General features: G+C 65.3%; 62 protein-coding genes and 1 pseudogene (1 of these 63 cut by a window edge). 29 read left to right on the top strand and 34 right to left on the bottom strand.

The features are described from left to right. Positions 1-113: 113 nt before the first annotated feature. The 6 genes from TZ53_RS22010 to TZ53_RS21985 all read right to left on the bottom strand — a co-directional run bounded on the left by TZ53_RS22010 (position 114) and on the right by TZ53_RS21985 (position 6,217). Positions 114-728: a superoxide dismutase gene (locus TZ53_RS22010; protein ID WP_044662718.1), complete on the bottom strand. Its 615-nt coding sequence runs from the start codon at positions 726-728 to the stop codon at positions 114-116. Positions 729-900: 172 nt separating this feature from the next. Next, positions 901-1,551: a septation protein IspZ gene (gene ispZ, locus TZ53_RS22005; protein WP_044662717.1), complete on the bottom strand. Its 651-nt coding sequence runs from the start codon at positions 1,549-1,551 to the stop codon at positions 901-903. A 106-nt stretch (positions 1,552-1,657) separates the two neighbouring features. After that, a complete protein-coding gene (gene ftsY / locus TZ53_RS22000; RefSeq protein WP_025547600.1) occupies positions 1,658-2,590 on the bottom strand; it encodes a signal recognition particle-docking protein FtsY in 933 nt (310 codons plus the stop codon). A gap of 120 nt (positions 2,591-2,710) precedes the next feature. Next, on the bottom strand, positions 2,711-3,973 hold the full coding sequence (gene mtaB, locus TZ53_RS21995; RefSeq protein ID WP_044662716.1) for a tRNA (N(6)-L-threonylcarbamoyladenosine(37)-C(2))-methylthiotransferase MtaB: 1,263 nt from the start codon (positions 3,971-3,973) through the stop codon (positions 2,711-2,713). 1 nt (position 3,974) lies between these two features. Continuing rightward, complete coding sequence (dapF, locus tag TZ53_RS21990) at positions 3,975-4,775, bottom strand: diaminopimelate epimerase (protein WP_044662715.1); 801 nt, start codon at positions 4,773-4,775, stop codon at positions 3,975-3,977. A 41-nt stretch (positions 4,776-4,816) separates the two neighbouring features. Then, the gene (locus tag TZ53_RS21985; RefSeq protein WP_044662714.1) at positions 4,817-6,217 is read right to left on the bottom strand and encodes an amino acid permease; all 1,401 of its coding nucleotides are present in this window, start codon (positions 6,215-6,217) and stop codon (positions 4,817-4,819) included. Between the two features lie 177 nt (positions 6,218-6,394). Here TZ53_RS21985 and TZ53_RS21980 point away from each other — a divergent pair, with 177 nt between their 5' ends. The 9 genes from TZ53_RS21980 to TZ53_RS21940 all read left to right on the top strand — a co-directional run bounded on the left by TZ53_RS21980 (position 6,395) and on the right by TZ53_RS21940 (position 14,894). Further along, entirely contained in the window at positions 6,395-7,114 is a 720-nt protein-coding gene (locus TZ53_RS21980) for a hypothetical protein (RefSeq protein ID WP_044662713.1), read from the top strand. Between the two features lie 203 nt (positions 7,115-7,317). After that, a complete protein-coding gene (gene ffh, locus TZ53_RS21975) occupies positions 7,318-8,769 on the top strand; it encodes a signal recognition particle protein (protein ID WP_044662712.1) in 1,452 nt (483 codons plus the stop codon). Between the two features lie 79 nt (positions 8,770-8,848). Continuing rightward, positions 8,849-9,301, top strand: coding sequence for a 30S ribosomal protein S16 (gene rpsP, locus TZ53_RS21970; protein ID WP_025547592.1), 453 nt, complete (start codon positions 8,849-8,851; stop codon positions 9,299-9,301). Between the two features lie 5 nt (positions 9,302-9,306). Further along, the gene (gene rimM, locus TZ53_RS21965) at positions 9,307-9,786 is read left to right on the top strand and encodes a ribosome maturation factor RimM (protein WP_025547590.1); all 480 of its coding nucleotides are present in this window, start codon (positions 9,307-9,309) and stop codon (positions 9,784-9,786) included. Between the two features lie 133 nt (positions 9,787-9,919). Then, a complete protein-coding gene (locus TZ53_RS21960) occupies positions 9,920-10,192 on the top strand; it encodes a hypothetical protein (RefSeq protein ID WP_044662711.1) in 273 nt (90 codons plus the stop codon). Then, positions 10,189-10,920: a tRNA (guanosine(37)-N1)-methyltransferase TrmD gene (gene trmD, locus TZ53_RS21955; protein ID WP_044662710.1), complete on the top strand. Its 732-nt coding sequence runs from the start codon at positions 10,189-10,191 to the stop codon at positions 10,918-10,920. The genes TZ53_RS21960 and trmD overlap by 4 nt, the downstream gene beginning before the upstream one ends. A gap of 11 nt (positions 10,921-10,931) precedes the next feature. Continuing rightward, a complete protein-coding gene (gene rplS / locus TZ53_RS21950) occupies positions 10,932-11,300 on the top strand; it encodes a 50S ribosomal protein L19 (RefSeq protein WP_025547586.1) in 369 nt (122 codons plus the stop codon). 376 nt (positions 11,301-11,676) lie between these two features. After that, complete coding sequence (locus TZ53_RS21945; protein ID WP_238320083.1) at positions 11,677-14,268, top strand: TonB-dependent receptor plug domain-containing protein; 2,592 nt, start codon at positions 11,677-11,679, stop codon at positions 14,266-14,268. Between the two features lie 101 nt (positions 14,269-14,369). Then, complete coding sequence (locus tag TZ53_RS21940; protein ID WP_044662708.1) at positions 14,370-14,894, top strand: GNAT family N-acetyltransferase; 525 nt, start codon at positions 14,370-14,372, stop codon at positions 14,892-14,894. Here TZ53_RS21940 and TZ53_RS21935 read toward each other — a convergent pair. The 9 genes from TZ53_RS21935 to TZ53_RS21895 all read right to left on the bottom strand — a co-directional run bounded on the left by TZ53_RS21935 (position 14,878) and on the right by TZ53_RS21895 (position 22,814). Next, a complete protein-coding gene (locus TZ53_RS21935; RefSeq protein WP_130029832.1) occupies positions 14,878-16,140 on the bottom strand; it encodes an MFS transporter in 1,263 nt (420 codons plus the stop codon). The two genes, TZ53_RS21940 and TZ53_RS21935, sit on opposite strands and share 17 nt — an antisense overlap. A 44-nt stretch (positions 16,141-16,184) precedes the next feature. Next, the gene (locus TZ53_RS21930) at positions 16,185-16,985 is read right to left on the bottom strand and encodes a TrmH family RNA methyltransferase (protein ID WP_044662706.1); all 801 of its coding nucleotides are present in this window, start codon (positions 16,983-16,985) and stop codon (positions 16,185-16,187) included. A 134-nt stretch (positions 16,986-17,119) separates the two neighbouring features. Continuing rightward, on the bottom strand, positions 17,120-18,115 hold the full coding sequence (locus TZ53_RS21925; RefSeq protein ID WP_044662705.1) for a sensor domain-containing diguanylate cyclase: 996 nt from the start codon (positions 18,113-18,115) through the stop codon (positions 17,120-17,122). A gap of 117 nt (positions 18,116-18,232) precedes the next feature. Continuing rightward, entirely contained in the window at positions 18,233-18,505 is a 273-nt protein-coding gene (locus tag TZ53_RS21920; RefSeq protein WP_025547580.1) for an HPr family phosphocarrier protein, read from the bottom strand. After that, positions 18,502-18,906: a PTS sugar transporter subunit IIA gene (locus TZ53_RS21915; RefSeq protein WP_025547579.1), complete on the bottom strand. Its 405-nt coding sequence runs from the start codon at positions 18,904-18,906 to the stop codon at positions 18,502-18,504. Before TZ53_RS21915 ends, TZ53_RS21920 begins: the two co-directional genes overlap by 4 nt. Positions 18,907-18,938: 32 nt before the next feature. Beyond that, on the bottom strand, positions 18,939-19,871 hold the full coding sequence (gene rapZ, locus TZ53_RS21910) for an RNase adapter RapZ (RefSeq protein WP_044662704.1): 933 nt from the start codon (positions 19,869-19,871) through the stop codon (positions 18,939-18,941). Further along, positions 19,868-20,317 (bottom strand): HPr kinase/phosphorylase, encoded by a 450-nt coding sequence (locus TZ53_RS21905; RefSeq protein WP_025547576.1) that lies wholly within the window; start codon positions 20,315-20,317, stop codon positions 19,868-19,870. The genes rapZ and TZ53_RS21905 overlap by 4 nt, the downstream gene beginning before the upstream one ends. 228 nt (positions 20,318-20,545) lie before the next feature. After that, positions 20,546-22,141 (bottom strand): stimulus-sensing domain-containing protein, encoded by a 1,596-nt coding sequence (locus TZ53_RS21900; RefSeq protein ID WP_044662703.1) that lies wholly within the window; start codon positions 22,139-22,141, stop codon positions 20,546-20,548. Then, on the bottom strand, positions 22,107-22,814 hold the full coding sequence (locus TZ53_RS21895; protein ID WP_044662702.1) for a response regulator transcription factor: 708 nt from the start codon (positions 22,812-22,814) through the stop codon (positions 22,107-22,109). The genes TZ53_RS21900 and TZ53_RS21895 overlap by 35 nt, the downstream gene beginning before the upstream one ends. A gap of 289 nt (positions 22,815-23,103) precedes the next feature. On the opposite strand from TZ53_RS21895, the gene TZ53_RS21890 reads away from it, so the two are divergent. From TZ53_RS21890 to TZ53_RS21860, 7 genes are all read left to right on the top strand, one after another. Continuing rightward, positions 23,104-24,699: a phosphoenolpyruvate carboxykinase gene (locus TZ53_RS21890; protein ID WP_044663208.1), complete on the top strand. Its 1,596-nt coding sequence runs from the start codon at positions 23,104-23,106 to the stop codon at positions 24,697-24,699. A 112-nt stretch (positions 24,700-24,811) separates the two neighbouring features. Continuing rightward, complete coding sequence (locus TZ53_RS21885) at positions 24,812-25,129, top strand: hypothetical protein (protein WP_025547568.1); 318 nt, start codon at positions 24,812-24,814, stop codon at positions 25,127-25,129. 144 nt (positions 25,130-25,273) lie between these two features. Next, positions 25,274-25,486 (top strand): hypothetical protein, encoded by a 213-nt coding sequence (locus tag TZ53_RS21880; RefSeq protein WP_226870181.1) that lies wholly within the window; start codon positions 25,274-25,276, stop codon positions 25,484-25,486. A gap of 158 nt (positions 25,487-25,644) precedes the next feature. Continuing rightward, positions 25,645-26,460: a ferredoxin--NADP reductase gene (locus TZ53_RS21875; RefSeq protein WP_044662701.1), complete on the top strand. Its 816-nt coding sequence runs from the start codon at positions 25,645-25,647 to the stop codon at positions 26,458-26,460. 409 nt (positions 26,461-26,869) lie between these two features. Further along, positions 26,870-28,582, top strand: coding sequence for a toll/interleukin-1 receptor domain-containing protein (locus TZ53_RS21870; RefSeq protein ID WP_052628245.1), 1,713 nt, complete (start codon positions 26,870-26,872; stop codon positions 28,580-28,582). Then, complete coding sequence (locus tag TZ53_RS21865; RefSeq protein WP_044662700.1) at positions 28,583-29,182, top strand: hypothetical protein; 600 nt, start codon at positions 28,583-28,585, stop codon at positions 29,180-29,182. A gap of 52 nt (positions 29,183-29,234) precedes the next feature. Next, complete coding sequence (locus TZ53_RS21860) at positions 29,235-30,692, top strand: TRAFs-binding domain-containing protein (protein WP_052628244.1); 1,458 nt, start codon at positions 29,235-29,237, stop codon at positions 30,690-30,692. Positions 30,693-30,875: 183 nt separating this feature from the next. Here the strand turns inward: TZ53_RS21860 and TZ53_RS21855 are convergent, their stop codons facing one another. The 6 genes from TZ53_RS21855 to TZ53_RS21830 all read right to left on the bottom strand — a co-directional run bounded on the left by TZ53_RS21855 (position 30,876) and on the right by TZ53_RS21830 (position 36,306). Beyond that, positions 30,876-31,439 (bottom strand): Crp/Fnr family transcriptional regulator, encoded by a 564-nt coding sequence (locus TZ53_RS21855; RefSeq protein WP_082718732.1) that lies wholly within the window; start codon positions 31,437-31,439, stop codon positions 30,876-30,878. A 354-nt stretch (positions 31,440-31,793) separates the two neighbouring features. Then, a complete protein-coding gene (locus tag TZ53_RS21850) occupies positions 31,794-32,300 on the bottom strand; it encodes a Csu type fimbrial protein (protein ID WP_044662699.1) in 507 nt (168 codons plus the stop codon). Next, on the bottom strand, positions 32,297-34,624 hold the full coding sequence (locus TZ53_RS21845; protein ID WP_229742411.1) for a fimbria/pilus outer membrane usher protein: 2,328 nt from the start codon (positions 34,622-34,624) through the stop codon (positions 32,297-32,299). Before TZ53_RS21845 ends, TZ53_RS21850 begins: the two co-directional genes overlap by 4 nt. Next, positions 34,605-35,342 carry a fimbrial biogenesis chaperone gene (locus TZ53_RS21840; protein ID WP_044662698.1) on the bottom strand — a complete coding sequence of 246 codons (738 nt, stop codon included), beginning with the start codon at positions 35,340-35,342 and terminating at the stop codon, positions 34,605-34,607. The genes TZ53_RS21845 and TZ53_RS21840 overlap by 20 nt, the downstream gene beginning before the upstream one ends. Positions 35,343-35,353: 11 nt before the next feature. Next, a complete protein-coding gene (locus tag TZ53_RS21835) occupies positions 35,354-35,854 on the bottom strand; it encodes a Csu type fimbrial protein (RefSeq protein ID WP_084694388.1) in 501 nt (166 codons plus the stop codon). A gap of 158 nt (positions 35,855-36,012) precedes the next feature. Further along, positions 36,013-36,306, bottom strand: a complete 294-nt coding sequence (locus TZ53_RS21830; RefSeq protein WP_128830691.1) for a hypothetical protein — start codon at positions 36,304-36,306, stop codon at positions 36,013-36,015. A 480-nt stretch (positions 36,307-36,786) separates the two neighbouring features. Here TZ53_RS21830 and TZ53_RS21825 point away from each other — a divergent pair, with 480 nt between their 5' ends. Further along, on the top strand, positions 36,787-37,473 hold the full coding sequence (locus tag TZ53_RS21825) for a spermidine synthase (RefSeq protein ID WP_371873077.1): 687 nt from the start codon (positions 36,787-36,789) through the stop codon (positions 37,471-37,473). A 101-nt stretch (positions 37,474-37,574) separates the two neighbouring features. On the opposite strand, the gene TZ53_RS21820 is transcribed toward TZ53_RS21825, so the two are convergent. Genes TZ53_RS21820 through TZ53_RS21810 form a run of 3 tightly spaced genes read right to left on the bottom strand, consistent with a single transcriptional unit; the run spans position 37,575 to position 38,202 of the window. After that, positions 37,575-37,775 carry a hypothetical protein gene (locus TZ53_RS21820; protein WP_037481640.1) on the bottom strand — a complete coding sequence of 67 codons (201 nt, stop codon included), beginning with the start codon at positions 37,773-37,775 and terminating at the stop codon, positions 37,575-37,577. Beyond that, positions 37,748-37,990, bottom strand: coding sequence for a hypothetical protein (locus TZ53_RS21815; protein WP_025547548.1), 243 nt, complete (start codon positions 37,988-37,990; stop codon positions 37,748-37,750). Before TZ53_RS21815 ends, TZ53_RS21820 begins: the two co-directional genes overlap by 28 nt. Continuing rightward, a complete protein-coding gene (locus TZ53_RS21810; RefSeq protein ID WP_044662696.1) occupies positions 37,987-38,202 on the bottom strand; it encodes a hypothetical protein in 216 nt (71 codons plus the stop codon). The genes TZ53_RS21815 and TZ53_RS21810 overlap by 4 nt, the downstream gene beginning before the upstream one ends. Before the next feature lie 401 nt (positions 38,203-38,603). Between TZ53_RS21810 and TZ53_RS21805 the strand changes: the two genes are divergently transcribed. Beyond that, the gene (locus tag TZ53_RS21805; protein WP_044662695.1) at positions 38,604-39,299 is read left to right on the top strand and encodes a CDP-alcohol phosphatidyltransferase family protein; all 696 of its coding nucleotides are present in this window, start codon (positions 38,604-38,606) and stop codon (positions 39,297-39,299) included. A 51-nt stretch (positions 39,300-39,350) separates the two neighbouring features. After that, positions 39,351-39,533 carry a hypothetical protein gene (locus TZ53_RS21800; protein ID WP_025547543.1) on the top strand — a complete coding sequence of 61 codons (183 nt, stop codon included), beginning with the start codon at positions 39,351-39,353 and terminating at the stop codon, positions 39,531-39,533. A gap of 24 nt (positions 39,534-39,557) precedes the next feature. On the opposite strand, the gene TZ53_RS21795 is transcribed toward TZ53_RS21800, so the two are convergent. After that, the gene (locus TZ53_RS21795; RefSeq protein WP_044662694.1) at positions 39,558-39,926 is read right to left on the bottom strand and encodes a response regulator; all 369 of its coding nucleotides are present in this window, start codon (positions 39,924-39,926) and stop codon (positions 39,558-39,560) included. Next, positions 39,923-41,698: a sensor histidine kinase gene (locus TZ53_RS21790; RefSeq protein WP_052628243.1), complete on the bottom strand. Its 1,776-nt coding sequence runs from the start codon at positions 41,696-41,698 to the stop codon at positions 39,923-39,925. Before TZ53_RS21790 ends, TZ53_RS21795 begins: the two co-directional genes overlap by 4 nt. Positions 41,699-41,817: 119 nt before the next feature. Between TZ53_RS21790 and TZ53_RS27385 the strand changes: the two genes are divergently transcribed. After that, on the top strand, positions 41,818-42,825 hold the full coding sequence (locus TZ53_RS27385) for a chemotaxis protein CheB (RefSeq protein ID WP_044663202.1): 1,008 nt from the start codon (positions 41,818-41,820) through the stop codon (positions 42,823-42,825). Positions 42,826-42,916: 91 nt separating this feature from the next. Here the strand turns inward: TZ53_RS27385 and TZ53_RS27980 are convergent. Together TZ53_RS27980 and TZ53_RS21780 are read right to left on the bottom strand one after the other, a co-directional pair. Then, positions 42,917-43,396, bottom strand: a pseudogene (locus TZ53_RS27980) (chemotaxis protein CheB); the annotation flags it as partial. A gap of 11 nt (positions 43,397-43,407) precedes the next feature. Next, the gene (locus TZ53_RS21780) at positions 43,408-45,120 is read right to left on the bottom strand and encodes a PAS domain S-box protein (protein ID WP_084694387.1); all 1,713 of its coding nucleotides are present in this window, start codon (positions 45,118-45,120) and stop codon (positions 43,408-43,410) included. Between TZ53_RS21780 and TZ53_RS21775 the strand changes: the two genes are divergently transcribed. Beyond that, on the top strand, positions 45,083-46,306 hold the full coding sequence (locus TZ53_RS21775; RefSeq protein WP_044660505.1) for an IS256 family transposase: 1,224 nt from the start codon (positions 45,083-45,085) through the stop codon (positions 46,304-46,306). The genes TZ53_RS21780 and TZ53_RS21775 overlap by 38 nt on opposite strands. 3 nt (positions 46,307-46,309) lie before the next feature. Here TZ53_RS21775 and TZ53_RS21770 read toward each other — a convergent pair whose 3' ends face one another. From TZ53_RS21770 to TZ53_RS27250, 3 genes are all read right to left on the bottom strand, one after another. Beyond that, positions 46,310-46,978, bottom strand: coding sequence for a CheR family methyltransferase (locus tag TZ53_RS21770; RefSeq protein WP_052628240.1), 669 nt, complete (start codon positions 46,976-46,978; stop codon positions 46,310-46,312). A gap of 114 nt (positions 46,979-47,092) precedes the next feature. After that, positions 47,093-47,599 (bottom strand): hypothetical protein, encoded by a 507-nt coding sequence (locus tag TZ53_RS21765; protein WP_044662693.1) that lies wholly within the window; start codon positions 47,597-47,599, stop codon positions 47,093-47,095. A 27-nt stretch (positions 47,600-47,626) separates the two neighbouring features. Then, on the bottom strand, positions 47,627-47,830 hold the full coding sequence (locus tag TZ53_RS27250; RefSeq protein ID WP_130029756.1) for a hypothetical protein: 204 nt from the start codon (positions 47,828-47,830) through the stop codon (positions 47,627-47,629). Between the two features lie 157 nt (positions 47,831-47,987). On the opposite strand from TZ53_RS27250, the gene TZ53_RS21760 reads away from it, so the two are divergent. From TZ53_RS21760 to TZ53_RS21745, 4 genes are read left to right on the top strand one after another with little or no spacing between them, the layout of a single operon-like run. Further along, positions 47,988-48,278: a hypothetical protein gene (locus TZ53_RS21760; RefSeq protein ID WP_044662692.1), complete on the top strand. Its 291-nt coding sequence runs from the start codon at positions 47,988-47,990 to the stop codon at positions 48,276-48,278. 12 nt (positions 48,279-48,290) lie between these two features. Beyond that, on the top strand, positions 48,291-49,262 hold the full coding sequence (locus TZ53_RS21755; RefSeq protein WP_044662691.1) for a manganese catalase family protein: 972 nt from the start codon (positions 48,291-48,293) through the stop codon (positions 49,260-49,262). Position 49,263: 1 nt separating this feature from the next. Then, complete coding sequence (locus tag TZ53_RS21750) at positions 49,264-49,776, top strand: ferritin-like domain-containing protein (protein ID WP_044662690.1); 513 nt, start codon at positions 49,264-49,266, stop codon at positions 49,774-49,776. Further along, positions 49,773-50,540, top strand: coding sequence for a ZIP family metal transporter (locus TZ53_RS21745; RefSeq protein WP_044662689.1), 768 nt, complete (start codon positions 49,773-49,775; stop codon positions 50,538-50,540). The genes TZ53_RS21750 and TZ53_RS21745 overlap by 4 nt, the downstream gene beginning before the upstream one ends. Positions 50,541-50,546: 6 nt before the next feature. Here TZ53_RS21745 and TZ53_RS21740 read toward each other — a convergent pair whose 3' ends face one another. After that, positions 50,547-50,729 carry a hypothetical protein gene (locus TZ53_RS21740; RefSeq protein ID WP_044662688.1) on the bottom strand — a complete coding sequence of 61 codons (183 nt, stop codon included), beginning with the start codon at positions 50,727-50,729 and terminating at the stop codon, positions 50,547-50,549. 24 nt (positions 50,730-50,753) lie between these two features. On the opposite strand from TZ53_RS21740, the gene TZ53_RS21735 reads away from it, so the two are divergent. Next, the gene (locus tag TZ53_RS21735; RefSeq protein WP_130029755.1) at positions 50,754-50,933 is read left to right on the top strand and encodes a hypothetical protein; all 180 of its coding nucleotides are present in this window, start codon (positions 50,754-50,756) and stop codon (positions 50,931-50,933) included. A gap of 197 nt (positions 50,934-51,130) precedes the next feature. Next, positions 51,131-52,375: an NADH-quinone oxidoreductase subunit D gene (locus TZ53_RS21730; RefSeq protein WP_083198893.1), complete on the top strand. Its 1,245-nt coding sequence runs from the start codon at positions 51,131-51,133 to the stop codon at positions 52,373-52,375. Positions 52,376-52,536: 161 nt separating this feature from the next. On the opposite strand, the gene TZ53_RS21725 is transcribed toward TZ53_RS21730, so the two are convergent. Together TZ53_RS21725 and TZ53_RS21720 are read right to left on the bottom strand one after the other, a co-directional pair. Continuing rightward, complete coding sequence (locus TZ53_RS21725; protein ID WP_044662686.1) at positions 52,537-52,758, bottom strand: hypothetical protein; 222 nt, start codon at positions 52,756-52,758, stop codon at positions 52,537-52,539. 16 nt (positions 52,759-52,774) lie between these two features. Then, the gene (locus TZ53_RS21720) at positions 52,775-52,963 is read right to left on the bottom strand and encodes a hypothetical protein (protein ID WP_025550129.1); all 189 of its coding nucleotides are present in this window, start codon (positions 52,961-52,963) and stop codon (positions 52,775-52,777) included. 228 nt (positions 52,964-53,191) lie between these two features. Here TZ53_RS21720 and TZ53_RS21715 point away from each other — a divergent pair, with 228 nt between their 5' ends. Next, positions 53,192-53,416 (top strand): hypothetical protein, encoded by a 225-nt coding sequence (locus TZ53_RS21715; protein ID WP_025550128.1) that lies wholly within the window; start codon positions 53,192-53,194, stop codon positions 53,414-53,416. Next, a protein-coding gene (locus tag TZ53_RS21710) for a DUF4142 domain-containing protein (RefSeq protein ID WP_044662685.1) crosses the window boundary here: on the top strand, positions 53,413-53,750 show its 5' portion. It continues 304 nt past the right edge of the window; only the first 338 of its 642 coding nucleotides appear in the window; its start codon is at positions 53,413-53,415; its stop codon lies off the right edge, out of view. Before TZ53_RS21715 ends, TZ53_RS21710 begins: the two co-directional genes overlap by 4 nt.

The raw sequence follows: 53,750 nt of genomic DNA, 5'->3' as shown, positions 1-53,750 counted from the left end.
CCTCGTCCCCGCCCGGCATATTCCGCTCGCGGGGTTAAGAAACAGTTGTGCGGACTTCACAAAGGCTTGAGCGGTCCGCCCGCCGCGCAATCCACGCGGCGGGCGCCCTCCATTCAGGCCGGCTGTTCGGCGCGGCTGACGCCCTGGCCGTCCAGATTCTGCGCGGCGAAGTCCCAATTGATCGCTTCCTTGAGGACGCGGTCGGCATAGTTGGGGCGCGCGTTGCGATAGTCGATATAATAGGCATGTTCCCACACATCGAGGATCAGCAACGGCTGATGGCCCTCATGCGCGACGGGCGTGTCCGCATCATGGTAGCTGGTAACTTCCAGCTTCCCGTCCTTCAGGATCAGCGCGGCCCAGCCGCTGGCGAAATGGCCGACGGCTTCGGCCTTCAGCTTTTCGATCAGCGCGTCGACCGAGCCGAAACCCTCGTTGATGAGGTCGAGCAACTGGCCGGACGGCGCGGTCTTGATCGGCGACAGCGACTGCCAGTAAAAAGTGTGGTTCCAGATCTGGCCGACCTGGTTGAACAGGCCGCCCTTGGACGACTTGATCAGCTCGACCAGCGACTTGCCCTGGAGCGAGGCGTCGGCGGCGACCAGTTCATTGGCCTTCACGACATAGGCATTGTGGTGCTTGCCATGGTGGAAGTCGAAGGTTTCGGCGGTCAGAATGTCGCCAAAGGCATCCTTGGCATAGGGCAGGGGGGGAAGAACAAAGGCCATGGCGGAACTCCTCGGGTTCGTTATGGGTCGGCCGCAGAACGGATGGTGCGGTCGATTGGTTCAATGGTCCTGTCGGGGCGTGGACGCCTCCGCGCCCCTCCCATATGCGCCCCCGGCGGCCATGAAAACAGATATATGCCTATTGCGAAACGATCTTAATTAGGCGGCCGATTCAACCCTGGGGCGGGGTGGTTTCACCGATCTCGTCACTGTCCAGCTTTTCGCCCAGGTCCAGGCCGTGGCGCATCAGCATGGGGATGTTGGCGGCAGCGAAGACGACCGACACGATGGTCACGCCCCACACCTTGACGGCCAGCCAGCTATCGAAGCTCATGGTCCGTCGCATGACTTCGTTGGCGAGCGCCATGGCGACGAAGAAAAGGGCCCAGTTGCGCGACAGCTTGCGCCAGCCGGTCTCGGTCAGGCCGTCATAGGCCGCCTGGAGGAGATATTTAAGCAACGCCTTGCCCCGCATCAGCCCCGCGAACAGCATCAGCGCGAAGAAGGCGTAGATGATGGTCGGCTTGATCTGGATGAAGCTCTGGTCGCGGAAATAGATGGTGAGGCCGCCGAAGAAGAGGATCAGCAGCGCCGATAGCCAGAGCATGGGCGACACGCGGCCGAGCTTCACCTTCGAGACGATCACGGCGACGACGATGGCGGCCATGAAGGCGGCGGTGCCGAACATCATCGCGGTGATGGGGTTGCCCGGCCCCCAGAGCCAGCCCGCGCCCTTATAGGTCAGGAAGAAGACGAGAAGAGGGCCGAAGTCCAGCGCGAGGCTGAGATTGCCGCCATGGGTCGGTTTTTTCGGGTCAGCCATATATGTTCACTCCGTCATCCCGGCGGGAGCCGGGATCTCGTGCGGCCGGGTCGAGCCGTGGAGGCCAGAGATGCCGGCCTGCGCCGGCATGACGAAGGGGAAGCGATCACCGCGCATAGGCGGTTCCCGCGATCGCCCGCGCCATGTCGCCCGGGTCGAACGGCCGCAAATCCTCGATCTTCTCGCCCACGCCGATGGCATGGATCGGCAGGCGATATTTCTCCGCCGCGGCGACCAGCACGCCGCCGCGCGCCGTGCCGTCCAGCTTGGTCATGACGAGGCCCGTCACCTGCGCGAATTCCTTGAAGACCTCGATCTGGCTCAACGCATTCTGTCCCGTGGTGGCATCCAGCACCAGCACAACGTCATGCGGCGCCGCCGGGTTCAACCGGCCGAGCACGCGGCGGATCTTGGCCAGCTCGTCCATCAGTTCGGTCTTGTTCTGCAGGCGCCCGGCCGTGTCCACGATCAGCACGTCGATGCCGGTGGCGGTCGCCTGCTTCACCGCGTCGAAGACGATGCCCGCCGCGTCGCCGCCCTCCTTGCCCGCGACGATGGGGATGCCGAGCCGTTCCGCCCAGACCTTGAGCTGGCCGATGGCGGCAGCGCGGAAGGTGTCGCCCGCCGCCAGCATCACGCCATAATCCTGTTCGAGGAAGAGGTTGGCGAGCTTGGCGATGGTGGTGGTCTTGCCGGAACCGTTGACGCCGATGACCAGGATCACCTGAGGGCGCGGAAAAGCCTCGATCTCCAGCGGGCGCGCGACCGGGGCGAGAACCTTCTCGATCTCCTCCGCGATGATCTCCCGCAGATAATCCTCGGTCAGTTCGCGGTTGTAGCGGCCTTCGGACAGGCGGTCGCGCACGCGGGCGGCCATGGCGGGACCGAGGTCGCTGACGATCAGCGCTTCCTCGATCTCGTCCAGTGTCTGCTCGTCGAGCGCGGCCTTGGAGAAGAGGCCGGTGAGATTCTCGCCCAGCTTGTCGGAGGTGCGCTTGAGGCCGCCGAAGAGGCGATCGCGCCAGGATGTTTCAGCCATGTCTATCCACCAGCATCATCCCCGCGCGGGCGGGGATCCATCTCCCATGGGGTGCACCAGGCGGAACGGCCCGGAGATGGATTCCCGCCTGCGCGGGAATGACGGAAAAATGATTGTCTCTCACGCTGCCTCTTGCGCGATCAGCGCGCCATTCTCAAGGGCCGTGATGGTCGCATGGACGATGGAGGAGGGCGATTGCGGGGTCGCGAAACGCACCGGGGCGAAATTTTCGGCATGTCCGGAAAGCCCGTTGCGTTCGACCAGCACGGATTGGGTGGAACCGATGAGGCTCTGGAGCCAGCGTTCCCGTTGCGCCCCGCAGGCGGCGCGCAGCCGGGCGGCGCGGGCCTTGATGGTGGCCCGCTCCACCTGCGGCATGCGGGCGGCCGGGGTATTTGCGCGCGGTGAATAGGGGAAGACATGGCCATGGACGATGGCGCATTGCTCGACCAGCCTGAGGCTGTTTTCGAACATGGCGTCGTCCTCGGTCGGAAAGCCGGCGATGATGTCGGCGCCGATGCTGATCTCCGGACGGGCGGCCCTGAGGCGTTCCACGATGCGCACGGCGTCGGCGCGGCTGTGGCGGCGCTTCATGCGCTTCAGGATCATGTCGTCGCCCGCCTGGAGCGACAGGTGCAGATGCGGCATCATGCGCGGCTCATGGGCGAGGATGTCGAACAGCCGCTCGTCGATCTCCACGCTGTCGAGCGAGGAAAGGCGCAGGCGGGGGAGGTCGGGCACCCCCTTCAGCATGCGTTCGATCAGCAGGCCGAGCGACGGCGCGCCCGGCAGGTCCGGGCCGTAGCTGGTGACGTCCACGCCGGTGAGGACGATTTCCCTGTAACCCGCACCGACCAGTTCCCTGGCCTTGTCGATGACGGCGCCGGCCGGGACGGAGCGGCTGTTGCCCCGGCCATAGGGGATGATGCAGAAGGTGCAGCGATGGTCGCAGCCATTCTGGACCTCCAGAAAGGCGCGGGCATGTTCTGCAAAGGCGCTGGCCATATGGGGAGCGGTGTCGCGGACCGACATGATGTCGGAGACCCTGACCGGGTCACTTCCTCCGTTCGGGAGATAGGATGTCCGGTGCATCTTTTCCCGATTGCCGATCACCGCGTCGACTTCGGCCATGGCGGCGAAGGTTTCCGGCTCCGTCTGCGCGGCGCAGCCCGTCACCATGATCCGCGCACCGGGGCGGTCGCGGCGGGCGCGGCGGATGGCCTGCCGGCTCTGGCGCACGGCCTCTGCCGTCACGGCGCAGCTGTTGACGACGACCAGATCATCCTGCGCGTTCGGCATCTCGCGGCCGATAATCTCTCGAATCGCCTCGCTCTCCGCGATGTTGAGGCGGCAGCCAAGCGTGATGATCTGCGGCCCGCCCATGTCAGAATCGCGCCCAGTCAGCCTCGCCGTCGAAGACATGGGTGGCAGGGCCGGTCATCAATATGTGCCCGCCCGGCGCCCAATCGATCACAAGGTCGCCCCCCGGCAGGCTCACGGTGGTCGGCCCGCTCGCCAGCTTGCGCCGCACCGCCGCCACCGCCGTCGCGCAGGCGCCGGTTCCGCAGGCGCGGGTCAGGCCGGCGCCGCGTTCCCAGACGACCAGGCGGATATGATTGTCGCCCACCATCTGCGCGAAATTCACGTTCACGCGGGCGGGGAAGAGCGGATCATGCTCGATCAACGGCCCAAGACGGTCGAAGTTCACACCGTCCAGACGGTCCATGAAGAAGATCACATGCGGATTGCCGACATTGACCGCGACCGGGGCAGGCAGATCCTCCCAGCTTACCGGCATGGCCAGCGTGTCCATGGCGTAGGCGAGGGGGATCGCGTCCCATTCGAGGCGCGGTTCGCCCATGTCGACGCTCGCGCCGCCATCGACGGCCCTTGCGTCCAGCAGGCCGGCCTTCGTCTCGATCAGCACGTCCCGGCCGACGAACAGGGGGACGCAGCGGGTGGCGTTGCCGCAGGCCTCCACCTCGCTGCCGTCGCTGTTGAAGATGCGCATCGACACGTCGGCGCGGTCGCTATTGCCGATCAGGATCAACTGGTCGCAGCCGATGCCGGCGTGACGGTCGGCAATGGCCTGCGCGCGAGCCTCCGTCATGTCGAGCGCGGTTTCCCGCGCGTCGATCACGACAAAGTCGTTGCCCAGTCCATGCATCTTCGAAAAACGGCCCATGATGGGCGCGCATGTAAGGCCTGTGCCGGCAAAAGACCAGCCTATCCCGCGTTCAGTGCGGCGCGCCTGCGGCCATAGAGGAAATAGACGGCCAGACCGATGGCGTTCCAGAGGAGGCAGGCGAGGATGGTCTTCGCCGGCAGGCTGATGAACAGATAGGCGCAGCCGCCGATGGCGCCGAGCCCGACCAGCCATCCGGCCGGGGTGCGGAAGGGGCGCCTCATGTCGGGCATGCGCCGGCGCAGGATCAGCAGGCATGCGCCCACGGCGGTGAAGGCGATCAGCGTTCCCGCATTGGCCAGCGCTGCGATCTCGTCGATGGGCAGCAGGCCGGCGATGATCGCGACCAGCAGGGCGGTGACGGCGGTGATCCGGGCGGGCGTCCCGCGCCGGGAGATCAGCGCCAGCCTTTGCGGCAGGAAGCCGTCGCGGGCCATGACGAGGAAGATGCGGCTCTGGCCGTAGAGGAAGCCCAGCAGCACCGTGGGAAGGGCGATGACCGCCGCGATGGCGACGATTCGCGCCACCTGTCCCTGGCCCATTTCACGCAGGATCAGCGCCAGCGGTTCGGGACTGCCGGCAAAGCGGGTGAAGGGCATCGCCCCGACCGCCGCCGCCGCCACGAGCACATAGATCAGCGTGCAGGCGACCAGCGATCCGACGATGCCGATGGCAAGGTCGCGGTCCGGGTTCTTCGCCTCCTCCGCCGCGGTGGAGATGGCGTCGAAGCCGTAGAAGGCGAAGAAGATGATCGCCGCCGCGGCCATGACGCCGCGCTCGACGCCGTCCGGCGCCATCGACTTGGCGAAGCCGAAGGGCATGAAAGGCTGAAGGTTCTGGGCGTCGAAGGCGGGCAGGGCGATGGCGACGAACAGGCTGAGCGTCGCGATCTTGATCACCACCAGCAACGAGTTCAGCCGCGCGCTTTCATGCGTGCCGAGCATCAACAGGCCGGCGACCACGGCGATGATGAAGATGGCGGGCGCATTGACCAGGCCGCCAAGTTCCGGCCCCCTGGTCAACAGGTCCGGGAAGCCCGCCGATGTCAGCAGGGGTGCGGCATAGCCGGACCAGCCCACCGCCACGGTCGACACGACCAGCGAATATTCGAGGATCAGGCTCCATCCGACGATCCACGCAATGCCTTCGCCCAGCACGACATAGCTGTAGCTGTACGCGCTGCCGGCGGCCGGCATCATGGTGGAGAGTTCGGCATAGGCCAGCGCCGCGCAGGCGCAGATCGCGCCGGCAATGGCGAAGGACAGCAGCACGGCTGGACCCGCCCGGTCCGCGCCGACGCCGATCAGCGTCAATATGCCGGTGCCGACGATGGCCCCCACGCCCAGCGCCAGCAGGTGCGGCCAGGACAAGGTGCGCGCCAGCCTTTGCCCCTCATGCGAGGGCATCATCGCCTCCATCGGCTTGCGGCGCGTCCAACCCATGTCCTGATTCCCCTCTCTGCACGGCGCACCTTGCCGCTGCCGAAGCTGCTGGCAAGGGGTTTTACAAATGTAAGGCAGCGCCGGGCCACCTCTCGCGACTCCCCTGATATTCTGTTACAGGGACGCAAACAAAGGTCGCGACGGCTTAAATCTTCTTGAAAAGGGGGAAGGCGTCCCATGGATGCTGCTGCGTCGACCGTTCCCGCGTCCGTGCGGGAAAATGGCTTTTACCTGGGAATGTCGGTCGCCATCGCGGCGACGGTGATCGGGGGCTTCGGCTCCTACGCGCTGCGCGGAATGGTGGATGTGGCGCGCGTGCCCTATTGGGTGCATGTCCACGGCGCGGTGTTCGTCGGCTGGACATTGCTGTTCGTCATGCAGAACGCCTTTGCCCATCGCGGGTCGATGGCGCTGCATCGGCGCATGGGATGGGTGGCCGTAGGCCTGGCCACGGCGATGGTGCCGCTGGGCATCCTGACCATGAGCATGGCGGTCGTGCTGGACCGGGTGCCGCCCTTCTTCACGCCGCCGATCTTCCTGGCGCTGAGCCTGCTGGAACTGCTGGTCTTCGCCGCCCTGCTGACGGGCGCCATCCGGATGCGCCGACGGACCGAATGGCATCGGCGGCTGATGCTGTGCGCCATGGTGGCGATCATCGGGCCTGCCTTCGGACGCATCCTGCCGATGCCGCTGCTTGGCCCCTGGGGCGGGCTGGCGGTGATGAGCGGGCAGATGCTGTTCGTCGCGGCCGGCATGGTCCATGACCTCGCCACGCGGGGCGGGGTGCATCCCGCCTATGCCGTGGGCGCTGCGGCGATTCTGGCGGAGGGACTGGCCGTGCCGGTCCTGGCGGCGACGCGGCCTGTCCTCTGGCTGGCTTCCGCCCTGGCCGGCTGAGCCGCTTTCGGTTGCGTCGGGCGCGCCCTTGCGCTAAGGGCGCGCCAGCAGTCGGATGGTTTGCCGTCCGATACCCTGACAGATCCATGGCACTCAAGAGGAGTACCGGATGGACGCTGGCCGGCGAGGTTTCGCCCGCCGGCGATTTTGTCGTTTGACGGGGTAAGCAAGGTTTTCCGGGCCTTTCGGCCCAAATTGAGGTGATGATGTTCGATTCGCTAAGCGATCGTCTGGGTGGGGTATTCGACAAGCTGCGTGGGCGCGGTGCGCTGACGGAGGACGATGTCCGCGCCGCGATGCGCGAGGTGCGAATCGCGCTGCTGGAGGCCGACGTCGCGCTTCCGGTGGTGCGCCAGTTCGTCGATCAGGCGACCGAGCGCGCGGTCGGCAGCGATGTGCTGCGATCGGTCACGCCGGGGCAGATGGTCGTCAAGATCGTCTCGGACACGCTGACCGAGACGCTGGGTTCGGAATCGTCCGACCTGCTGATCGACGTGACCCCGCCCGCCGTCATCATGATGGTCGGCCTGCAGGGTTCGGGCAAGACCACCTCCACCGCGAAGATCGCCAAGCGCCTGAAGGAAAAAGAGCGCAAGAAGGTGCTGATGGCGTCGCTCGACGTCCAGCGACCCGCCGCGCAGGAGCAGTTGGCGGTGCTGGGCACGCAGACCGACGTGGCGACCCTGCCCATCGTGCCGGGGCAGCAGCCGGTCGACATCGCCAGGCGGGCGTTGCAGGCGGCGAAGCTCCAGGGTTTCGACGTGGTGATGCTCGACACCGCAGGCCGGCTGCATGTCGACCAGGCGCTGATGGACGAGATGAAGGCGGTGGCCGAAGTCTCAAGCCCGGCGGAAATCCTGCTGGTGGTCGACTCGTTGACCGGTCAGGACGCGGTGAATGTCGCGACCAGCTTCACCGCGCAGGTGCCGCTGACCGGCGTGGTGCTGACCCGGATGGACGGCGATGCGCGCGGCGGCGCGGCGCTCTCGATGCGCGCCGTTACCGGCCGTCCGATCAAGTTCGCGGGTACCGGCGAAAAGCTGGACGCGATCGAGCCGTTCCATCCGGCCCGCGTGGCGCAGCGCATATTGGGCATGGGCGACGTCGTCTCGCTGGTCGAGAAGGCGGCCGAGACCATCGACGCCGAGGAAGCCGACAAGCTTGCCAAGAAGATGGCCAAGGGTCAGTTCGACATGAACGACCTGCGCGCCCAGCTCAACCAGATGCGCCGCATGGGCGGTCTTGGCGCGCTGGCGGGCATGCTGCCGGGCCTCAAGAAGGCGCAGGCGGCGATGGCTCAGAGCGGCGCCAACGACAAGACGCTGATCCATCTCGACGCGATGATCGGGTCGATGACCCCCAAGGAGCGGGAGAAGCCCGCCCTGATCAACGCCAAGCGCAAGATCCGTATCGCCAAGGGTTCCGGCACGACCGTGCAGGAAGTCAACAGGCTCCTGAAAATGCATCAGGAGATGGAAACGGCGATGAAGAAGATCCGCAAGATGGGCGGCCTGAAAGGGCTGGCCAAGATGTTCACCGGTGGTGGGCTGGATGGGATGCTGGGCGGTGGCGGCGCGCCTCCGCAGGGTTTGCCGGGACTGGGGGGCAATATGCCGAACCTGCCGCCCGGCTTTCAGAATTTCATGAAGAAGTGAAGCTGCTCGTCATTGGCGCAAGCTGGGATGACGAATTGAAAAACACGTAATTTGGTACAGAAAGGTAAGGTCAGGTTTCATGGCAACGTCCATTCGTCTTTCGCGCGGCGGTTCGAAGAAGCGTCCCTATTACCGCATCGTCGTGGCGGACAGCCGCGCCCCGCGTGACGGCAAGTTCATCGAGCGCATCGGCAGCTACAACCCCGTCCTGCCCAAGGGCGACGAGAAGCGCGTCGTTCTGAACGTCGAGCGCGCGAAGCACTGGGTTGCCGCCGGCGCGCAGCCGACCGACCGCGTGGCCCGCTTCCTGGATGCTGCCGGCGTGAAGGAACGCGCCGCCCGCAACAACCCGAAGAAGGCCGAGCCGGGTCAGAAGGCCAAGGATCGCGCCGAAGACCGCGCCGCCAAGGCTGCGGAAGCCGCTGAAGCCGCCGAAGCCGCCAAGGCGGCCGCCGCCGAGGCCGCTGCCGCTCCGGCCGCCGAAGCACCGGCGGAAGAAGCCGCTCCGGCTGAAGAATCGGCTGAAGGCTGAGCCCTTTGACCGACAAGCCCGTCACGCTTGCCGTCATCATCGGCGCGCATGGAGTGACGGGCGAGGTCCGTCTGAAGCTGTTCGGGGAGGGGGCTGAGGCCCTGAAATCCTATGACGGCTTCGATGCGGCGGGGCGCAGGCTGACGTTGAAGTCGGTGCGCCCCGGCCCGAACGGCGCGGTCGCCCGCTTTGCCGAAGTCGGCGATCGCTCCGCGGCGGAGGCGCTGCGCGGCACGGAACTGACCGTTCCCCGTTCGGCTTTGCCCCCCTTGGGGGAGGGCGAATATTATCATGCCGACCTGATCGATCTGCCCTGCTTCTCCAGCGATGGCGAAGGGCTGGGCCATGTCGTGGCGGTCGAGAATTTCGGCGCCGGCGACATCATCGAGGTGGAGCGGCCCAACGGCAAGCGTTTCATGGCGCCGATGCATGCGGTGACCATTGCGGATGAGCGGGCGGTCATAGAGGCCGCGTTTGCGGCTTGAGCTTCGTTCGCCAGGGCAATTGAACCGCCGTGCTCCCGCGAAGACAGGAGCCCAGATCGGACGGTGGAACCAGGCTCCCGCCTTCGCAGGAGCAGCTTGTAGATCAATCGGAGGCATTAAGAGGGCGCGAACCATGCCGAAAATCCTTGCCGCTCTCTATCTGCTCCTGATGGTCGCCGCCGGCTGGCGTCTCTTCACCATGTCCTGGTCGCGGGCGCTCAAGATCGCCGCGGGCGTGGCGATGGTCGTTCCCATTCCGATGCTGTTCCTGCTGCCCGCGCTGGTGCAGCCGGACCGGCCCTTCGCGGACCTGCTGTGCGCCATCGGCATCGCGCTGATGCTGGGCGGCGGGGTGTCGCTGCTGGGCGGCATGACGGGCGCCTGGTTCAAGGCGCGCAAGGCATGAGCTTTCAGGCGCAGATATTGACGCTCTACCCGGAGATGTTTCCTGGGCCGCTGGGCGTGTCGCTGGCCGGGCGGGCGCTGGCGGAGGGGAAATGGGGCTGCGATCCCATCCACATTCGCGACTTCGCCACGGACAGGCATCGCACCGTGGACGATACGCCCGCGGGCGGCGGGGCGGGCATGGTGTTGCGGGCCGACATACTTGGCCTTGCCATCGATCATGCGCTGGAAAAGCGCCCCGACCTGCCCGTCATCGCCATGACGCCGCGCGGCGCGCCGATCACCCAGGGGCGCATCCGCCAGCTTGCCGCCGGTCCCGGAGCCACCATCCTCTGCGGCCGGTTCGAGGGATTTGACGAGCGGATTTTCGACGCCCGGCCCGTCGAGCAGATCAGCATGGGCGACATCATCCTTTCCGGCGGAGAAATGGGCGCCCTGATGCTGCTGGATGCTTGCATCCGCCTGCTTCCTGGGGTAATGGGCGCCGCTTCCAGTGGGGATGAAGAGAGCTTCGAAAGCGGCCTTCTCGAATATCCCCACTACACCCGGCCCGTTATATGGGAAGGGCGTATGATCCCCGAAGTGTTGCGATCGGGGGATCATGCGAAGATCGCCGCCTGGCGGAAACAAAGGGCGGAGGATGACACACGGCTAAGGCGGCCGGACCTTTGGGAACGTCATATCGGCGTTCGGGACCAGCCGCCCTCTGGTGCGCAACGCGAAAAGTAGGACTTGAAGTCATGAACCTGATCCAGCAGATCGAGGCCGAGAACATCGCGGCCCTCGCCAAGGATATTCCGGAATTCCGCCCCGGCGACACGCTGCGCGTCGGCGTGAAGGTCGTCGAAGGCGACCGCAGCCGCGTCCAGAATTACGAAGGCGTCTGCATCGCCCGCTCGAACAAGGGCATGGGCAGCAACTTCACCGTGCGCAAGATCAGCTTCGGTGAGGGCGTGGAGCGCGTCTTCCCGCTCTATTCGCCGAACATCGATTCGATCACTGTCGTCCGCAAGGGCGTGGTGCGTCGCGCGAAGCTCTATTATCTGCGCGGCCGCACCGGCAAGCGCGCTCGCATTGCCGAGCGCCGTGAAGTGCGCAGCGAGGATTGATCGCTTTCATACTGTCTTGACAGTTGTAAAAAAGAGACAGGCGGCATCCCATGGGGGTGCCGCCTTTTTCTTTATGCATCAATGATTTGATCCGGAATTGCGGGGATTTCCCCTTTCCCCGTCAGCCATGATTTTGCGCCGCAGCAGAAATTCGTTTTTCTTTGATGGCGGTTTTGTGTCAGCGTTCCGTTTCCAGAGATTGCTCAATATTTCGAAGATCCAAGCCTGCGGCTCTGGAGCAGGATCATCGTAGCTCAAAGGATTTGAACGAACTGTTCAGGTAAGAACAAGAAAATATCTGTCGGGAGAGGCTCTCTTCATAACGAAGCAAGGGGGCTGGTTCATGAACCAAAAGAGTTTCGTTTCTCGCGCAGCCATGATTATTGCGCTGTCTTCTTCAGCAACAGTTTACGCACAGACCGATCCGCAAGCGGCCTCCGCCACGGATGGCGCGGCGATCATCGTCACCGGCACCCGCCTGACCGGGATGAAGGTGGCCGACAGCCCGGCGCCGATCCAGCTCCTGGGCGCGGACACGTTGCAGCGCACGGGCTCCCCGGACCTGATGCAGAGCCTGGCGCAGCAGCTTCCCTCCGTCCAGGCGCAATCCTTCGGCAGCGACCTTCAGGCGCATAACCTGCAGATGAAGCTGCGCGGCCTCAGCCCCAACCACACGCTGGTCCTGGTCAACGGCAAGCGGCGTCACGGCACCGCCAACGTCTCGGTCGCCGGTGGCCCCTATGGCGGCAGTGCCGCTCCGGACGTCAGCTTCATCCTGCCCGAATCGATCGAGCGCGTGGAAGTGCTGCAGGACGGCGCGGCGGCGCAATATGGCACGGACGCGATCGCGGGCGTCATCAACTTCCTCCAGAAGAAGGCCGACCATGGCGGCTCGATCAATGCGACCGGCGGCGAATATTACGACCAGGGCGGCAAGACCTATGCGATCGGCGGCAATATCGGCCTGGCGCCCTTCGACGGCGCTTATCTGAACATATCGGCGCAGAAGAAGCACAAGGGCTTCAGCTTCCGGGGCGACATCAACCCGCAATCGATCAACCTGTCCAACACCTATCCCGAAATCAGGAACCTGCCCGGCTATCCCTATACGAACCGGATCATAGGCGACCCGCACATCGACCAGACGGTCGTGAACTACAATGCCGGCTATGAATTCGGCGACTATGAAATCTACAGCTTCGGCAGCTACGGCCATAAGAAGGCCGCCGCCTATGAGAATACGCGCCCGCCGACGACCGTCGTCAGCGCTGGCGGCGTGCCCTATTATGCCGGCGGCTTCCAGCCGCAGGAGCGCATCGACGAGACCGATTATTCGGTGACCGGCGGTTTCCGCGGCACATTGGGGGACACGACGTTCGACCTGGCGTCCACCTATGGCAAGGATCTGGTCAAGGTCTATGTCTATCATTCGGCCAATGCCCAGCTCTACGCCGATACCGGCTTCACGCCCGAAACCTTCCACAATGGCGACTTCTTCAACACCCAGTGGAGCAACACGCTCGACCTGACGCATGCCGTGGACATTGGGCTTTCGGAACCGGTCAACATCGCGGCGGGCCTGGAATTCCGGCATGAGACCTATGGCATCCGGGCCGGCGATCCGGCCTCCTATTATGGCGGCGGTGCGCAGTCCTTCTTCGGCTACAGCCCCAATGACGCGGGCAAGTACAAGCGGGACAATTTCTCGCAATATCTGGACATCAGCCTCAAGCCGCTGGAAAACTGGCTGGTGGACGGCGCGGTCCGCCACGAACATTATAGCGATTTCGGCGACACGACCGTCTTCAAGCTGACCAGCCGCTATGACTTCTCCGACGCCTTTGCGTTGCGCGGCACGGTCAGCACCGGCTTCCGCGCGCCGACCCTGGCCGAAGGAGGCTATTCCGGCCTGAACGTCGGACCGGGCTTCATCGGCGGCGTGCTTCCGCCCGCATCGTCCGCCGCGGCGTCGCTGGGCTTTGGCGGCCTCAAGCCTGAAAAGTCGACCAACTTCAGCCTGGGTACGGTCATCAACCCGGCGCGCAACTTCACGATCACGCTGGACGCCTATCAGATCACGATCCGCAACCGCATCATGACCTCCACGGCCTTCTCCGGCTTTACCGGCAATCGCTGCCCGGCGGGTTATGCGGGCGGCAATGCGGCGGCCTGCCTGCCCTTCGATGCGGACCAATATGCCATCTACAACCAGTTGGCGGTGCTGAGCGCGGTGAACGCGGCGCTGGGCGGCAGCAGCACGGTGACGGACTGGAGGACGGCGGACGCGATCCCGGCCTATGTGCTGTTCGCGGACAATGGCGTCGACCGCAACACCGAGGGCGGAGTGTCGGTGCAGAGCTTCGTCAACGGCGTGAAGATGCGGACCCGGGGTGTCGACCTGGTGGCGAGCTATGTCACCGACCTTGGCGAAATGGGCAAGCTCGACCTGACCTTCACCGGCAATTACAACGCCAACAAGGTCCTGGGCATCAATCCGCTTCCTTCCGCGCTCTATTCCAGCACCGTCAATCCCGAGCTGACGCGCCTTATCGACGCGTCGAGCGAAGTGGAGCTGGAGCACAGCACGCCGCGCTTCCGGGGCACGTTCAACGCCTTCTGGACCTGGGGCAAATTCTCCGCCAACCTGCGCGAAAGCTATTATTCGCAGGTTTATACGCTGGAAACCGCGCGCAGCGGCCCGGATGCCGGCGACCTCATCAAGGTGCCGGTCAAGGAGGCGTTCATCACCGACCTCGAACTTGGCTACCAGATCGCCAAGCCGATCAAGCTTTCCATCGGTGCGAACAATCTGTTCAACAAATATCCGACCCAGCGGTCCAAGGAGTTCATCCGCAACGCGGAACTCGCCAATGGCGAACGCGGCTATTCGACCAGCAAATATCCGACCATCTCGCCCTTCGGCATCAATGGCGGCTATTATTATGCGCGGGTGAACGTCACCTTTTGAAAAAAGGCGGACAGGCCTTCCGGCCTGCCTGTCTTGCAACGGGAAGGGCGGCGAACGGCACGAGCCGTCGCCGCCCTTCTGCCTTTTATCGGTGCCAGTCCATGCCGCTTTTCCACCGTATCGCCACCCCGGCCGACGAACCGGCGCTGCTGGAACTGATGACCCTGGCCATCGACCGTCTGCAATCCGGTTTCCTGACACCGGAACAGGTGAAGGCCAGCCATGGCTTCATGGGGCTGGACAGCCGGTTGATCAGCGACGGCACCTATTTCGTGATCGAGGATCGGGGGGAGATTGCCGGTTGCGGCGGCTGGAGTCGGCGCGCCACGGCCTATGGCGGCGACCATAGCGCGGGGCGGGACGACCGGCTGCTCGATCCGGCGACGGAGGCCGCCAGGGTGCGGGCCATGTACACCCATCCCGATCATGTGCGGAAGGGCGTGGGCACGCTGATCCTCTCCCTCTGCGAGGCGGCGGCGCGGGCGGAGGGCTTCGCGGCGCTGGAACTGTCCGCCACCATGGCGGGCGTGCCGCTTTACCGCAGCTTCGGCTTCGTCGACGTGCGGGCGTTCGAGGATAGCGGCGTGCCGCTGATCCTGATGCGCAAGCCTATTGGCGACTCGTGAACCAGAGGCCGATCAGGCTGAGCGCTGCCGCTGCCGACATATAGAGGCCGACCAGCTCGACGCCCTGGACCTGGATCAGCCAGGTCGCGACGATGGGCGCCAGCGCGCCGCCGATGATGCCGCCCAGGTTGAAGGCGAAGGACGCGCCGGTATAGCGAAGCTGCACCGGGAAGAGATGCGGCAGATAGGCGCCGAGCGGCCCATAGACGAAGCCCATCAGGAACAGGGCGAGGCTGAGGATCAGGAAGATCGGCAGCAATTGCCCGGTGCCCATGGCGGGACCGAAGATCACGCCCATCGCCACCGTGCCGACGCAGCCGGCGACCAGCACGCGGGTCGGGCTGCTCCTGTCCGACCACCAGCCGGCGACGATGATGCTGAACGCCATGAACAGGATCGCGCCCAATTGGATGGCGAGGAAGGTTTCGCGGTCGATCCTGAGCGTGGTGGTGCCATAGCCGAGGGCGAAGGCGGTCGCGATATAATAGACGGCGAAACAGGCGGCGCAGGCGAAGGTGCCCGCGACGGCCGCGCCCAAATGGCTCTTGAACAGCGTGGCGAGCGGCACGGCGGGCGGCGGTGCTTCGGCCCGAGCGGCGGCGAATTCGGGGGTTTCGGTGAGCTTCAGACGAATCCACAGGCCCAGGATCACCAGCACCGCGCTGCCCAGGAAGGGCAGGCGCCAGCCCCAGGCGAAGAAATCCTTGTCAGTGAGGAACATGCCCAGCAACAGGAACAGCCCGTTGGCGGCGAGGAAGCCCACCGGCGCGCCCAATTGCGGGAACATGCCGAAGCGCGCCCGCCATCCCGGAGGCGCATTCTCCACCGCCAGCAAGGCCGCGCCGCCCCATTCGCCGCCAAGGCCGAAACCCTGTCCGAAGCGCAGGAGGCAGAGGATCAGCGGCGCCCACCAGCCGATGCTCTGATAGGTCGGCAGGAATCCGATCGCCAGCGTCGATCCGCCCATCAGCATCAGCGACGTCACCAGCGTCGCCTTCCGCCCGATGCGGTCGCCATAATGGCCGAACACCGCCGCGCCCAGGGGCCGGGCGAAGAAGGCGAGGGCGAGGCTGCCATAGGCGGCGAGCAATTGTGCCGAGGGGGAGGAGGCGGGGAAGAAGAGCGGCCCGAAGACCAGGCTGGCGGCGGTCGCGTAGATATAGAAGTCGTAGAATTCGACGGCCGTGCCGATCAGGCTGGCCGCCAGCACCCGCTTGTGGCGCAGCATCGCGCCCATGCCGCCCATTTCCCTGGCCCCTGCTTCCACCGCTTGCACGCCCCCCATCGTCGTCATTTCCCCGCCCGCTTCTGGTTCAGCAATTCATAGGCCATCACCGCGCAGGCGACCGCCGCGTTCAGGCTGTCGGCCTTGCCCAGCATCGGCATCTTCACCAGCAGGTCGCATTCGGCTTCATAGCTTTCGGGCAGGCCCTGCGCCTCGTTGCCGACCAGCAGGAAGCTGGGGCTCTGGTAGCGAGGTTCCTGATAGTCGTGCGTGGCCTTCAGGCTGGTGCCGATCAGCTCGCCCGGCCCCTGGCGCAGCCAGTGCATGAACTCGCCCCAGCGCGCCTGGGTGATGCTTTGGGTGAAAAGGGCGCCCATGCTGGCCCGCACGGATTCGACGGAGAAGGGGTCGACGCAATCGTCGATCAGGATCAGACCGCCCGCGCCGACCGCATCGCCAGTGCGCAGGATCGTGCCCAGATTGCCGGGATCGCGCAGCGACTGGGCGACGATCCAGATGTCGGCCCTGCTCCGGTCGAGCTTCGCCAGCGGGGTCAAGCGGTCGCGATAGACGCCGACCACCGCCTGCGGATTATCCTTGCCGCTGATCTTGGAGAGGATGTCGGGCGTCGTCTCTATCACGTCGCCGCCCGCCGCCTCCATCGCCGCGATCAGATCGGCGGCGAGGGGGTGGGTGGAACCGGCGTGGAACAGCATTTCGGGCAGCACGCCTTCCTCGCGCGCTTCGGTCAGGATGCGCAGCCCTTCGGCCAGGAAGAGTCCCTCCGCCTTGCGGAACTTCTTCTCCCGCAGGGAACGGACGCGCTTCACCAGCGGGTTGGAAAATCCGGTGATTTCTCGCGCCACGATGCTGTCTCTTGCCCTTTTTGCAGGTCCGCCGAAACGGCCTCTCTATAGGGGGAGAGGGGAAAAGGGTAGGGGGCTTGGCAGGGTGGGGATTTGGCCTTGCTGCCGGCAGGCGTTAAACCGGATCCCCTATCTCAGGTCGCCTGGGAGGCGCCGTGCCGGGCGACGGCGACGCGGTTGCGGCCGGAGCGCTTGGCTTCGTAGAGCGCCATGTCCGCGACCGCCAGCCAGCTTTCGCCTGTCGGCCAGTCGCCGCGCAGTTCCGCCACGCCGAAGCTGACGGTGGCGCGCAGCGGCGGCGTGCCGGGCATTTCCGCAGCGGCGATCGCGTCGCAGAAGCGCTGCGCCGCCCTTGCGGCATCGTCCTCCGCCGTTTCGGGCAGCAATATGCCGAATTCCTCGCCGCCCAGCCGCCCGAGCGAATCGCTGGGGCGTTGCAGGCCGGCGCAGAGCCGGGCGATGCCGCGGATCACCTGGTCGCCAGCGGGATGACCGTAGGTGTCGTTGATATGCTTGAAATGGTCGATGTCGAACAGCAGCAGGCTGGAGGGCCGCTCATGCCGTTCGAACAGGGCGATGGCGCGGTTCATTTCGGTGAGAAAGGCCCGGCGGCTGAGCGCGCCGGTCAGATGATCGCGCTCCGCGATGCGGCGCAGTTCGAGCTGCTCAACCACCAGCGCGGCGAGGTTCTTGAGGATGGCGATCTGCGCCGGGTCGAATTCGCGCGGCACGGTGTCGATCGCGCAGAGCGAACCGATATTATAGCCGTCCGGCGTTTCCAGCGGGATGCCGGCATAGCTGCGGATGTTGGGATCGCCCGTCACCAGCGGATTGTCGCGGAAGCGGGCATCCTCCTTGGCGTCGGTAATGACCATCGGCGCCCGCTGGCGGATGGTGTGGTCGCAAAAGGCGATGTCGCGGGCGGTTTCGCTTTCGTCGAGGCCGGCCAGCGACTTGAACCACTGCCGATCGGTATCGACCAGCGAGACGGCCGAAATCGGCACGCCCAGGATGCTGCGGACCAGATCGGTGATGCGGTCGAAGGAGGATTCCCTTGGCGTATCCAGAACTTCGTACCGGTTCAGCGCGGCGAGACGCGCCGGTTCGTCCATCAGCTTTGGATCGAGCATTGCCAACTATCCTCAACCGGCGGCGCGCCCTTCCTGCGCCCCGCGATTCCCGTTCGATATTATCCTGTGATAGTCGCTTGCCGATGTTTGACAAAGGCTTAGCAGGCTCGACCGGCCTTATTCCTCGCCAAATTTATCCTCGACCAGCGTCACCAGCTTGCCCAGCGAATCGGCTGCCTCGGGACCGGTGGCGCTGATGACGATGCTGTCCCCCATCGCCGCGCCCAGCATCATCAGGCCCATGATGGAGGTTCCGGTGACTTCGCTGCCGTCCTTGCGCACGGTGATCTGCGCGGGAAGGCCGCTGGCCAGGGTCACGAATTTCGCGCTGGCGCGGGCGTGGAGGCCCCGGCGGTTGCTGATCCTGACTTCCTGGCTGATTTCGCTCATGTGGTGCTGCCCAACAGTTCCGATGCAACGCTGATATATTTCTGACCCGCTTCCCGCGCGGCGGCGACGGCCTGGCGCACGTCCATGACCTTGCGCGCGCTTTCCAGGCGGATCAGCATGGGCAGGTTGATGCCCGCGATCACCTCTATCTCGCCCGCCTTCAGCAGGGAGATGGCGAGGTTGGAGGGGGTGCCGCCGAACAGGTCGGTCAGCAGGATCACCCCGGACCCGTCGTTGACGCGCGCCACCGCATTGGCGATGTCGGCGCGGCGCATCTCCATATCGTCCTCAGGCCCGATGCAGATGGTCTCGATCTGCTGCTGCGGACCGACCACATGCTCCATCGCGACGACGAATTCCGTCGCCAGCGCCCCATGGGTGACGAGTACCAGTCCAATCATCTTGCTTACGTGGCCCACCTGTTCTTCATGGATTACGCTTTCGGGCCTCCCGGTCTGCGCTTCTCCAGGGCGTCCTGGGGCGCTGATTCCATATTGCGGTGCGAGACCGTGGGCGAAAAGCCCGCATCTTGCAAGTATCTGGCGACGCGTTCGGCCACATGGACCGACCGATGGCGGCCGCCCGTACAGCCAAAGGCCACGGTAATGTAGCTTTTTCCGCCCTCCGCATAGCGGGGCAGCAGCAGGGCCAGCAAGTGTTCGATGCGCCCGACCGCCTCATCATAGGCGGGATCTTCCATGATATAGGCGGCGACAGCGGGGTCGAGCCCGGTCTTCGGCCGCAGCGCCTCCTCCCAATGGGGATTGCGCAGGAAGCGCATGTCGAACACCAGATCGGCGTTGAGCGGCACGCCGCGCGAATAGCCGAAGGACATAATGGTCAGCACCGGGTCCGACAGCCCCTCGCGCGAGAAGCGGTTGCGGATTTCCTGTTGCAGGCCGTTGCTGGTGAGGCTGCTGGTGTCGATCACCTGATTGGCCCAGCGGCGCAGCGGTTCGGTCAGTTCCCGTTCGCGGGCGATGCCATGGCGGGCGGGGCGGTCGGTGGCCAGCGGATGGCGGCGGCGGGTTTCCGCGAAACGACGCTCCAGCTCCTCGCCGGAGCAGTCGAGGAACAGCGTTTCCACATCATGGCCGTGGCGAGCGCGCAGGGCCTTGATCCGCTGGACGATGGCGGCGGCGTCGAAGCCGCGGGTGCGCGCGTCGATGCCCAGCGCCAGAGGACGGTCCGTCCCTTCCTCATGCCCCTCCGGCAGGGGGGTGTCGAGCAGGCGGTCGAGCAGCACCAGCGGCAGGTTGTCGACCACTTCCCAGCCCATATCCTCCAGCGTCTTGAGCGCGGTCGTCTTGCCCGCGCCTGACAGGCCGGACACGAGCAGGATGGTCTTCGGCGTTTCCAGGCTCACAACGGGTCCATGCTCCCGAGGCCCAGGGTCCGGACGGCGAGTTCCACCTTGATCGGGGCGGATGCTTCGAACGGGGCGAGCCGGACCACGGGGATTGCGACCCCGGCGATGGACCGTTGCGCGGTTTCCGGCGGCATTCGCTCCACGTCGTCGCTGAGGTCGACCGCCAGCGCGACCGGGGCGTTGTCCGCATGGGGCATGTCGACCAGCCCCAGGCCGCGCACCTCCATCATGCCGACGATCCGGTCGGGCGCGCGGGCGAACAGGCGCCCTTCGATCTCCAGCAGGCGGGTATAGTCGTCGCTCACCAGCACGGCGCCGCGATCGATCAGGCGCAGCGCCAGGTCGGACTTGCCCATGCCGCTGGGGCCGCAGAGCAGCACGGCCCGGCCGTCAATCGCCACGCTGGTCGCATGCAGGGTTTCGGAAGAATGTGTCGACGCCATATCGCCTTATCGCTTTGACGTCATATTAGCTCCTGTTGGCGCTGGTGGAAATCGAATTAACCGGGGCGTTTCTCATTATGGTGCAGTGGGGGTGTGGGGGAGGGGCAAATTCAGGCCATTCCCCGCAGACGGTCGGCGCGGCGCAGCGGGCCTGGAGGGCGGCAGCTTAAAATCCCGGCCTCCTCCCGCCCATGGGAGGGGGAGTATCTGCGCCTCCCCCGTTCCGGCTTATTCCGAAACGATGCCCGGATCGCGTTCGACCGCCATGGGCAGGCGCACGATGAAGCAGGCGCCGCTTTGCGCGTCCTGGCGGTCCGCGATGCTGATCTTGCCCTGATGCCCCTCCACGATGGAGCGGGCGATGGCGAGGCCAAGGCCCGAATGCTTGCCGAACGCCTCATTTTCCGGGCGGACGCTGTGGAACCGGCGGAAGACATGTTCGCGTTCGGATTGCGGGACGCCCGGACCCTCATCCTCCACGCTGACCAGCACTTCATTGTCCGCCACGGTGGCGACGATCTGGACCAGCCCGTCATCGGGGGAGAAGGAGATCGCATTGTCGATGAGGTTGTCGAGCACGCGGATGATCCGCTGCTCCTCGCCCAGCGCAACCGCGACATTCCTGCGTGGCCGGGCGAAGGCGAGGCGCACGCCGCGGGGCACGCCGCGGGCTTCGCGGGCGACCACCATCTTCTCGATCAACAGGCCGAGATCGATCGGCTCGAACCGGGTGCGGGAAAGCTGCGCGTCGATGCGCGAGGCTTCGGCAATGTCCGTCACCAGCCGGTCGAGCCGGCGCACATCGTCCTGCGCGATCGCCATCAGCTGGGCGCGCAGTTCCGGCTTGTCCACCCGATCCAGCGCGTCCAGGGCTGAACGCAGGGAGGCGATGGGGTTCTTCAGCTCATGGCTGACATCGGCGGCGAAGGCGTCGGTCGCGTCGATCCGCTGGCGCAGCGCATGGCTCATGTCGGACAGGGCGCGGGCCAGCATGCCGATCTCGTCCCGCCGGTCGGGCAGGCGTGGCACCGTGACTTCGCGCGCCCGCCCCAGCCGCACGCGCACCGCCGCGCGGGCGAGGCGTTGCAGCGGCTGCACGATGGTCCGGGCCAGGAACAGGGAGAGCAGGACGGAAGCCAGCACCGCCGCCGCCAGCACCATGCCCAGGCGGAAACGCTCCGCGCGGACGGTGCGCGTGATGTCGCGGGCATTTTCCGTCGCCAGCAGGCCGGTGCCGTCCTTCACATTGACCGCCGCGGAGATCATGAAGGTGCGGTCGGGGGCATAGCGGTTCACCGCCTGGGTGCGGCCGCTTTTGCGCGCCACCACCATTTCGGGCCATGCCTGTGCCCGGTCGACTGCCGGCTCCTCGAAATTGGGCGGGCGGTCGGCGGACACGATGCGGTCTATCACCTTGTCGAGGAAGCGGGCGACATGGCGCTGCCATTCCTCCTCGGCGGGCAGGCGCAGGCGATAGCGCGGCGCGTTCATGGCGAAGCTGTCGGCGATCAGCCGTCCCTGCGCGTCATAGCGGCGCACGCGGTCGCCGGTCTGCCGCGCATAGGCGGCGATCAGCGCGTCCTGCCGGTCAGCCGGCGCATTTTCAAGGCCAATGGCCAGCAGCTTCAATTCGCGCGCCGACTGCTCCAGCCGGTCGTCGACGATGCGCGTGCGGTAGCTGTCCAGATAGAAGAAGCCGCCCGCCAGCAGCGCCAGCGCGAACACATTGACCGCCAGGATGCGCGGGGTCAGGCTGATCCGGCCGGACCAGCTCCACCTTGCGCCCGCGTCATGCTTCTTCGGAGAAACGATAGCCGGCGCCATAGAGGGTGTCGATTGCGTTGAATTCGGGGTCGACTTCGCGGAACTTGCGGCGAAGGCGCTTGATGTGGCTGTCGATGGTGCGGTCGTCGACATAGACGTCGTCCTGATAGGCGGCATCCATCAGCTGGTTGCGGTTCTTGACCACGCCGGGGCGCGCGGCGAGCGTTTCCAGGATCAGGAATTCGGTCACGGTCAGCGTCACGTCCCGGCCCATCCATTTGACCCGGTGGCGGGCAGGGTCCATTTCCAGCCGGCCGCGCACGATCGGTTCGGCCACCGGCTCGTCGGGCGCGGCATCCACCTTGCTCGCCTCCGCCCGGCGCAGGATCGCGCGAATGCGGGCGATCAGCAGCCGCTGGGAGAAAGGCTTGCTGATATAATCGTCCGCGCCCATGGCGAGGCCCAGCGCCTCGTCCAGTTCGTCGGCCTTGGACGTCAGGAAGATGACCGGCATATGGCTCTTTTCCCGCAGCCGCCGCAGCAGTTCCAGCCCGTCCATGCGCGGCATCTTGATGTCGAACACGGCCAGGTCTGCGGGATTTTCTATCAGCGCCTTCAGCGCCGCCTCCGGGTCCGAATAGAGGCGCGTCAGGAACCCTTCCGTCTGCAACGCGATGGAGACGGAGGTCAGGATATTCTTGTCATCGTCCACCAGAGCGATGGTTGCGGTCATGCTGCGCCCCGAAAATCGTCGGCAATGGGAATGCCCCTGCGTTAGACGAAGGCGGCTTCCCCTGCAAGGAAGGCCGGGCGGGCGGGTTATGCGGTGTAGCCATGGGAATTCGGGATAAATGCCGGGGATGCGGGGTTTCCCGGGGTTTGACGCATCTTCTGCAAAGGCTTATGCCCGCTAGGTCTGCAGCAGATGGCGCCAAGCGGCGAAGATCGCGGCGTTGAGAGGCGGACCGGCCGTGAACATGATAAGATGGCGGCCGGACATAATGATATTCAGGAGTAAAGGCGTGCAGGCCAAATCCTCTTTCACCCTCGATCGGCAGGGCATTTCCACCAGCGCCGATCAATATTGGAATCTGGGCACCGCGCCGCTGGTCGAAGCCGCGCTTGCCAATGGCGAGGGCATATTGGCCAAGGACGGCCCGCTGGTGGTCAAGACCGGCAAGCATACCGGGCGGTCGGCAAGCGACAAGTTCATCGTCAGGGACGCGGAAACCGAATCCACCGTCTGGTGGGGCAAGACCAACGTGCCCATGACGCCGGAGCATTTCGCCGCGCTGAAGGCCGATTTCTTCGCCGCCCTGGGGCAGAAGGACAAGCTGTACATTGCCGATCTGTTCGGCGGATCGCAGCCTGAGCATCGCGTCAACGTGCGGATCATCAACGAATTCGCCTGGCATAACCTCTTCATCCGCACGCTGCTGGTCCGTCCGGGCGCGGAGGAGCTGGCGGATTTCGCGCCTGAATATACGATCATCGACCTGCCCACCTTCCAGGCCGATCCGGTCCGTCACGGCACCCGCAGCGAGACGGTGATCGCGGTCAACTTCACCGAGAAGCTGATCCTGATCGGCGGCACCCGCTATGCCGGAGAGATGAAGAAGTCGGTCTTCGGCATCCTCAACTATCTGCTGCCGACGCGGGGCGTGATGCCGATGCACTGTTCGGCCAATATCGGTCCGAACGGCGACACGGCGGTCTTCTTCGGCCTGTCGGGCACGGGCAAGACCACCCTGTCGGCCGATGCCAGCCGCACGCTGATCGGGGATGACGAGCATGGCTGGTCGGACACCGCCGTCTTCAATTTCGAGGGCGGCTGCTACGCCAAGATGATCAACCTGTCGGCCGAGGCCGAGCCGGAGATCTTCGCCACCACCAAGCGGTTCGGCACGGTGCTGGAAAATGTCGTGATCGACGAGGAAACCCGCGAGATCGACCTGGACGACAACAGCCTGGCCGAGAACAGCCGGGGTTCCTACCCGATCGACTTCATCCCGAATGCGTCGGAGAAGAATCTGGGGCCGGTGCCGAAAAACATCATCTTCCTGACCGCCGATGCTTACGGGGTTTTGCCGCCGATCGCGCGGCTGACGCCGGACCAGGCCATGTATCATTTCCTTTCGGGCTATACCGCGCGCGTCGCCGGGACGGAGATCGGCGTGACGGAGCCGTCCGCGACCTTCTCCACCTGCTTCGGCGCGCCGTTCATGCCGCGTCACCCTTCCGTTTACGGCAACCTGCTGAAGGAACGGATCAACAAGGGCGGCGTGACCTGCTGGCTGGTCAACACCGGCTGGACCGGGGGCAAATATGGCGTCGGCAAGCGCATGCCGATCAAGGTGACGCGGGCCCTGCTGAACGCGGCGCTCGACGGCAGCCTCAACAACGCCGAATTCCGCACCGATCCCAATTTCGGCTTCCAGGTGCCGGTTGCGGTTCCGGGCGTGGATTCGACCATACTCGATCCGCGCGCGACCTGGCCCGACAAGGCGGCCTATGACGAAACCGCCGGCAAGCTGGTCAAGCAGTTCGTCGACAATTTCGCCCAGTTCGAGGATCATGTCGATGCGTCGGTGCGCGACGCGGCGCTGACGGCGGCCTGACAGGCCCGCATTTCGTAACGACAGGGGCCGGGGAGCGATCTTCCGGCCTCTTTCGCTTCCCGTCGGCGGGACGGAATGCTATCCTGCATCAAACTTCAGCGGGATATGAGCTATGGCACTGTTCGACGATTTGCTGGGCAATATGGGTGGCCTGGAGGCGGTTGCCGCGAAGATCGGCCTTCAGCCCGACCAGATGCAGGCCTTGATGAGCGAAATCGGCGGCAAGATCGCTTCGGGCGAGACCGATGTCGCCGCGCTGGCGACCACGGCCGCCGAACATGGCGTGTCGGCGGACAAGTTGCAGGAGCTGTTCGCCCATTTCGGCGGCCCGGAAGCCATATTGGCGAAGATCGGCGGCCTGTTCGACCGGGATGGCGACGGCAATCCGCTCAACGAACTGGGCGGGCTGGCCAAAGGTCTTTTCGGCTGATCCGCCGTCCCGGCGCGCGCTGGGATGACGGATTTTGCGGAAATGGCCGGACATACCCCGGATTGGGTATGCTTTTGGATAGATAAGCGATTATGAGCTTGCTGCGGGACGGGCGTGTCGGCGCTCCGGGAGCAGGGGAAAATCATGATGATGGGGGATATGCTGCGCGGCAGCGCCGCCATTGCAGCGATATTGAGCAGCAACGCGCAGGCGCAGAGCCAATTTCTGTCCGGTGAATGGATGCAGGACGGGGCCTGCGTGCCCAGCTACCGCGCCCTGAATGCGCCGGAGACGCGCAATCTTCCCTGCTGCGTTCCGGCGCGTCGCGCGGTGCCGCCGCTTTGCCCGCGGTCCTGATCCGCGCGGATGATCGCCAGCTTTCGCACGGACAAGTTTTTTTCGCCTTGCCTTGGAACGTCCCAAGGGGCATTCGCGCTGCATAGCTTATTGCGAAGCCCACGCAACTGACGCTCTTACCCGCGACAGTCGCCCTGGATTTGGCAGGGGAAAAGGTTTTGAACGACGTGACGATCGAAAAGCCGGTGCTGGAACCGACCGGCGCGCTTTCAGTGGAAACCGTGCTGTCGGTGCGGCATTGGAACGAACATCTGTTCAGTTTCCGCATCACGCGGCCGGCCAGCTTCCGCTTCCGGTCGGGCGAGTTCGTGATGATCGGTTTGCAGGGCGACAATGGCAAGCCGCTGCTGCGCGCCTATTCGGTCGCCAGCCCCGCCTGGGACGAGGAACTGGAGTTCCTGTCGATCAAGGTGCAGGACGGGCCGCTGACGTCCAAACTGCAACTGATCCAGCCCGGCGACCAGATCTATCTGGGGCGTAAGCCGACCGGCACGCTCGTCACGGACGCGCTGCTGCCGGGCAAGCGGCTGTTCATGCTGTCGACCGGCACGGGCCTGGCGCCCTTCCTCAGCCTGGCGCGCGATCCGGACGTCTATGAATTTTACGAGCAGGTCGTGGTGGTGCATTCGGTCCGCCGGGTGAGCGACCTTGCCTTCCATGACGAGCTGTCGGGCAAGCTGGCGGACGACCCGCTGGTGGCGGAGCAGGCGGCCAGCCAGTTCCATTATGTGCCGACCGTGACGCGCGAACCCTTCCGCAACAACGTCCGCATCGACAAGCTGGTGGAAACGGGCGCGCTGTTCGAAGGGATTGCAGGCGAGCCGAGGTTCAATCCCGAGACCGACCGGATCATGATGTGCGGCAGCATGGAGATGATCAAGCAGTTCGGCGCCTATTTCGAGGAACAGGGCTTTGCCGAGGGCTCCAACGCCGCGCCGGGCGCCTATGTTATTGAGCGCGCCTTCGTAGGCTGATTGCCTGCGGCATCGGCAAGGGAAGGGCTGGCGGCGATGCCGGCCCTTCTGCTTTTCCGTGGATGGTCTTCATGATGGGGGCAGGCGGCGCAAGGCCGGCATCGCAACGGCGCCGGACGATGTCATCGCAATGAACCGGCTGCGACCCGAGGCTTTGCTTCTGGCCGGTCCATATCCTTGTTTCCCTTTCCCGTGCCGAAGGCAAGATGATCATCGTCCATTATGAACGGTTTATCGGATATGTTCCGGCGTCCGCGCATGGCCCCCGCGGCGAGTCGCGCCCGGGATGCGGCTCCATTCGGCCGTTGCGGCAGCGGGCGATTCGGCAAAGCGGTCGATTTTTCGGTGGAACATCGCGATAAGCAGTCCACCTCCGGCGTAGGAAGGGGCGACGGCGCGATTTGTGGAGATGCGGGCAGACAGTGCGAAGGCGGCCTACACCGCCTTCCTGAGCTATAATCACAGGGACGTTCGGGCCGCGCGCGGGCTGCAACGGCGGCTGGAATCCTATCGGCTGCCCAAGGGCGCCATGCGGTCCGACGGCGGGCGGCGGCTTGGCCCGATCTTCCGCGACCGCGACGAATTGCCTGCCGCGGCCGACCTGTCGGAGGCGGTGAAGCAGGCGCTTTCCCGATCGGCGGCTTTGGTGGTCCTGTGTTCGCCCCATGCGGCGGCTTCGCCCTGGGTGGACAAGGAAATCCGCCTGTTCCGCGTCCTCCATCCCGACCGGCCGATCCTGGCCGCGATCATCGAAGGCGAACCGGAAGAGGCCTTTCCGCCTGCGTTGCGGGACGGTGGCGAACCGCTTGCCGCCGACCTTCGGCGGGAGGGCGACGGCGTTCGGCTGGGCACCCTGAAGATCATTGCCGGGCTGGCCGGGATCGGCCTGGACCGGCTGGTGCAGCGCGATGCGCAGCGGCGCGTCCGGCGCGTGACGGCTGTCACGCTGGCCCTGCTGCTGGTCATGCTAGCTTTTCTCGCGCTGTCGATTGCGGCCTTGCAAGCGCAGCGGGAAGCGGAGCGGCAACGCGCCGAAGCAGAAGGGATCATTGAATTCATGCTGACCGATTTGCGGGAACGTCTGCGCAGCGTCGGTCGCCTGGATGCCCTGACCGTCGTCAACGACCGGGCGATGAACTATTATCGCGACCAGGGCGACCTCGACGATTTGCCGGACGACAGCCTGGAAAGGCGGGCGCGCATCCTTCAGGCGATGGGGGAGGACGATATTGCGCGCGGCAGCCTGCCGGCGGCGCGGCGCAAGTTCGAGGAAGCGCATCGCACCACCACCGCTCTGCTGGACGACGATCCCCAGCGGCCCGAATGGATCTTCGTCCACGCGCAGAGCGAATTCTGGATCGGGCAGGTCGATCAGCTATCCGGGCAGGCTGACGCCGCGCTCAGGCATTATCGGGCCTATCTGCATTGGGCCCGCGAGCTTTTCCGGTATCAGCCCCAGGCGGCGCGCAGCTTCACGGAAATGGGCTATGCGCTCAGCAACATCGCTTCGGTCCAATGGGAATCGAAGAACGACCATGACGATGCGATCCGGAATTATGCGAAGTCGCTCTACTGGTTCCAGCGGGCGCAGCAGGCCGATCCCGGATCGCTCAACATTCGCATGGAGGTGGCCGAACGCCATGCGCGGCTGGCCGACGTGCATTTCGACCGCCGCGACTTCCGGGCGTCGGAGCAGCATCGGCTGGAGCAACTGAGGCTGCTCGAACCCTTGCGGCGGGAAGATCCGCAAAATGGCGACATCGCCTATGACACTCTGGTGGCGACCCGTTCGCTTGCGCGGATCGCGTTCGAGACCGGTGAGACGGCCAAGGCGGTCAGGCTGCTGCGCGATGCGCGGAGCCAGTCTTCGGCGCTGCGCCAGCGCGATCCGGAGAACCAGAACTGGTTCGAGCAGCATTTGCGGCTGCTGATGGATGCAGCCGAGGTGGCGAGGGCGCGCCACCAGGGCGCGGAGGTCCACCGACTGGTCGACCAAGCTCGTCGGATCATGCATGATGCAAGTCCGACGGCCGCGGCGGACCCGGCATTTCGGGCTACGTCGATCCGGCGTCTGGATGCTATAGCACAGTCGAATGACAGGGCTTCGGCAAAGGGGGAGTGAATGCTGCCTTACGGGAACAGTGTCAGGACCATCGGCCCCGGCGACAAGATCGATCATGTTACCCTGCTCTCCATTCGCGTGCGGGAAGGCGCGTGGAATGTCAGCCGCTGGTTCGCGCCGATCTGCGAACGCGGACTGCAGGCCACGGAGGCGCGCCTGCTGAAGATGGCGCAGTCCCGCGACCCCGCGCAATATCCCGAATTCAGGGGCTATGGGTTCGAGAACATCGCCTTCGTCGAATATATGTGCTTCTTCACCATCATATTGGATGCGCCCGGCTACAGCTTCCATGACGGAAAGGACACCGATCCGATCTGGTTCGTGGAGAAGAAGGAAAACAGTTCGCTGCCCCCGCCGCCCGCGCCGGTGGCGCCCAACCGCAGCTTCTACGACCTGGAGATGACCGACATCGGCGGCTATCCGGCGCTGCGCTGCCGCAACTACATGTGCAACGGCTATACCGGCGAACCGTTGAAGGAAGGGGAGGAGCAGGGCTTCATCTTCAATCTCTATATTCGCGGCCGTTATGAACATGGCGGCGATTCGGGGGTTGTCCTGGCGATCGATCCCGACGGCGTCAGCAAGGGACCGCGGAAATAGGATCGCGCGAATCCGGTGGCGGCGGACGGGCGCTTGTGGGACAAGGCGGGAAATGATCAGGCCGCAGCTTAACAGCATCACGCGATTGGCCCGGGCGGGCGCGTTGGAACAGGCCTGGACCACATTCCATGCCGCCGGCCTGTCGCCGCAATCGGACGACCCGGATGTGCTGACGGTTTACGGACGCCTGCTGAAGGACCGCGCGGCGGGCGAGAGCGGCGCGGCGCGGGAAGAATTGTTGAACCGGGCCATCACCGCCTATGAGCGTGCTTCCGCCCTTTCGCATGCGACCTATCCGTTGATCAACGCGGCGACGCTGGCCTATGTGGCAGGGCGGCACGAGGCGGCGGTGACGCTGGCCAATGCCGTGATGACGCTGCTCGACGATCCGCTGCGCGCCGCCGAGACGCCCTATTGGATCGATGCGACGCGGGCCGAAGCGCTGCTGCTGCTGGGCCGGACCCAGGATGCCGAACGGATGCTGCGGCAGGCCATCGGGCATCAGCCCGAAGCGTGGGAAGACCATGCCTCCACGCTGCGACAGTTCGCGATGATCCTGGCGGAGGCGGGACGGCCGGCGGACTGGCTGGACCGCCACCGTCCGGCTTCGCCGCTCTATTTCGAGGGAATATTGGGCCTTGCAGCCGATGACGCCCAGGCGGCCCGCACGATTGCCGGGGCGGTGGATGCATTGGCCCCTTCCATGGTGATCGGGGCGCTGGCCGCCGGGGCGGACATATTGGTGGCGGAGGCGGCCATTGAGGCGGGCCGCCAGCTGCATGTCGTTCTGCCCTGTCCGGCCGAACTGTTCCGGGCGGCGTCGGTCGATCCTTTCGGTCCGGCATGGGCCGATCGGTTCGATGCGTTGATGGGAAGGGCGGTGTCGGTCAGGGAAATGGACGACTGGCAACCGCTCAGCAATGCATCCGTCGAGGTGTCGAGGCAGGCCGCCATGGGGCTGGCCCTGTGCGAGGCCAGGCGCCTGCAATCCTCCGCCCGCGCCTTGCAGATCGTCGGGCGGGGCGAGGAGGGGGGAGGCGACATGGCAGGCTGGGAAGCGCTGGGGCTGCGGCTGGATCGGCTGGCGCTGGAACGGAGCAACGCTGCTCAGGTCGCCCTGTCGCCGGAGGCGGAAGTCGTGGCGCTGATCGCCGTTCCGGAATCCCTGCCCTTCCACTTCGGCGGGGATGCGACGCTCTTGGTGGGGCAGGAGGGGCAGCATGCCTATGGCCTGTCTTCCCTTGCCGACGCGGCCCACAGGGCCGCTGCTTTGCGCGGCGACCATCCCGAGGCCCGGCTGGCGCTGGATTACCGCGCCCTGGCCGACACGCAGGACGGACGCTGGGATCGTGCGCTCATGATCGCCGCCGCGGACCTGGAGGGGGCGGTGGCGTTGAGCGAGTCGGCCGCCCTTGCCCTTGCCCTGCACGCGCCGGAGGCGAATGTGCAGCCGATGGGCGACATCAGGACGGCGTCGGGCGACCTGGCGCTTTATGGCCTGTTTCCCTGAGCCTGGGGGGAATCACCTCTTCTGGTCCGCGCTGAGTCCTTCGACAAGCTGAGGGCGAACGGATGTTGAGCGGCTCCGGTTCATCGGACGTTGCTCAGGATGTGCGAGGATCCGGCTTCCGCGACCGGGAGGAGAATCGGCGCTTGCAGGCCCGATCTCCGCATGGCGTGGTCCGGGCAGGCTTCAGGCTATCAATTCGGCGAGCAGGCGCGGCGCCAGTATCTCCAGCGCCTCGTCTGTCCGGCTGACGATGCCCCGCCGCAGCAGATGCGCAATGGCCCGGGATGTCGTCTCCCGCGTGGTATGCACCGACAGCGCCAGCGCGGACAGCACGGGCGGCGGCTCGATGCGGTTGGAGGCGCCCGCAAGGCGCAGCAGTTCGGCATAGACCCGGCCATTCGCCGTCAAAGTGGTCCTGGCGGCCATGCGGTCCAGCATCACGTCCAACTGCCGCGCGAACAGCAGGCTGAGGCCATGGGCGATATCCGCGCTGTGCCGCGCCAGGTCCACCAATGCCGAGGTTTCGATGCAGAGGAGATGGAGCGAACCCTGCGCGACGATGTCGCTGCGCAGCGCCGCCGGTTCGGGATAGCTGCCGAAGATTTCGCCCGGCCCGTGGGAAGCGAGCAAGGTCAACTGGCCATCGGCCGAGTTGATCTGGGCCTGGGCGGCGCCCTCCACGACCACCCAGCAATGATCGGCCAGGTCGCCCTGATGCGCGACGACGGCCTTGTGCGGAAAAACCATGTCGCGAACGGCGGACGCCAGAGCCTCGGCACCTGCCTGCCCACATGAAAACACGCTTCTGATAACGGCCAGCCGTTCCGTCTCAAGCAAGCTCTTCCCCCAAAAACCATGTGGGCCAGCGCGGTCGAACCTACCGGCTGATGGCTCTCAAAAAAAGGCCCAGCAGCGCGAAGGCTGCCGGGCCCTGAGTTGGAAATCAGGCAAGCCTGAGTTCCTCGGGTCGCGGGCGGAACAATAAGCGCCTCTTCCTATCTTGCGCGTGACGTGCATCACGCTTCGTCGATCTCCGACAAAGGCGTTGGGCGGGAGAAGGCGCCTACATGCTCAGCTTGACGCCGGCCCGTATACGCTGCCCTAATAGGTGACGGTCACCGTCAGCGTGTCGAGATAGCCGGCGCCGGCCGCCACATTCTGTCCCGCCGGGATGCGGCCGTAGACGGTGACGCTGTCGTTGAATACCAGCAATGCCAGGACGGTGCGCGTGACGTTGACCGATCCGCCGGTGCCGTTGCCCCATATCTGCGTGCGTGCGGCGTTGGTGTAGAGGTTGTAGTTGAGGGCAGCGGCGCCCCTTCGCAGCGTGCGTGGCGCGAAGCTGCCGGAACTGCCGGCGCTGATGTCGATCGTGTAGGAGCCGGCCAGCGCCACCAGAAGATCGCAATGGACGTTGATCGTACCCGTCGCGTCGGTCGCGGTGGGCGAGAGCGGATTATAGTTGCCGAAGCTGATGCCGGTGGCCGTGACCGTGCAGGAGCAGCCGGCCAGACCGTTGCAGGCGGCCTGGGCAGGGCTTGGCTGCATCAGGAACAGGATGGCCGTCAGCAGCGGCAGGGCCGTCAGGGCCTGAGCGCGCCGCCTCATGGCGCCGGCTCCCGCTGGAACGCGCAGGCGACGGGGCCGATGCGGGGCAGCGTATCGCGCGGCGCGATGCCTGTCACGGTCGCCTTGCAGACGCCGCCGCCCGTGTCGATCTCCAGCACCATCCCTTCGCGGAGATTGCGCACGAAAATTTCTCCGCCGAAGCCGACGAACAGCGTCTCGCCGCCGTCGGTGCGTACGTTCGCGCCGGCTGCGACCGGCTTGCCGTCGGCGGTGGCGACGACCACCGTGCCCGGCCGGTCCTGCTCGACCGGGAAGCGGGCATGGGCCGCTCCCCTGATCCGCGGAACGACGATCATCGTGTCGTCGGGCAGCCGCACGTCCAGCGGCAGGTCGGACGGCGCCAGCGAAATCCGGTTCGCCTCATAGGGTCGCAGGTCCGGAACAATGGCGATGCCCCGCCGGTCGGTGCGCGCGACGGGGCGGTTTTCCTGATAGATGCGCACATTGCCCTGCCCCGGCACCTCGACCACGCCAAAGCCATTTTCGATCCGCCGGGAGGCATGGATGCCGCCGGCCGCGAACATGACCCCGCCGCTCGCGAGCAGCCTCACGCCCGTCTTGCCCCGGAAGCGGGCCGCCTCCAGGCTCAGCTCGCCCGTGGAGCCGCGCCAGTTCATTTCCGCCTGCTGCCGGTCGTTTTCGCCCTCGCTGCCCGCCAGGCGATAGCCCCAGCCGCCCGAAAGCGGCGCCGTCCGCCGTATTTCCGCCAGGCGGTTGCGATTGTCGCCCTGCGCATAGACGCTGGTCCGCGTGCCCAGCGGAATGGTGAGGCCAAGGCCGACGACCGCCTCCGGTTCCCGACCCGCCATGTCGCTGCGGAGGGCGAACAGGCTCATATAGGCGCGGCTGCCGATCCCGACGCTGTAATTGGCCGATCCGATCCTCGCCCGGTTGCCGTCGCCATATTCAAGGTCGGTCCAGGTCACGACCATGCTGCCCAGATCGCCAAGCGACGCCCCGGCCGACGCCTGGAACTGCCGCGCGATGCGGTCCGCCGGGCGGTCTATGCCGATCTGGTCGAAGCCATCCGACGCGCGCTGATAGCTGAGCGCGATGTTCCAGCGCGGCGTGATGCGCGCGAAGGAGGCGCGATAGAGGCCGCCGCTCCCCTCCCTCCCGCGCGATCCCGCCAAAGCGAGGCTGAATTCCCCGAGCAGCGGCCAGACGAACGACAGGCCGCCGCCCAGCATTTGCACGTCGCCGCTCGCCTCCGCCCGGGCATCCACGGTCAGCCAGTCCGTCAGGCCGCGCCTGTAGCTGCCCGCGGCGAAGGCGGTGCCGTAGCTGAAGCTGGCAATGCCATAGTCGCGCCGTTCCGCCCCGGCTTCGAACGACCAGGCGGACAGCCCGGCGCTGAGCAGCCGGGGGCTGACATAATAGGGCGTGCGCACGCGCCGTTCGACGCCCGTGGCGTCGCGCACGACCAGCGTCACCTCGCCCGCGCCCGTCACCAGAGGCACCTGATCGATGGAGAAGGGCCCCTGATCGACGTCCGACTGGAAGCGCACGGCATTGTTCACGAGCAGTTCGACATTGGAGGGCACGGCGGTGCGGCCGAGAAAGGCGGGGGTGGGAAAGGTGATGAGGGTGGGACTGAGTCCGAATTCCGTGCCGTAGCGAACGCCGCCATAGCGTATCTGGCGGCCCCAGTCGGGGCTGGTCGTGACGGTATCGCCCAGGATCAGTCGGCGGAGATCCTGGGGATCGTCGCGGATGAAATAGCTGTCGAGCCGCACGACGCCGTTGCCGATGCCGCTGCTCTGCCCGACCGTCATGCTGTTGGCGAACAGGCCCCAATCGTCCGACAGGCCGGCTTCCAGGAAGGCGGAGGAGGCCAGTTCGTCCTGATGGGAGACCGACAGGTCGTAATTGAGGAAGGCGGCGAAGGTGCCGGCTGTGGGCAGCAGCCTGCCGGCCGATCCGGAAAGCCGCTGCACCGCGAACCGTTCGGCGGGTACGGTCAGGTCAAGCTGCTGGCTGGCCGCATCGAAGGAGGGCGTGATGAAGGAGGGGAGGGGGACCAGCGCCTCTCCGTCGATCGTCACGGGCGGGGCATCGGCGCGGATCTTCCAGCGTTCGAGGTCCGCGGCCTTCAGGAACCAGGCGTCGCCGCGCCGCCCGGCCAGTATCTCGCCCTCCTGCGCCTGGCCGTTGACCAGAAGCCGGACCAGCATCAGCGAGGGCCCGTCGCCGTCTTCCCCGGCGGCCGGCGGCGATCCATGGCCGGGGGGAGCCTGGGCGGCGGCGGGGCGGGACAGGAGGCAGAGCGCGACCATGGCCCCTTCAAGGGCGCGCGACTTCACGGGGCCGCTCCTCTGCAACGATCTCCGCGGCGACATCCGCCTGATCGGTCATCGCGTCGAGTTTCAGGGTCTGGCCGGAAGCGATGGATGCGGCAGTGTCGAGGACGACCTGCTGCGAGGAGCCGGGGAGCAGATAGACCGACATGTCCTGCCGGGCCACTTGCGGACCGCCCTTGCGCGACAGGATCAGGCGGTTGATCTGCACATGGGCGTTGCCTTCGTTGCGGATGGCGAAGGTCATCTGGCGCGGTCCGCTGGGCCAGGCGCGCCAGACCAGCCTGCCCGACCCGCGAGCCGGGGGCACGAAGATCGGAATGCTGATCCGCAGGAGCGTCTGGACGGTTCCGGCGGGAACCGCGCGGGTGCCGGGCACCTCCTCCAGGATCACGCGATAGCTCTTCTCCGCAGCGCCTGTTCCCGTCCTCAGGCCGAAGCGGGCGATCTGCACGGCGCCGGGCCGCATCTCGAACAGGGCGGGATTGGCGAGCACGTCGCGGGTCTCCTCCAGCACGTCTTCGCCCTTTTCCTGCCGCCAGCCATAGACGCGGAGCTGGACGCGGGCGCTTTCCTTGCTGCTGTTCTCTATCGTCATCGTCTGCACCGGTTCCGCCGGCGTCAGCACGACGCGCACCGGGAAGACCTTGAGCCCCGCCGCCTGCACGGGCGGCGCAAAGAGCATCGCCGCCGCTGCCGCAACGCTTGCATATCCCCTGTTCATCTTTTCGCGCTTCAGTAGTTGACGGTTACGGTGACCGTATCGGCATGGCCGCCCGCCGGCACATTCTGGCTTGGCGGGATGCGGCCATAGACGGTGAGCGTGCTGGGCAGCACCGGTGCGGTGGTGGCCGGCGGCGTGTCGGTGCCCGGCGTGTTGCCCCAATTATTCGTGCGCGTCGTCTCCCGGAAGAGGCCATAGTTGAGGAGGTTGGCGCCGTTGACCATCTTCCGGCTGGTGACGGTGGCGCCGCTCGACGTGCCCGCGTTCAGGCCGACGGTGAAGGACGTGCCGACCGTGCACAGCACCGAAAGCGTGGTCGTGGCATCGAGCGGCGTGGCCGATGTGGGATCGTAGTTTCCGAAGCTGAGGGGGTTCGCCGTCACGGCGCAGGCGGTGAGGACGGTCGCCGTCACCGGGAATGTCGTCGTCGTCTGCGCCGCCTGCGCGGCGTCCGGCAAAGCCATTCCGAATATCAGCAGCCCGGCCAGATGGCCTTTGCCATACCGCTTCATGCGCATCTCCTGTAACGCATCCTGCGCCCTGTTCTGGCTATAGGCGCACTCCATGAGCATCGCGGGACCGGCTGCAGCATGTCTGTCCCAATGCCGGTCGTCGCGAGGGAGGAAACGGCGGAAGGCGCGAAGTTGTTCCGATTATTCCGAGGCTTAGGTTAAAATGATACCTCGATATAGCGGGTGGCGGCAGGGGATGCGCCTTGCCCCGCGTGCGCCGGTTCCGCGCCATGGCCGGGAGCGGGCGAAGTCGTGGCTTTTCCGGCCATATATATCCGGGGGCGCTGGCCGGATATGCAATCCACCCGCAGGCCCTCCACGGTGCATGGGGCCACGACCACGGCGCCCACGGCCATGCGCTGCTTCGCTTCGGCGGCATGGACGCTTCCGGTTGAGCCAAGTGCAAGCATGGCCAGAGCCGTGGCGGATTTCATCGGGCTATGGGTGGGCATGTCGTTCCTTCCTCCCTATAGACGACCGCGCAGGTCGTCCATTTAGCCTGTATCCACATTCAGCCCTGATGGCCTGCAAATGGCGCCTGTTGCGCATCCGGCGCTGCCCATGCCTTGAATATGCGCCATTCAGGGGATGCACGTCACTCATTGGAGGATCACGAAAAACCGGCATTTTCGGCTCGTCCTCTTCTGAATGTCGATGCGGGCCGCCAGCGATCTTCGGGGCTGCATGCGCAGCGGCCTTGCAAAGGGAAGGCAGGCGGGGCATTGCACGGCGTCACCGCGCAATGGACGCCATGCTGGTTTACGTCGCGATTGATCTTGAAATGCGACAGGAACGGCATGGATCGCAACGACGCCTCGCCAAAGCGGCCCCACCGCCAGCGGCCGCCCGGCCATGAGCCGCAAGGCAGGCCGGCCGGGATCATCGGACAGGGGCAATCCCCCGCCGCCCGCCGAGGCCGCCCGCCGATAGAAATGGTGGATGTCGCGGACATTCCCGGCGGCGGCCAGTTGCACCTGCTCAAATGCGGCAAGGAATATTCCATCCAGTTCGGTCGCGACGAGTTGATGGGCAGTCAGGACCATGTTTCGGAAATGGCGCTGGCCACGCTGACGAGCGAGCGTCTCGACAGGAAGGACGGTCATGTCCTGGTGGGGGGACTGGGCATGGGCTTCACGCTGGACGCCGTGCTGGGTTCCTGGACCTGCGACGCGCTGGTGACGGTCGCGGAACTGGTGCCGCAGATACTGGTGTGGGCCAAGGGGCCGCTGGCGCATCTGTTCAGGGACAATCTCGCGGACCCGCGCGTCAGCGTTCGGGTGGTCGACGTCTATGACATCATCATGGAGGGGCCGGATCGGTTCGACGCCATCCTGCTGGATGTCGACAACGGTCCGGACGGTTTCATCACGTCGCGCAACGACCGGCTCTATTCGCATGCCGGACTCTCCGCCGCCTATGACGCCTTGCGGCCGGGCGGGCTGTTGTCCGTCTGGTCCTCCTATTCCGACGATTGCTTTGCGGGGCGGCTGGAGGAAGCGGGTTTCGACGTCGATGAGATCGTCCTGCCGGCCTATATCGGCAGCACGGAACGCTGGCACAATATCTGGTTTGCCGCCAAGCCGGGCCCGGCCATCCGGAAGGCAGCCGCTTCGCGCTGACAGCGGCTCAGTCGTCCCATTTCCCGCCGGATTTCTTCTTCTGTCGTTCGCCCAGCATATAATATTGGCGCATGCAGGGACAAATATTCGGCTATATTCCGCTATCGATGGCGTGATGTCGCCTCTTCCTCTTCCCGGCGCAGAACAGAGATGATCTTGGCATAGGCCCTTGCCTGCTCTTCATGCCTCGTCCGCTCCACCGGGCAGATGGCCAGATCGGCATGATTCAATTCGGCCTTTCTGCGACGGTCGAGATAATCGAACTGGCTCATGACTATTTCCATCGTGCCGGCGGCGTCCATTGTCTGGCCATGTGCGACGCTGATCGCGTGACGCTGCCCTCGATCAGCCTGTCCTTCATCAGGACGCGGAAGGCGTCCGCGTCCCGCGGATCGAGCAGGACGACCCGCGCCCCGCCCGAAACCAGTTCCTCCAGCGCGGATATGCGGAAGGCGTGCTTCGTGCACATCGTCTTGATGCTGTCCGGCGTGGCGCGGACGTTGACGACCCTGCTCATGCCGCGCCGCCCTCCACATTGAAGGGAAAGGGGTTGAAGGGCGCCGAACCGTCCGCCCGCCTGGAACGATAGGGATGGGGGTGATGGCGGATCCGCGCCGCATATCCCTGCGCGAGCCGTTCGTGGACGCGGCCGGCCTCCGGACTGTGCGCCGTCCGGGCGCGCAGCAGTTCTTCCTGTTCGCGCTTGAGCAGATAGTTCAGGTCTTCCATGACGAGGCTCCTCGGCTGGCAAGCGGGAGCACGATGGTCTCTCTGTCACGGCGAATGCTTGCGGCAAATTTCGCGCAATAAAGGAACTGTAGCACAAGGGGCCGCTCCCGTCTCGCGCGAAAGTCGTGCAAGTTCCAAAAACTTCTGTTCGGGTCATGCAGAGGATGCTACCAGCAGTCATCGGATTTCCGCTTCGCACGATCCGACAGAGAGACTTGCGTGCTCCCGCGCAGAGGGAGCATGTCGTGCAGGAAGATTGTCTTTCCTTTCAGGTCGCGCCGGTCGTATCGGTCGTCGTGCCGATCCTTCCGGGACGGTGCGTCTTCGGACGGAGCGGCTGATGCCGCGAATATGACGGCGCTGCGGCGCTCCCGTTGTTCCAGACTGTTATCCAAGGCCCCATGACGATCCAGCCCCCATCTCCCCCATCGCTCTCCCGAATCCAGCAGAACTGGCTTGCCGCGAACGAGCGGCGGTTGCTTGGCTGGCTGTGCGGCCGGATGCCCGCCTGGGTCACGCCGGACCGGTTGACGGCGACCGGAATGGTCGGCGCGCTGATGATATTCGCCGGCTATGCCGCCAGCAACGTCGCGTCGGCCTGGCTGCTGTTGGCGATTGCGGGCTATGCGGTGCAGTGGTTCGGTGACTCCATGGACGGCAGCCTGGCGCGGTATCGGCGGATCGAGCGACCGTCCTACGGTTATTTCATCGATCATAGCTGCGATGGGCTGGCGACGCTGCTCATCCTTGCCGGGATCGGCCTCAGCCCGTTCGTGACGATGGATGTCGCGCTGATCGCGCTGGCGGGTTATCTGCTGCTGTCGATCCATGCCTTTCTGTCCGCGCGGGTATTGGGGGAATTGAAGCTTTCCTATCTTTCCGCCGGGCCGACCGAACTCAGGCTGCTGCTGATCGGACTGACGGTCATGATGATGGTGCTGGGGTCCGGTCCAGGCCTGTTCGGGCGCTGGTCGGGCTTCGACCTCTTCGTCGGGACGGCCGGTTCGATCCTGATCCTTCTTTTCATCGGCCAGACCCTGGTCACGGGCAGAAGGCTCGCTCTGGCGGAAACGGCGCATCGCCATGCTTCCAAATGAGGCGGCGGCGCCCCGGATCGGTGCGGGGGCGCTCATCATCGGGAGACAGTCATGACCGTGCGCCTCGCCCATTTCGCCATAGAGGCCGACGGCGAAAGCTATCGGTTGCGCCTGACGCTGGAGGACGGTTCGATCCTGGTGGTCGGGGCGTCCTTCGATCAGCTCGACCGATTGGGCGAGGAGATAGACCGGCGTCTTGACGCCGACCAGGACCTGTTGCCGCCCGACCTCTGAAGCAGCCGATCATCGGGATCTGCCCTAGGGCAGAAGCGACTTCAGCGCGCTGCGCAAGCGGTCGGGCCTGAACGGCTTCACCAGGCGCGGCACGTCCGCGAAGCGGGCGGGGATGGTCCATCCGTCATAGCCCGTGGCGAAGGCGAAGGGGATGCGCTGCTCCACCAGCGCGTCGGCGACGGGAAACGCCATGTCGCCGCACAGATTGACGTCGAGCACGGCCAGGTCGATCCGCGTTCCGGACCCGATCAGGGACAGCGCGTCCGCGACGCGCGGCACCGGCCCCAGGATCACGGCATTGTCCTGTTCCAGGGCCTCGGCAATATCGGCGGCGATGAGATATTCATCCTCTGCGATCAATATGCGGCAATCCTGCAGCGCAGCTTCGGTCATCTTCCACCGCCTTCACTATCCTCAGAGGGGACGCGCACGTCGATCGTGCAATGAACGCCGTCAGTCTCCACGGCGTAGCTGGTTTGCGCATTGAGCTGATAGGGCAAGGCGCGTTCGATCAGTTCCCGGCCATAGCCGCCGCCCTTCGGTTCCGCACCGGGGGCGGGCAGTTCGGACACGCCGCGCTCGCGCCAGTCGACGAACAGCCGGCATTCGCCCGGCGCGGGCCTGCGGATGTCCCAGCGGACCTCCAGCCGGCCGGCGGGTTGCGACAGCGCGCCATATTTCACCGCGTTGGTCGCCAGTTCGTGCAGGGCGAGCGCGAGCGTCTGAACCGTCGCCGATTTCAGCGATATGCCGGCCGGCCCGGTAAGCGTCACATGCTCTCCCCTGCCGTCTGCATCCAGCGGGACATGGGCGGACAGTTCCTCGCGCAGCAGCGCGTCGAACGTGACCCGCAGCCCGCCCTTGCGACGGGATAGCAGTCCCTGGACGCGGGCCAGCGCATCGAATCGGTCCCCGATGCACTGGGCGAAATGATCGAGCGAATGGCTGCCCTTCAGCGTGCGCGCCGTGACCGACTGGACCACCGCCATCAGGTTGCGCGTGCGGTGCTGAAGTTCCCCCACCAGCACTTCCTGATGCGCCTGCAACTGGACGATGTCGTCGACATCGGTCGACGTTCCCAGCCATTCGAGCAAGCTGCTCTCGCTGGAGCGCACGGGTACGCCGCGGGTACGGAAATGGCGGTAGCGCCGGTCCTGCGCGTTGAATATCCGTCCTTCGATCTCCAGGCTGCCGGTCTGTTGCGCCCGGGTCCATGCCGCCATGGCATGATCCCGGTCGTCGGGATGGAGCATCTCCAGCCAGCCGAGCGACCGGCTGGCCTTCTCGCTCTGGCCGGTGAAGGCGCTCCATTGCGGGCTGGACCAGGTCCACTGGCCGCTGTCCACGGCGCGCCAGACGAGTTGGGGCATGCCCTCGATCAGCGTGCGGAACCGCAATTCGCTGCGTTGCAGCGCCTCCATGGCGGTGCGTTGCTCATGCATGTCGGTGGCGGCGGCGAACCAGGCGAGGATCGTGCCGTTCGCGTCGCGCATCGGTTCGGCGCGGATCAGGAACCAGCGATAATCGCCCTGCGCGTCGCGAATGCGGTGCTGTTCCTGATAGACGGTGCCCGCCGCCATCGCCTGCGCCCAGGCCGCGAGGGAGGAGGCGCGGTCCAGCGGATGCAGCGCATTGGTCCAGCCTTCTTCCTTCAGTTCCTCCTTATCCCAGCCGGTATAGTCGCACCAGCGCTGGTTGAACCAGTTGGCATGGCCGGTGGCGTCGCTGCGCCAGAGGAGGTCGGGCACAAGGTCCGCGATCGTGCGCAGGGAGTTTTCGGTCGCGCGCAACGTGTCGTTGATCTCCTGGATCTGGCGGGTGCGTTCCTCGACGCGGCCGTCCAGTTCGTGATTGGCCTGTTGCAGGCTGCTGTTGGCGACTTCCAGTTCCTCCGTCAGGACCTGCAATTCCTCGAAGGCGACGCGCAGCTCCTCTTCGGCCTGCCCCTGTTCGACGGACGGCAGGGCAGGGGGCGCCGGCGGCGGCGCCGAGCGGGCGGCCTGAAGGTCCTGCGACAATTGGGTCACGCGGCGGCTCAGCCGGTCGCGATCCTCCATCAGGCGCGCATTCTCCTCCAGCGCGGATTCGAGGGACGTGCGCAACTGTTCGACCTCGTCGAGCAGCCTGGCGCTGATCTGCCCCGGAGCTTCAGCCTTCTTGCCCATGATTTTCCCTGTTGCGTCACCCTGATAACGCGCCCGCGGGGGAATTGGCTCTAAAATAAGTTGGTTCCGTCTGAACCTTTTTGTCGGCGCGCTTCGTTGCCCCCATGGAGAAGCACAGCATGCCCAGCAGGGACATTATCGTGATCGGGGCATCGGCCGGGGGAGTGGATGCCCTGCGCCGGCTCTGCGTCGCGCTGCCCGCCGATCTTCGCGCCTCGCTGTTCGTCGCCCAGCATCTTTCGCCTTCGGCGCGCAGCGTGCTGCCGCAATTGCTCGACAGGGCCGGGCCCTTGCCTGCGCTGTCCCCGGTGGACGGACAGGCGATCGAGCCGGGGCACATCTATGTGTGCGCGCCCGACATGCATCTGCTGCTGCGTCCCGGCAGGATATTGATGCGGCGCGGTCCCTATGAGAACCGCACGCGGCCGGCGGTGAACGCCCTGTTCCGATCGGCGGCGATCCATTATGGCGGGCGCGTGACCGGCATCGTGCTGACCGGCCTGCTGGACGACGGGACCGATGGGCTGATCGCGGTCAAGGCGGCCGGCGGGCTTTCGGTCGTGCAGGACCCCGCCGACGCGGAATGGCCGTCCATGCCGCGCAACGCGCTGAAGCGCGATCATGTCGACCATGCGCTCGCCCTGGATCATATACCCGACCTGCTCGCGCGGCTGGTGCGGGAGGAAGCGGGGCCGACCATACCCCTGCCCGAGGAATATCTGATCGAGGACCGGATTGCCGCACAGGAGTTTGCCGTGGCTGAACCGCAGATCGTCACGCCGGGTGAGCCCAGCCACCTGTCCTGCCCCGATTGCGGGGGCGTGCTGAACCATATCGAGACTGAGGATGAAGTCCGCTTCCGCTGCCAGGTCGGCCATGCCTTCACGCCGCTGGGACTGGCGGCGGCGCAGAATGACGAGCTGGAGCGGGCGCTGGCGATTGCGGTGCGGACGCATCGGGACCGCATCCGGCTGTTCGAACAGATGCAGCACAGCGCGGAGAAACGCGGCCTGGCGCATGCGGTCCAGCGCTGGACGGAAGCTTCGCGGGAAAGCGGGCATATGATCGAGGTGCTGGAAGAGGCGATGACGAGCCTGCGCAAGGCGTCGAACGAAGCGGAGGGTTGAGGCTGCCCGGCGGCCGGCCGTAATGGAGCAGCAGCGCGCTCATCTCTGCAAGGGGGCAGACATGGTCCACCGGCGCGCAGGCGATGGCCCGTTGCGGCATGGAAGGAGCGACCGCCTCCGCCGGGTCCTGCACGATCGCGATGCCGCCGCCCTGCTTGATCGCCAGCAGGCCCGCCGAACCGTCCTGCAGCTTCCCGGTCAGCACGATGCCGACGACGCGCGGGCCATAGGCGGCGGCGGAGGATCGGAACAGCGGGTCGATGGCGGGCCTGCTGAAATTCTCCTTGTCGCCATGGGCCAGCCTGACGCGGCCGCCCTCCACCGTCATGTGCAGGTCGGGCGGGGCGACATAGATATGTCCGGCCAGTATCTCCTCGCCATCGGCGGGCTGGCCGGCGGGCAGCTTGCCAGCGCGGTTCAATATGTCCGCGAGCCGGCTGACGCCGGTGCCGACATGCAGTACGATGAGCATGGCCGCGTCCATCCCGGCGGGAAGCTGCGCCACCAGCCGGACGAGCGCATCGACGCCGCCAGTGGAGGCGCCGACGACGATGATGTCATGGCCGGCCATGTGCCGCCTTTCTATTCGAGCGCGGCGGACAGTTCGCGCTCGCTCCTGTCATATACCATGGCGACGAGGATGGGCGGCGTTTCTTCGGAAAAATATTGCAGGCGCAGGTCGACGGGCAGACTGCCGCCTTCCCCGAACCGCATCGCCGTCTGGAGCGGCAGCTCCGGCAGTTCGCCGCCCAGCAGCGGGGCGAGGATGGCGTGCAGGTCGTCGGCGGATATGTCCGGCAGCAGGTCGGGCAGGGCCATGCGCGAAAGCTGGTGGGCGTTGAAGCCCAGCTTCTTCTGCGCGCTGTCGTTCACCAGCAGGAAGCGAAGATTATCGGGGTCCAGAAAGTAGATCTGATTGGCCGCGCCGCCCAGCACGCGGCCAAGATAACGGGTGTAATCCTCGCTGTTGCGTTCGTCGGTAATGTCCTGGAAGACGAGCACCAGCCCGTGATTCGCGCCGGTTTCGTCCAGCAGGCCGGTAATGCGTATCCGGCAGATGATGCGGCGTCCGCGTCGGTCCAGCCCCTCGAGCTGGCGCTCGGTCTGCTCCTCCGACCCCGACTGGACCGCGATCATGTTGTCGCGCAACTGTTGGACGGGCAGGCCGATGTCCAGCCTGTCGAAACTGGTGCCGAGCACCTCCTCCGCGCGCAGGCCCCAGCTGTTTTCGCTCCAGCGGTTCCAGCTCTGGATGAAATGGCGCGGGTCGAGCACGACGATGCCCGCATTCATCGAGCGCAGCACCGATTCGAGATGGAGGCGGTACCCGGCCGCCTGTTCGGCCTGTATGCGCAGTTCCTCGTTGACCGATTCCATCTCCTCATTGGAGGAGCGGGCTTCCTCGTTCAGCGTTTCCAGTTCCTCATTGGTGGACTGGAGTTCCTCATTGGTGGTCTCCAGCTCCTCATTGGTGGACTGAAGCTCCTCATTGGTGGTTTCCAGTTCTTCATTGGCGGACTGGAGTTCCTCGATCGACTGTTCGAGATTTTCCTGCGCCGCCTCCAGTTCCCGCCGCAAGCCGTGAATGCCGGTATGGTCGTGGAAAGCGAGCAGGATGGCATGCACGCTGCCGTCCGCGCGCTGGAGCGGGCGGACGTCGATGGTGAGCCGCATCACCTCCGTCTGGTTGAGCCGATATTCCTGGTCCTCCAGCCGCAGGCCCCTGCGGCCGCGGAACGCCTCGTCAATCGGGCCGCGCAATTCTATGGGACGGTAGGAAATGGGCAGGTCCTGGAACGGCCGGCCAAGATCGGCCTCGCCCACGCCCAGCAGGTTGCGGGCCGGAAGATTGGCGAGCGCCACCGCGCCGCTGTCGTCGATCACCAGCAGGGCGGTGCCGACCTCGTCGATCACGGCCTCCAGCAGGTGGACGTCGGGCAGGGGCATGTCGAGCCGGGTCGGGCGGTTGGCGGTGAAGCTGCCGTTCAGAGGGCGGCGCCATTCCTGGGGCACCTTGGCGAAAATGCGGTGCTTCATGTCGACGGGCCGGAACAGCGAGGATCGCGCAAGCTGCGTTTCCGCCTTGCCCAGGAACAGGAAACCATCGGGGTTCAGCGCATAATGCAGGCGCGGCAGCACGATCGACTGGGTTTCGGCCTCCAGATAGATCAGCAGGTTGCGGCAGGTGAGCAGGTCGATGGGGACTGTCAGGAATTTCGTGTGTGGCGAGGCATAATGGGTAACAAGGAGACCCAATATGTCACGACGCAAAGAACCCTCGATACCGAACGACATTCTCGATCAGCTGCTTGCCGGCACTGACGCGGCGGCAGCGCTCAGCCAGGGCGGCCTGCTTGATTCCCTGAAGAAGGCTTTTGCCGAACGTGCGCTCAATGCGGAGATGGATCACCATCTTGGCCAGGAGGAGCAAGGGAACAACAGCCGGAACGGCTATGGCCGCAAGACAGTGACGACCGACGGAGGACGGATCGAGATCGAGGTGCCACGCGATCGGGCTGGCAGCTTCGATCCGCAGTTGATTGCCAAATACCAGCGACGCTTCCCCGGCTTCGACGACAAAATCATTTCGATGTACGCGCGCGGCATGAGCACCCGGGAGATCACCGGGCATCTGCGCGAACTGTATGGCATCGAGGCCTCGCCCGACCTGATCAGCACGATCACGGACGCGGTGTTGGAGGAGGTCACAGCCTGGCAGCAACGCCCGCTGGACCCAGCCTATCCGCTGGTTTTCTTCGATGCGATCCGGGTCAAGATCCGCGACGAAGGCATGGTCCGCAACAAGGCGATCCATATTGCCCTGGGCGTCATGGCCGACGGCACCAAGGTGGTCCTGGGGTTATGGCTGGAGCAGAATGAAGGCGCCAAGTTCTGGCTGCGCGTCATGAACGAACTGCGCAACCGCGGTGTCGAGGATATCATGCTGGCCGTCGTCGATGGCCTGAAGGGTTTTCCCGACGCCATCACCGCCGTCTTCCCCGAAGCGATGGTTCAAACATGCATCGTCCATCTGCTGCGGAACTCGATGGATTTCGTGGCATGGAAAGACCGTAAGGCGCTTGGGGCAGCTCTGAAGGCCATCTACCGCGCCGTCGATGCCGTAGCCGCCGAGGAAGCGCTGACGGCCTTCGAAGCGGGCTTCTGGGGGCAACGCTATCCGGCTATCGGCCAGAGCTGGCGCAGGGCGTGGCCCGAAGTCATCCCATTTTTCGCGTTTCCTGAAGAAGTCAGGCGGATCGTCTACACGACAAACTCGATAGAGGCCCTCAATTCAAAGCTCCGCCGCGCCGTTCGTGCGCGAGGTCATTTCCCCAACGATGAGGCCGCCACCAAGCTGCTCTATCTGATCTTGAACCGATCGGAAAAAGAGTGGAAAATGCCGCCGCGCGAGTGGAACATGGCGAAGGCTCAATTTGCCGTTCTCTTCGGCGAACGCTTCATCAGGGCCATGACGGCCTGATGGTCAACCGCCTCGCCGCACACGAAATTCCTGACAGTCCCGGTCGATGCGCGAGATGGGCGCGTCATGCACGACATTGTGGCGGCCGAAGATCACGCATTTGCGCAATTCCCGCTCGAACACATAATGATTGCTGGTCCGCTCGAAATATTTTTCGAGCAGATGGCCGGGCACGCTCTCGACCTCCCGGGGCGAATAGGTGGCGACCCGCGCCACCTTCAGCGCTTCCTCGTCCAGATCTGTCGCATATATCTTCACGCGCCGGCAGAAGTCGCCCATGCCCATCGCCTCGGCCAGCAGCATGGCGATGGAATAGGGTTCCTCGCCGCTGGCGCAGCCCACGCTCCAGACCCGGATCGCGCGGTCGTCCTCCGCATTTTTGAAGATTTCCGGGATCACCTCGTCGCGGATCACGTTCCACGCATCCTCGTCGCGGAAGAAGGAGGTGACGTTGATCAGGACGGTGTTCAGCAGTTCCTCATATTCGCTGGGCTGCGCCTCCAGGCAGGTACGGTAGGCGGCGAAATCCTCCGCGCCGACCGCCTCCATCCGCAGGGAGATGCGCCGCCGCAGGCTGGTGCGCTTGTAGCCGCGGAAGTCCAGTCCCCGACTCTCCTGAATGTGACGCAGCAGGGCTTCGAACTCGGGATCGGGGGCAGCTCTTTCGACCATTGAACTCTTTCGGCTCCGCAACAGGATTGCCCTTGCTATGCCCGAATGGCGCCGCCGTCCATGCCGCTTGCCTGCGAAGCCGAAATATCAACGGGTTGCCGGGCCGCAACAGGGTCAATCGTCCGTTTCAGCGACGCCGTTGCGATTGTCGTCCTCCCCCACCTTGCGGCCGCCCAGATGGCCGGTGCCGTGATAGCCGATCTCCGTCTGCCCGCCATGGCCCATGCGGCTGCCGAAGTCGTTCTTCGACTTCCTGCGCCCGTGCGGATAGGGGGCGCCGGCGCTTTCCCCGCCGGGACTCGTCGCGGACATGTCGAGATCGCTGACCCCGTCCGGATGGGAGCGCCTGCCGCCTTCCTGCCGCGGCTGCATGCGCCTGTCTTCGCCGTCGCCGTCGCCGTCGTCGTGGGTGGACGCCATGTCCGCGCCGCCCGCCTCGACGAAGGCGGTGCCGGATATGTCCTCCACCTCCGCCTTCACGCCCCCGATCCGGCGCCGCCTTGGACCTTTTCCAGCCGGTTCGTCGGCGGCGCGTTCGCCGCGCCAGCCCTGTTCGGGCGGCGCCGCGTCGTCCCTGATGGGCGATCCTTGCCCTTGCAGAAATGCATTGCGGTCGTTCATCGCGCGTCTTCCTGAAAATATCCGCTTTCAAAAGCAACGCATCGGGTGGAGGGGCGATCCGCGCAGGACGATAAACTGGATCAGCTTCGGACGGTCTTTTCCATGGCGCGGCGTTCGCCACCGGAAGCGCAGCCGGAACCCGGTTGCCGGTCCTTCATCGGAAATCCTGCCGGGTGGGGGCGGAAGTTTCCAGGCTTCTGCTTCCGCTACTTTCATGATACGGGCCGCCATGATTGTCGATCCGGAATGGTTCCGGATCGCAGTCGAAGTTTTACGGCGGAAATATCGTAGATCGGTTCGCTGTAAACTGCATTAGCGTTCCATCGCGGATCGCGGAACGCTTGCTCCCGGTGAGGCTTAACTGTCCTTGTTCGATGTGGGAGCAATCATGAGCAGGGTAAATAGAAGCGCCAGGGCAACGGCAAGATTGCTCGTCGGTGCGGCCATAGAGGCGGCGGGGATCGCGGCCCTGTGCATCCTGCTCCATGTCTGGCTGACCGGCGCGCCGCTTCGGCGGGAGGCGGTCATGGCGGCGGTGCTGGGCGCCGGGGCCATGGTTCTGATCGCCGGGGGTGTGCTGGCCTGCGTCCGCCATATCCTGCACGGCGAATTCAAACCCGGCGGGGCCAGCGCCCGCACCCATCATCCCGACATATTTTCATCCGGCAGCGGAGTCTGAGGAGACCATTCCATGTTCATGCATAATAAGCGGCTTCAATATACGGTCAGGGTTTCGGAAACCAATCCGGCGCTCGCTTCGCTTCTTCTGGAACAATTTGGCGGACCGGACGGAGAACTGGCGGCGGCAATGCGCTATTTCACCCAGGGTCTTGCCGAGGACGATCCCGGCCGGAAGGACATGCTGCTGGACATTGCGACCGAGGAACTCAGTCACCTGGAAGTGATCGGATCGATCGTCGCCATGCTGAACAAGGGCGCGAAGTCGGCCTTGACCGAAGCGTCGATGGAGGAGGCGGAACTCTACATGTCGCTGAATGCGGGCGGCAACAGCCATACCCAGTCGATCCTCTATGGCGGCGGGCCTTCGCTCACCAACAGTTCGGGCGTTCCGTGGACGGCCGCCTATGTCGACAGCCGCGGCGACCCGACCTGCGACCTGCGGTCCAACATCGCGGCGGAAAGCAGGGCCAAGATCATCTACGAACGGCTGATCAACATCACCGACGATCCGGGCGTCAAGGATGCGCTGGGTTTCCTGATGACGCGGGAGGTTTCGCACCAGAAGAGCTTCGAGAAGGCGCTCTATTCGATCAAGGACAATTTCCCCGCCGGCAAGCTGCCCGGCCTTGCTCCCTATGCCAACCTCTATGTCAACGCCTCCCAGGGGGAGGGCGATGCGGTCGGCCCCTGGAATACGGGCGAGCAATGGGAACGGCTGGACGATGTCGAGGGCAAGCTGCCGGTCGATGGCGGCGACGGCCAGGCCTCGGTCACGCTCCGCGAGCAGGAGATGCAGGATTTCGCGGCCATGACCGGCCGGCTGCAGTCCGATCCCAACGCCAATCCGGTGACCGGCGCGGACCTGGGCGGCGGGCCGGGTGCGGGCAAGTTGAGCGACGAGGATCTGGGCGGGGCGAGCGACATGGCCGACGCCCGGTCGCAGGCCGCCGCCAAGAGCCCCCTCCAGTCCGACGGGGAGTGAGATGGACCAGGACACCGTCCGGCACATGTTCATCGTCGGCCTGCGCGACGCCCATGCCGTCGAGCATCAGGCGCTGGGCATCATGGACCGGCAGATCGAGCATCTCGCCCAATATACCGAGGTCGAGGCGCGGCTTCGCAGCCACAGGGGCGAAACCGAACGCCAGATAGAAGGGCTGGAGGGCATATTGGACGCGCTGGGCGACAGTCCGTCGGCCATCAAGGACGCGGCGCTGAAGTTCCGGGGCAGCGTTGCTGCGCTGTCCCACGCGCTGGCGCCGGACGAGGTCATCAAGAACAGCCTCGCCAACTATGCGTTCGAGAATTATGAGGCGGCGGCCTACAAGGCCCTGATCGCCATGGCCAGGGCGGGCGGGTTCGAGGCGGCCATTCCCGTGCTGGAGGAAAGCCTGCGCGAAGAACTGGCGATGGCCACGTTCCTGGACGAGATGCTGCCCAGGGTGATCGACAGGTTCCTCGCGCTGCGCAGCCAAGGAGAGCAGGCCAGCCATTGAGCATCGACCTGTCGCCGGTTCTGGCCGGCACGATTGCAAGCCTGCTGGCAGGCGCGGCGACCGGCTTGGGCGGATTGCCCATGTTGGGCATCGGCCGGTCGGCGGCGCGCTGTCAGGGCGTGATGCTGGGATTTGCGGCGGGCGTGATGCTCGCCGCTTCCTTCTTCTCTCTGATCGTGCCCGCCATCGGCATATTGGACCGGCAGGGCATCGGCTCCTGGCCGGCGGCGGCCATGATTGCCGTGGCGGTTCTGGTCGGCGGGGCGCTGCTGCTTGCCCTCGGGCGCTTTTCCGTCGAGCGTTTCACCAGTGAGGAGGGGCTGGACCGGACGGGCCATCGCATCTGGCTGCTGGTCGCGGCGATCACGCTGCATAACGCGCCGGAGGGGCTGGCGGTCGGCGTCAGCTTCGCGCGGGATGCGGGGGGAGAGGGCTATGCCACGGCCCTGGGCATCGGAATCCAGAACATACCCGAAGGTTTCGCCGTGGGCAGCGCGTTGGCGTTGCGCTATCCGCCGCTCCTGGCCTTTGCCGGGGCGCTGGCATCGGGACTGGTGGAACCGGTATTCGGTGCGCTGGGCGCGACGCTGGTGCATCGCTTCGCCATGCTGTTGCCGATCGCCCTGTGCCTTGCGGCGGGGGCGATGATCAGCGTCGTGATGAGCCAGATCGCCCCTGAACTTGGCGAGGACGGGCATGCCGCCCAGGGAAGCCTGCTGATCGGCCTTGCGGTGATGACCTGCCTCGACGTCGCACTCGGTTGAGGGCGTTCAGCGGCCCGGCGACCGCAGCGTGAGCGCTGCGGGATAGAGAAGCGCCATGCCGCAAATGGCCAGCAGGACGATGAGCATCAGCATGGCCATGAACGCGCCGACCCGGCGACGACGCAGCGCGACGAGGATGCCGGTCAATCCCGCCAGCGCGACCGCCGCGACGATGGCTATGATGATCATGCCGCCTGCCTGCCCGACTTGATCATGCCGGGAATCGGGTGTTTCGCGACCAGCCTGCGCCGTCGTTCATCCTTGTTGATCATGCTGCGCCTTGCCATGCTGTTTTGTCGCAAATCTTCCGATGAAGAAGCGCGGATGAAAGAAGATGTCATCAACACAGATGAATCCGGAGGCGATTTCTTCCCCATTCATGGGTTGCGCTAACATAGGAAAGGATGTGTTTCCGCGTTCCGGCAAAGGCGATTCCGCGCTAAGATGGATCAGCGTCCATTCCGATGCGGTCGGGGCGGTTCCGCTCTACTCTTCTCCTCATCGTCCGGCTCGCCCGTGATCATCCGCAGGCCGCCCCCTCTTACCGATGCGCCGCTCCTGCCATTGAACGGGGCGGATGGAAGGACATGATGGCCCGCGAACCGACCAGCGCCACCCGGAATTTCGCTCATCCCATAGCAGGAGAGGAGCCGACGCCCGGCGACACCGCCATCCACAACTACACGATCAATTTCGGACCGCAGCATCCGTCGGCCCATGGCGTGCTTCGACTGGTGCTGGAACTGGATGGGGAAGTGGTGGAGCGGGTCGACCCGCATCTCGGCCTGCTGCATCGCGGCACGGAAAAGCTGATAGAATATAAGACCTATTTGCAGGCGCTCCCCTATTTCGATCGCCTCGACTATGTATCTCCCCTTTGTCAGGAGCATAGCTTCGTTCTGGCGATAGAGAAGCTGCTCAATCTGGAAGTTCCCATGCGCGGCCAATATCTGCGGGTATTGTTCGCGGAAATGACGCGGATCAAGAATCATTTGCTCTCCGTGGGCGCACATATCATGGACGTCGGGGCGATGACTCCCAATCTCTGGCTGCTTGAGCTTCGGGAACAGCTCATGGGCTTTTACGAGCGGGCATCGGGCGCGCGGATGCATGCGGCCTGGTTCCGGCCGGGCGGGGTGCGCGTGGACGTGCCGGAAAAGCTGCTCGACGACATAGGGGCATGGCTGGACCATTATTCCACCATGTTCGAGGATGCCGTCGGCCTTGCCATCGACAACCCGATCTTCAAGGCGCGCAATGTCGACATCAGCGCGGTTTCAAAGGAGGATGCGCTGCGCTGGGGCTTTTCAGGGCCGATGCTGCGCGCCTGCGGCGTACCGTGGGACTTGCGCCGGAGCCAGCCCTATGACGTCTATGACCGGATGGATTTCGACATACCGGTGGGCAGCCGGGGCGATTGCTACGACCGGCTGCTGGTGCGCGTGGAGGAGGTGCGGCAATCCGCCCGCATCATGCGCCAGTGCCTGAACGCCATGCCCGGCGGACGCGTGTCGAGCGACAACAACAAGGTGGTGCCGCCGCGACGGGCCGAGATGAAGCGGTCGATGGAAGCGCTCATCCATCATTTCAAACTCTACAGCGAGGGTTTCCACGTTCCGGCGGGGGAAGTCTATGTCGCGACCGAAAGCCCCAAGGGGGAATTCGGCGTCTATCTGGTCGCCGACGGCACGGACGCCCCCTATCGCTGCAAGATCAGGCCGACCGGATTCAGCCATCTTCAGGCGATGGATTTCCTGACGCGCGGCCATATGCTGGCCGATGTGACGGCGATATTGGGATCGCTGGACATCGTGTTCGGAGAGATCGACCGCTAGCGCCAAATCGACATTCAGCCCTGACGGCCTGCAAATGACGCTTTTCCGTGCTTCCGGTGCTCACCTACCTTGAGTAGGCTGCGCTCCGGGTCACCGAAAACCACCATTTTCGGCTCGTCATCATCTGAATGTCGATTGGCTCTAGGCGGGAACCGGCCGGTTCAGCCGCGCGGTTCGCCCTCTTCCGACAGGGCGGCGATGACGCGGGCGGCCTTGGCCACGCCCTCCGCCCTGCACTGTTCGCGCGCTTCCGACGCGATGCTCTGCGCGTCCTGGGTGGTGATCAGGCCCTTCTCCACCAACCTGCCGACCAGCGCGGCCACCCATTGGACGCCGGCGGTGGCGATGTCTCCGTCGGTCAGGGCTTCATCCTCGATCGTCATGGTGTCTCTCTCCTCTTCAGCTCATGTGCGTCGTCGTCAGAACCGACGGATAGACCAAGATGACGGAGGCGGCCGCCAATATGAGGATCGCCGCCGCGAGCGCGCCGCCCCGGCTCAACCGGCCCCTGTGCAGACCGTAGAGCACGACGCCCAGAAGCGCGGCCGCCACGAGGACGATGATCGCCGTCAAACCTGTCACCGACATGGGCCGTCTCCAATCGCGATGTGTCGCGCTCCATCGTCAGGATGGCGGCGCACGGGATGGGGGAAAGCCTTTATACGCGGCCCATCGGCAGGGGGTTCCCGGGCTGGCGGACGGCCGCGCCGCAAAAGGGGAAAAGCGCGCCCGCGCTAACATAGGGTTATCGCACGGACGCTGCCCTTCGGCCTGCCGGGCGTTGTCGCCGCAGCAGCCCCGCAGAAGGAGAACCTCATGCTTTGTCCCAGCATGCCCCGTCCCATATCGACCGCCCTGATCCTGATGGCGTCCTCCGCCCTGCTTTGCGCCTGCAGCCCCGCCGCGCAGAATGAGAATGGCAGGGTGCCCGGCGGAACGAACCAGCAGGAGGCGATCAATGCCGCTGGCGACATGGGTGGCGCGAACGCCATGCCGGGCATCGGCGCTCCGGGCGCGGCCGGCAACGGAACGCAGCCATGACCGGCGGCCGTTCGTTCCGGCCGGGACTGCCCGCCTGCCTCGCCGTGCTGGCCCTTTCCGCCTGCAACCAGACCGATGGCGCGTCCGAACGGGGACCGGCCAATGGCAGCGCCACGGTGGCCAAGCATTATGAAGGGCCGAAGCCCGAGGGCGTCTCCCGCCCTGACGAGGCGGTGACCACCACCTTCTACATTCCGCAGGCCGCGATCGGCGACATGTATGAGATAGAGGCGGGCAAGATCGCCATGGTGCGTGCCCGCGCGCCCGAGGTGAAGGCCTTTGCGCGGAAGATGGTCTCCGACCACCAGAAGAGCGGCGAGCGGCTCAGGCGCTT

Source organism: Sphingobium sp. YBL2, assembly GCF_000943805.1.
In the GTDB taxonomy this organism is placed as follows: Bacteria; Pseudomonadota; Alphaproteobacteria; order Sphingomonadales; family Sphingomonadaceae; genus Sphingobium; species Sphingobium fuliginis.
Note: the sequence above shows the minus strand (reverse complement) of the source record. Positions and strands in the feature narration are given on the sequence as shown.

What these genes read in the sequence shown, in the direction of transcription:
- TZ53_RS22010 (WP_044662718.1), bottom strand. Translation starts at nt 728, where the DNA reads ATGGCCTTTGTTCTTCCCCCCCTGCCCTATGCCAAGGATGCCTTTGGC.
- ispZ (WP_044662717.1), bottom strand. Translation starts at nt 1,551, where the DNA reads ATGGCTGACCCGAAAAAACCGACCCATGGCGGCAATCTCAGCCTCGCG.
- ftsY (WP_025547600.1), bottom strand. Translation starts at nt 2,590, where the DNA reads ATGGCTGAAACATCCTGGCGCGATCGCCTCTTCGGCGGCCTCAAGCGC.
- mtaB (WP_044662716.1), bottom strand. Translation starts at nt 3,973, where the DNA reads ATGGGCGGGCCGCAGATCATCACGCTTGGCTGCCGCCTCAACATCGCG.
- dapF (WP_044662715.1), bottom strand. Translation starts at nt 4,775, where the DNA reads ATGGGCCGTTTTTCGAAGATGCATGGACTGGGCAACGACTTTGTCGTG.
- TZ53_RS21985 (WP_044662714.1), bottom strand. Translation starts at nt 6,217, where the DNA reads ATGGGTTGGACGCGCCGCAAGCCGATGGAGGCGATGATGCCCTCGCAT.
- TZ53_RS21980 (WP_044662713.1), top strand. Translation starts at nt 6,395, where the DNA reads ATGGATGCTGCTGCGTCGACCGTTCCCGCGTCCGTGCGGGAAAATGGC.
- ffh (WP_044662712.1), top strand. Translation starts at nt 7,318, where the DNA reads ATGATGTTCGATTCGCTAAGCGATCGTCTGGGTGGGGTATTCGACAAG.
- rpsP (WP_025547592.1), top strand. Translation starts at nt 8,849, where the DNA reads ATGGCAACGTCCATTCGTCTTTCGCGCGGCGGTTCGAAGAAGCGTCCC.
- TZ53_RS21960 (WP_044662711.1), top strand. Translation starts at nt 9,920, where the DNA reads ATGCCGAAAATCCTTGCCGCTCTCTATCTGCTCCTGATGGTCGCCGCC.
- trmD (WP_044662710.1), top strand. Translation starts at nt 10,189, where the DNA reads ATGAGCTTTCAGGCGCAGATATTGACGCTCTACCCGGAGATGTTTCCT.
- rplS (WP_025547586.1), top strand. Translation starts at nt 10,932, where the DNA reads ATGAACCTGATCCAGCAGATCGAGGCCGAGAACATCGCGGCCCTCGCC.
- TZ53_RS21945 (WP_238320083.1), top strand. Translation starts at nt 11,677, where the DNA reads ATGATTATTGCGCTGTCTTCTTCAGCAACAGTTTACGCACAGACCGAT.
- TZ53_RS21940 (WP_044662708.1), top strand. Translation starts at nt 14,370, where the DNA reads ATGCCGCTTTTCCACCGTATCGCCACCCCGGCCGACGAACCGGCGCTG.
- TZ53_RS21935 (WP_130029832.1), bottom strand. Translation starts at nt 16,140, where the DNA reads ATGGGCGGCATGGGCGCGATGCTGCGCCACAAGCGGGTGCTGGCGGCC.
- TZ53_RS21925 (WP_044662705.1), bottom strand. Translation starts at nt 18,115, where the DNA reads ATGCTCGATCCAAAGCTGATGGACGAACCGGCGCGTCTCGCCGCGCTG.
- TZ53_RS21920 (WP_025547580.1), bottom strand. Translation starts at nt 18,505, where the DNA reads ATGAGCGAAATCAGCCAGGAAGTCAGGATCAGCAACCGCCGGGGCCTC.
- TZ53_RS21915 (WP_025547579.1), bottom strand. Translation starts at nt 18,906, where the DNA reads ATGATTGGACTGGTACTCGTCACCCATGGGGCGCTGGCGACGGAATTC.
- TZ53_RS21905 (WP_025547576.1), bottom strand. Translation starts at nt 20,317, where the DNA reads ATGGCGTCGACACATTCTTCCGAAACCCTGCATGCGACCAGCGTGGCG.
- TZ53_RS21900 (WP_044662703.1), bottom strand. Translation starts at nt 22,141, where the DNA reads ATGGCGCCGGCTATCGTTTCTCCGAAGAAGCATGACGCGGGCGCAAGG.
- TZ53_RS21895 (WP_044662702.1), bottom strand. Translation starts at nt 22,814, where the DNA reads ATGACCGCAACCATCGCTCTGGTGGACGATGACAAGAATATCCTGACC.
- TZ53_RS21885 (WP_025547568.1), top strand. Translation starts at nt 24,812, where the DNA reads ATGGCACTGTTCGACGATTTGCTGGGCAATATGGGTGGCCTGGAGGCG.
- TZ53_RS21880 (WP_226870181.1), top strand. Translation starts at nt 25,274, where the DNA reads ATGATGATGGGGGATATGCTGCGCGGCAGCGCCGCCATTGCAGCGATA.
- TZ53_RS21870 (WP_052628245.1), top strand. Translation starts at nt 26,870, where the DNA reads ATGCGGGCAGACAGTGCGAAGGCGGCCTACACCGCCTTCCTGAGCTAT.
- TZ53_RS21865 (WP_044662700.1), top strand. Translation starts at nt 28,583, where the DNA reads ATGCTGCCTTACGGGAACAGTGTCAGGACCATCGGCCCCGGCGACAAG.
- TZ53_RS21860 (WP_052628244.1), top strand. Translation starts at nt 29,235, where the DNA reads ATGATCAGGCCGCAGCTTAACAGCATCACGCGATTGGCCCGGGCGGGC.
- TZ53_RS21855 (WP_082718732.1), bottom strand. Translation starts at nt 31,439, where the DNA reads ATGGTTTTTCCGCACAAGGCCGTCGTCGCGCATCAGGGCGACCTGGCC.
- TZ53_RS21850 (WP_044662699.1), bottom strand. Translation starts at nt 32,300, where the DNA reads ATGAGGCGGCGCGCTCAGGCCCTGACGGCCCTGCCGCTGCTGACGGCC.
- TZ53_RS21840 (WP_044662698.1), bottom strand. Translation starts at nt 35,342, where the DNA reads ATGAACAGGGGATATGCAAGCGTTGCGGCAGCGGCGGCGATGCTCTTT.
- TZ53_RS21835 (WP_084694388.1), bottom strand. Translation starts at nt 35,854, where the DNA reads ATGAAGCGGTATGGCAAAGGCCATCTGGCCGGGCTGCTGATATTCGGA.
- TZ53_RS21830 (WP_128830691.1), bottom strand. Translation starts at nt 36,306, where the DNA reads ATGCCCACCCATAGCCCGATGAAATCCGCCACGGCTCTGGCCATGCTT.
- TZ53_RS21825 (WP_371873077.1), top strand. Translation starts at nt 36,787, where the DNA reads ATGGTGGATGTCGCGGACATTCCCGGCGGCGGCCAGTTGCACCTGCTC.
- TZ53_RS21820 (WP_037481640.1), bottom strand. Translation starts at nt 37,775, where the DNA reads ATGGACGCCGCCGGCACGATGGAAATAGTCATGAGCCAGTTCGATTAT.
- TZ53_RS21815 (WP_025547548.1), bottom strand. Translation starts at nt 37,990, where the DNA reads ATGAGCAGGGTCGTCAACGTCCGCGCCACGCCGGACAGCATCAAGACG.
- TZ53_RS21810 (WP_044662696.1), bottom strand. Translation starts at nt 38,202, where the DNA reads ATGGAAGACCTGAACTATCTGCTCAAGCGCGAACAGGAAGAACTGCTG.
- TZ53_RS21805 (WP_044662695.1), top strand. Translation starts at nt 38,604, where the DNA reads ATGACGATCCAGCCCCCATCTCCCCCATCGCTCTCCCGAATCCAGCAG.
- TZ53_RS21800 (WP_025547543.1), top strand. Translation starts at nt 39,351, where the DNA reads ATGACCGTGCGCCTCGCCCATTTCGCCATAGAGGCCGACGGCGAAAGC.
- TZ53_RS21795 (WP_044662694.1), bottom strand. Translation starts at nt 39,926, where the DNA reads ATGACCGAAGCTGCGCTGCAGGATTGCCGCATATTGATCGCAGAGGAT.
- TZ53_RS21790 (WP_052628243.1), bottom strand. Translation starts at nt 41,698, where the DNA reads ATGGGCAAGAAGGCTGAAGCTCCGGGGCAGATCAGCGCCAGGCTGCTC.
- TZ53_RS27385 (WP_044663202.1), top strand. Translation starts at nt 41,818, where the DNA reads ATGCCCAGCAGGGACATTATCGTGATCGGGGCATCGGCCGGGGGAGTG.
- TZ53_RS21775 (WP_044660505.1), top strand. Translation starts at nt 45,083, where the DNA reads ATGTCACGACGCAAAGAACCCTCGATACCGAACGACATTCTCGATCAG.
- TZ53_RS21780 (WP_084694387.1), bottom strand. Translation starts at nt 45,120, where the DNA reads ATGTCGTTCGGTATCGAGGGTTCTTTGCGTCGTGACATATTGGGTCTC.
- TZ53_RS21770 (WP_052628240.1), bottom strand. Translation starts at nt 46,978, where the DNA reads ATGGTCGAAAGAGCTGCCCCCGATCCCGAGTTCGAAGCCCTGCTGCGT.
- TZ53_RS21765 (WP_044662693.1), bottom strand. Translation starts at nt 47,599, where the DNA reads ATGAACGACCGCAATGCATTTCTGCAAGGGCAAGGATCGCCCATCAGG.
- TZ53_RS27250 (WP_130029756.1), bottom strand. Translation starts at nt 47,830, where the DNA reads ATGGCGGCCCGTATCATGAAAGTAGCGGAAGCAGAAGCCTGGAAACTT.
- TZ53_RS21760 (WP_044662692.1), top strand. Translation starts at nt 47,988, where the DNA reads ATGAGCAGGGTAAATAGAAGCGCCAGGGCAACGGCAAGATTGCTCGTC.
- TZ53_RS21755 (WP_044662691.1), top strand. Translation starts at nt 48,291, where the DNA reads ATGTTCATGCATAATAAGCGGCTTCAATATACGGTCAGGGTTTCGGAA.
- TZ53_RS21750 (WP_044662690.1), top strand. Translation starts at nt 49,264, where the DNA reads ATGGACCAGGACACCGTCCGGCACATGTTCATCGTCGGCCTGCGCGAC.
- TZ53_RS21740 (WP_044662688.1), bottom strand. Translation starts at nt 50,729, where the DNA reads ATGATCATCATAGCCATCGTCGCGGCGGTCGCGCTGGCGGGATTGACC.
- TZ53_RS21735 (WP_130029755.1), top strand. Translation starts at nt 50,754, where the DNA reads ATGCCGGGAATCGGGTGTTTCGCGACCAGCCTGCGCCGTCGTTCATCC.
- TZ53_RS21730 (WP_083198893.1), top strand. Translation starts at nt 51,131, where the DNA reads ATGGCCCGCGAACCGACCAGCGCCACCCGGAATTTCGCTCATCCCATA.
- TZ53_RS21725 (WP_044662686.1), bottom strand. Translation starts at nt 52,758, where the DNA reads ATGACGATCGAGGATGAAGCCCTGACCGACGGAGACATCGCCACCGCC.
- TZ53_RS21720 (WP_025550129.1), bottom strand. Translation starts at nt 52,963, where the DNA reads ATGTCGGTGACAGGTTTGACGGCGATCATCGTCCTCGTGGCGGCCGCG.
- TZ53_RS21715 (WP_025550128.1), top strand. Translation starts at nt 53,192, where the DNA reads ATGCTTTGTCCCAGCATGCCCCGTCCCATATCGACCGCCCTGATCCTG.